The sequence below is a fragment of the Pseudomonas sp. CFBP 5748 genome (assembly GCF_053850495.1).
On sequence record NZ_JBSPTN010000003.1, the window covers coordinates 55,588 to 113,258 of the forward strand.

General features: G+C 62.0%; 47 protein-coding genes (2 of these 47 only partly in view). 32 read left to right on the forward strand and 15 right to left on the reverse strand.

Annotation, left to right across the window (positions count from 1 at the left end; all coding sequences use genetic code 11):
• From ACWNZ1_RS07965 to mqo, 10 genes are all read left to right on the forward strand, one after another.
• Positions 1-602 carry the 3' portion of a substrate-binding periplasmic protein gene (locus tag ACWNZ1_RS07965; protein ID WP_135845351.1) on the forward strand. Its footprint begins 274 nt before the window's first position, so 602 of the gene's 876 nt are visible here — the last part of the coding sequence; its start codon lies beyond the left edge, outside the window; its stop codon occupies positions 600-602.
• Between the two features lie 10 nt (positions 603-612).
• Positions 613-1,371 (forward strand): quinoprotein dehydrogenase-associated SoxYZ-like carrier, encoded by a 759-nt coding sequence (locus ACWNZ1_RS07970; RefSeq protein WP_256452833.1) that lies wholly within the window; start codon positions 613-615, stop codon positions 1,369-1,371.
• Between the two features lie 16 nt (positions 1,372-1,387).
• Positions 1,388-2,323, forward strand: coding sequence for a quinoprotein relay system zinc metallohydrolase 1 (locus ACWNZ1_RS07975; RefSeq protein WP_135845353.1), 936 nt, complete (start codon positions 1,388-1,390; stop codon positions 2,321-2,323).
• Positions 2,324-2,504: 181 nt separating this feature from the next.
• Positions 2,505-4,280: a PQQ-dependent methanol/ethanol family dehydrogenase gene (locus ACWNZ1_RS07980; protein WP_135845355.1), complete on the forward strand. Its 1,776-nt coding sequence runs from the start codon at positions 2,505-2,507 to the stop codon at positions 4,278-4,280.
• A 268-nt stretch (positions 4,281-4,548) separates the two neighbouring features.
• On the forward strand, positions 4,549-6,069 hold the full coding sequence (exaC, locus tag ACWNZ1_RS07985) for an acetaldehyde dehydrogenase ExaC (protein WP_135845356.1): 1,521 nt from the start codon (positions 4,549-4,551) through the stop codon (positions 6,067-6,069).
• 247 nt (positions 6,070-6,316) lie between these two features.
• Positions 6,317-6,388, forward strand: a complete 72-nt coding sequence (gene pqqA, locus ACWNZ1_RS07990; protein WP_003253598.1) for a pyrroloquinoline quinone precursor peptide PqqA — start codon at positions 6,317-6,319, stop codon at positions 6,386-6,388.
• 112 nt (positions 6,389-6,500) lie between these two features.
• Positions 6,501-7,664, forward strand: coding sequence for an alcohol dehydrogenase-like regulatory protein ErcA (ercA, locus tag ACWNZ1_RS07995; RefSeq protein WP_135845357.1), 1,164 nt, complete (start codon positions 6,501-6,503; stop codon positions 7,662-7,664).
• A complete protein-coding gene (locus tag ACWNZ1_RS08000; protein WP_456027546.1) occupies positions 7,648-9,018 on the forward strand; it encodes a hybrid sensor histidine kinase/response regulator in 1,371 nt (456 codons plus the stop codon). The genes ercA and ACWNZ1_RS08000 overlap by 17 nt, the downstream gene beginning before the upstream one ends.
• Before the next feature lie 168 nt (positions 9,019-9,186).
• Entirely contained in the window at positions 9,187-10,374 is a 1,188-nt protein-coding gene (locus tag ACWNZ1_RS08005; RefSeq protein ID WP_456027617.1) for a DUF1624 domain-containing protein, read from the forward strand.
• A gap of 388 nt (positions 10,375-10,762) precedes the next feature.
• Entirely contained in the window at positions 10,763-12,406 is a 1,644-nt protein-coding gene (gene mqo, locus ACWNZ1_RS08010) for a malate dehydrogenase (quinone) (protein WP_256452835.1), read from the forward strand.
• A 54-nt stretch (positions 12,407-12,460) separates the two neighbouring features.
• Here the strand turns inward: mqo and ACWNZ1_RS08015 are convergent, their stop codons facing one another.
• Positions 12,461-12,922, reverse strand: a complete 462-nt coding sequence (locus ACWNZ1_RS08015) for an Rrf2 family transcriptional regulator (RefSeq protein ID WP_256452836.1) — start codon at positions 12,920-12,922, stop codon at positions 12,461-12,463.
• A 145-nt stretch (positions 12,923-13,067) separates the two neighbouring features.
• On the opposite strand from ACWNZ1_RS08015, the gene ACWNZ1_RS08020 reads away from it, so the two are divergent.
• Positions 13,068-13,961 carry an NAD(P)/FAD-dependent oxidoreductase gene (locus tag ACWNZ1_RS08020; RefSeq protein WP_256452837.1) on the forward strand — a complete coding sequence of 298 codons (894 nt, stop codon included), beginning with the start codon at positions 13,068-13,070 and terminating at the stop codon, positions 13,959-13,961.
• A 22-nt stretch (positions 13,962-13,983) separates the two neighbouring features.
• Here ACWNZ1_RS08020 and ACWNZ1_RS08025 read toward each other — a convergent pair whose 3' ends face one another.
• The 3 genes from ACWNZ1_RS08025 to ACWNZ1_RS08035 are packed head-to-tail and all read right to left on the reverse strand — an operon-like array spanning position 13,984 to position 17,018.
• Positions 13,984-15,291, reverse strand: coding sequence for a CitMHS family transporter (locus tag ACWNZ1_RS08025; protein WP_135845363.1), 1,308 nt, complete (start codon positions 15,289-15,291; stop codon positions 13,984-13,986).
• A 51-nt stretch (positions 15,292-15,342) separates the two neighbouring features.
• On the reverse strand, positions 15,343-15,666 hold the full coding sequence (locus ACWNZ1_RS08030; RefSeq protein ID WP_178084255.1) for an AtuA-related protein: 324 nt from the start codon (positions 15,664-15,666) through the stop codon (positions 15,343-15,345).
• Complete coding sequence (locus ACWNZ1_RS08035; protein WP_256452838.1) at positions 15,666-17,018, reverse strand: acyclic terpene utilization AtuA family protein; 1,353 nt, start codon at positions 17,016-17,018, stop codon at positions 15,666-15,668. The genes ACWNZ1_RS08030 and ACWNZ1_RS08035 overlap by 1 nt, the downstream gene beginning before the upstream one ends.
• A gap of 101 nt (positions 17,019-17,119) precedes the next feature.
• Here ACWNZ1_RS08035 and ACWNZ1_RS08040 point away from each other — a divergent pair, with 101 nt between their 5' ends.
• Positions 17,120-17,995 carry a LysR family transcriptional regulator gene (locus ACWNZ1_RS08040; protein WP_256452839.1) on the forward strand — a complete coding sequence of 292 codons (876 nt, stop codon included), beginning with the start codon at positions 17,120-17,122 and terminating at the stop codon, positions 17,993-17,995.
• 91 nt (positions 17,996-18,086) lie between these two features.
• Here ACWNZ1_RS08040 and ACWNZ1_RS08045 read toward each other — a convergent pair whose 3' ends face one another.
• On the reverse strand, positions 18,087-18,938 hold the full coding sequence (locus ACWNZ1_RS08045; protein ID WP_135845367.1) for a CAP domain-containing protein: 852 nt from the start codon (positions 18,936-18,938) through the stop codon (positions 18,087-18,089).
• Positions 18,939-19,132: 194 nt separating this feature from the next.
• Positions 19,133-19,906 (reverse strand): L-iditol 2-dehydrogenase, encoded by a 774-nt coding sequence (locus tag ACWNZ1_RS08050; RefSeq protein ID WP_456027547.1) that lies wholly within the window; start codon positions 19,904-19,906, stop codon positions 19,133-19,135.
• A 246-nt stretch (positions 19,907-20,152) separates the two neighbouring features.
• Here ACWNZ1_RS08050 and ACWNZ1_RS08055 point away from each other — a divergent pair, with 246 nt between their 5' ends.
• Positions 20,153-21,055 (forward strand): AraC family transcriptional regulator, encoded by a 903-nt coding sequence (locus ACWNZ1_RS08055; protein ID WP_256452841.1) that lies wholly within the window; start codon positions 20,153-20,155, stop codon positions 21,053-21,055.
• A 12-nt stretch (positions 21,056-21,067) separates the two neighbouring features.
• On the opposite strand, the gene mhpT is transcribed toward ACWNZ1_RS08055, so the two are convergent.
• Positions 21,068-22,279 carry a 3-(3-hydroxy-phenyl)propionate transporter MhpT gene (gene mhpT / locus ACWNZ1_RS08060; RefSeq protein WP_135845370.1) on the reverse strand — a complete coding sequence of 404 codons (1,212 nt, stop codon included), beginning with the start codon at positions 22,277-22,279 and terminating at the stop codon, positions 21,068-21,070.
• Between the two features lie 316 nt (positions 22,280-22,595).
• Between mhpT and ACWNZ1_RS08065 the strand changes: the two genes are divergently transcribed.
• On the forward strand, positions 22,596-23,903 hold the full coding sequence (locus ACWNZ1_RS08065) for an OprD family porin (protein WP_456027548.1): 1,308 nt from the start codon (positions 22,596-22,598) through the stop codon (positions 23,901-23,903).
• A gap of 74 nt (positions 23,904-23,977) precedes the next feature.
• Here the strand turns inward: ACWNZ1_RS08065 and ACWNZ1_RS08070 are convergent, their stop codons facing one another.
• Positions 23,978-24,466: a MarR family winged helix-turn-helix transcriptional regulator gene (locus tag ACWNZ1_RS08070; protein WP_135845372.1), complete on the reverse strand. Its 489-nt coding sequence runs from the start codon at positions 24,464-24,466 to the stop codon at positions 23,978-23,980.
• A 213-nt stretch (positions 24,467-24,679) separates the two neighbouring features.
• On the opposite strand from ACWNZ1_RS08070, the gene ACWNZ1_RS08075 reads away from it, so the two are divergent.
• From ACWNZ1_RS08075 to ACWNZ1_RS08090, 4 genes are all read left to right on the forward strand, one after another.
• Complete coding sequence (locus ACWNZ1_RS08075; protein WP_135845373.1) at positions 24,680-25,510, forward strand: p-hydroxycinnamoyl CoA hydratase/lyase; 831 nt, start codon at positions 24,680-24,682, stop codon at positions 25,508-25,510.
• Between the two features lie 106 nt (positions 25,511-25,616).
• Positions 25,617-27,065: an aldehyde dehydrogenase gene (locus tag ACWNZ1_RS08080; RefSeq protein WP_256452843.1), complete on the forward strand. Its 1,449-nt coding sequence runs from the start codon at positions 25,617-25,619 to the stop codon at positions 27,063-27,065.
• A 143-nt stretch (positions 27,066-27,208) separates the two neighbouring features.
• Positions 27,209-29,086, forward strand: a complete 1,878-nt coding sequence (locus tag ACWNZ1_RS08085; protein WP_256452844.1) for a feruloyl-CoA synthase — start codon at positions 27,209-27,211, stop codon at positions 29,084-29,086.
• 193 nt (positions 29,087-29,279) lie between these two features.
• Positions 29,280-29,993 (forward strand): GntR family transcriptional regulator, encoded by a 714-nt coding sequence (locus tag ACWNZ1_RS08090; RefSeq protein ID WP_135845376.1) that lies wholly within the window; start codon positions 29,280-29,282, stop codon positions 29,991-29,993.
• Positions 29,994-30,153: 160 nt separating this feature from the next.
• Here the strand turns inward: ACWNZ1_RS08090 and ACWNZ1_RS08095 are convergent, their stop codons facing one another.
• Both ACWNZ1_RS08095 and ACWNZ1_RS08100 read right to left on the reverse strand, forming a co-directional pair.
• The gene (locus ACWNZ1_RS08095; protein WP_135845377.1) at positions 30,154-31,104 is read right to left on the reverse strand and encodes a PDR/VanB family oxidoreductase; all 951 of its coding nucleotides are present in this window, start codon (positions 31,102-31,104) and stop codon (positions 30,154-30,156) included.
• On the reverse strand, positions 31,101-32,192 hold the full coding sequence (locus ACWNZ1_RS08100; RefSeq protein WP_135845378.1) for an aromatic ring-hydroxylating oxygenase subunit alpha: 1,092 nt from the start codon (positions 32,190-32,192) through the stop codon (positions 31,101-31,103). Before ACWNZ1_RS08100 ends, ACWNZ1_RS08095 begins: the two co-directional genes overlap by 4 nt.
• A gap of 238 nt (positions 32,193-32,430) precedes the next feature.
• On the opposite strand from ACWNZ1_RS08100, the gene ACWNZ1_RS08105 reads away from it, so the two are divergent.
• From ACWNZ1_RS08105 to ACWNZ1_RS08120, 4 genes are all read left to right on the forward strand, one after another.
• Positions 32,431-32,856, forward strand: a complete 426-nt coding sequence (locus ACWNZ1_RS08105; RefSeq protein WP_135845379.1) for a GlcG/HbpS family heme-binding protein — start codon at positions 32,431-32,433, stop codon at positions 32,854-32,856.
• Positions 32,857-33,023: 167 nt separating this feature from the next.
• A complete protein-coding gene (locus ACWNZ1_RS08110; RefSeq protein ID WP_135845380.1) occupies positions 33,024-33,860 on the forward strand; it encodes an AraC family transcriptional regulator in 837 nt (278 codons plus the stop codon).
• Positions 33,861-33,912: 52 nt separating this feature from the next.
• Positions 33,913-34,515 carry a LysE family translocator gene (locus tag ACWNZ1_RS08115; RefSeq protein WP_280944928.1) on the forward strand — a complete coding sequence of 201 codons (603 nt, stop codon included), beginning with the start codon at positions 33,913-33,915 and terminating at the stop codon, positions 34,513-34,515.
• 181 nt (positions 34,516-34,696) lie between these two features.
• Positions 34,697-39,799, forward strand: coding sequence for a dermonecrotic toxin domain-containing protein (locus tag ACWNZ1_RS08120; protein ID WP_456027549.1), 5,103 nt, complete (start codon positions 34,697-34,699; stop codon positions 39,797-39,799).
• Between the two features lie 145 nt (positions 39,800-39,944).
• Here the strand turns inward: ACWNZ1_RS08120 and ACWNZ1_RS08125 are convergent, their stop codons facing one another.
• Positions 39,945-40,919, reverse strand: coding sequence for a class I SAM-dependent methyltransferase (locus ACWNZ1_RS08125; protein WP_135845383.1), 975 nt, complete (start codon positions 40,917-40,919; stop codon positions 39,945-39,947).
• 93 nt (positions 40,920-41,012) lie between these two features.
• Positions 41,013-41,726, reverse strand: a complete 714-nt coding sequence (locus ACWNZ1_RS08130) for a murein L,D-transpeptidase catalytic domain family protein (protein ID WP_135847987.1) — start codon at positions 41,724-41,726, stop codon at positions 41,013-41,015.
• Between the two features lie 130 nt (positions 41,727-41,856).
• Here ACWNZ1_RS08130 and ACWNZ1_RS08135 point away from each other — a divergent pair, with 130 nt between their 5' ends.
• Complete coding sequence (locus ACWNZ1_RS08135; RefSeq protein WP_135845384.1) at positions 41,857-43,419, forward strand: L,D-transpeptidase family protein; 1,563 nt, start codon at positions 41,857-41,859, stop codon at positions 43,417-43,419.
• Positions 43,420-43,421: 2 nt separating this feature from the next.
• On the opposite strand, the gene ACWNZ1_RS08140 is transcribed toward ACWNZ1_RS08135, so the two are convergent.
• Positions 43,422-44,042, reverse strand: coding sequence for an NAD(P)H-dependent oxidoreductase (locus ACWNZ1_RS08140; protein WP_135845385.1), 621 nt, complete (start codon positions 44,040-44,042; stop codon positions 43,422-43,424).
• An 87-nt stretch (positions 44,043-44,129) separates the two neighbouring features.
• On the opposite strand from ACWNZ1_RS08140, the gene ACWNZ1_RS08145 reads away from it, so the two are divergent.
• The 4 genes from ACWNZ1_RS08145 to ACWNZ1_RS08160 all read left to right on the forward strand — a co-directional run bounded on the left by ACWNZ1_RS08145 (position 44,130) and on the right by ACWNZ1_RS08160 (position 48,710).
• Positions 44,130-44,753 (forward strand): TetR/AcrR family transcriptional regulator, encoded by a 624-nt coding sequence (locus ACWNZ1_RS08145; RefSeq protein ID WP_135845386.1) that lies wholly within the window; start codon positions 44,130-44,132, stop codon positions 44,751-44,753.
• 488 nt (positions 44,754-45,241) lie between these two features.
• On the forward strand, positions 45,242-47,803 hold the full coding sequence (gene nirB, locus ACWNZ1_RS08150) for a nitrite reductase large subunit NirB (protein WP_135845387.1): 2,562 nt from the start codon (positions 45,242-45,244) through the stop codon (positions 47,801-47,803).
• Positions 47,803-48,189, forward strand: coding sequence for a nitrite reductase small subunit NirD (gene nirD / locus ACWNZ1_RS08155; protein WP_135845388.1), 387 nt, complete (start codon positions 47,803-47,805; stop codon positions 48,187-48,189). Before nirB ends, nirD begins: the two co-directional genes overlap by 1 nt.
• 80 nt (positions 48,190-48,269) lie before the next feature.
• A complete protein-coding gene (locus ACWNZ1_RS08160; RefSeq protein ID WP_135845389.1) occupies positions 48,270-48,710 on the forward strand; it encodes a CBS domain-containing protein in 441 nt (146 codons plus the stop codon).
• Positions 48,711-48,812: 102 nt separating this feature from the next.
• Here the strand turns inward: ACWNZ1_RS08160 and ACWNZ1_RS08165 are convergent, their stop codons facing one another.
• Together ACWNZ1_RS08165 and ACWNZ1_RS08170 are read right to left on the reverse strand one after the other, a co-directional pair.
• Positions 48,813-49,850, reverse strand: coding sequence for an AraC family transcriptional regulator (locus tag ACWNZ1_RS08165; RefSeq protein WP_280944930.1), 1,038 nt, complete (start codon positions 49,848-49,850; stop codon positions 48,813-48,815).
• Positions 49,851-49,859: 9 nt separating this feature from the next.
• Entirely contained in the window at positions 49,860-50,774 is a 915-nt protein-coding gene (locus ACWNZ1_RS08170) for a GGDEF domain-containing protein (RefSeq protein ID WP_135845391.1), read from the reverse strand.
• Positions 50,775-51,235: 461 nt separating this feature from the next.
• Between ACWNZ1_RS08170 and ACWNZ1_RS08175 the strand changes: the two genes are divergently transcribed.
• From ACWNZ1_RS08175 to ACWNZ1_RS08195, 5 genes are all read left to right on the forward strand, one after another.
• On the forward strand, positions 51,236-53,758 hold the full coding sequence (locus tag ACWNZ1_RS08175) for a TonB-dependent receptor (RefSeq protein WP_456027550.1): 2,523 nt from the start codon (positions 51,236-51,238) through the stop codon (positions 53,756-53,758).
• Between the two features lie 144 nt (positions 53,759-53,902).
• A complete protein-coding gene (locus ACWNZ1_RS08180; RefSeq protein WP_456027618.1) occupies positions 53,903-55,819 on the forward strand; it encodes a phytase in 1,917 nt (638 codons plus the stop codon).
• A 64-nt stretch (positions 55,820-55,883) separates the two neighbouring features.
• Positions 55,884-56,591, forward strand: a complete 708-nt coding sequence (gene tolQ / locus ACWNZ1_RS08185; protein ID WP_135845394.1) for a protein TolQ — start codon at positions 55,884-55,886, stop codon at positions 56,589-56,591.
• Positions 56,592-56,604: 13 nt separating this feature from the next.
• Positions 56,605-57,051 carry a protein TolR gene (tolR, locus tag ACWNZ1_RS08190; protein WP_135845395.1) on the forward strand — a complete coding sequence of 149 codons (447 nt, stop codon included), beginning with the start codon at positions 56,605-56,607 and terminating at the stop codon, positions 57,049-57,051.
• Positions 57,048-57,671 carry the 5' portion of an energy transducer TonB gene (locus ACWNZ1_RS08195; RefSeq protein ID WP_456027551.1) on the forward strand. It continues 186 nt past the right edge of the window, so 624 of the gene's 810 nt are visible here — the first part of the coding sequence; it begins with the start codon at positions 57,048-57,050; its stop codon lies off the right edge, out of view. The genes tolR and ACWNZ1_RS08195 overlap by 4 nt, the downstream gene beginning before the upstream one ends.

Here is a 57,671-nt window from a genome sequence, read left to right on the forward strand (position 1 = left end):
GGCGCAGCAGTCCGTTGCACGACCGGCAGTTGGCCGACCTGATGATGCGTGTGCCTTACGATCACGACTACGTGCAAAAGCGCAATGACGTCGGCGAACTGGCAAACGCCCAGGTGGTGATGTTCGGGCCTTATCAGCAGGAATGCTGGCAGGTGGCGTATGACCGCCGCCGGCTGGATTCAGTGGGCAGCGTCGCAGTGTTCCAGCAACACCCCATTGGCGTTGAAGTCGACAGCGTACCGTCGTTCTACCTGAGTTCGGTATTCAACGGCATGCTCAGGACCAAGACCCACCATTACCCCGGTGTCAGCCAGGCTTTCAACGCCATGCAGGCGGGGGAAGTCGACGCAGTCATGGCCATGCGTGGGGAGATCGACTGGCAAGTGCACGAAGCTGCCGATCCGCAACTGGCGCTGGCGGAAAATGCCTACCCGAACATGGGCAAGCAACGTTGGGAAATCGGCATGGCGGTGCATGAAAGCAACCGGCAGTTGGCCTATGCGGTGGAAGAAGCCCTGGAAGGCTTGATCCGCGATGGCAGCGTCAAGACGGTCTATGCCCATTACGGCCTGCGTTACGAAGTGCCCGAGATGTATCAATAGGAGCGCAGGGATGAAATGGCCCGTGTGGTGCCTGCTGTGGTGCGGTCTGCCAATGGTTGCGTTGGCGGCCGTCGAGCCGGGCAAGGATCCGGTGCCCTCGGTAATGTGGGCCTTCTATCACAAGCAACTGCTGGGCGACGCGCCGTTCGTGTTCGACGAGCGGGTCCGGTTGCTGGCGCCACCCTTTGCTGAAGATGCGCGCCAGGTGCCGCTGGAAATCGATGCCCGGGCCTTCGCCGGTGACGTGGTGCGGGTGCTGGCCTGGGCCGAACTGAATCCGCTGCCGAAGATCGTGGATTTCCGGCCGGGGGATCGTGTGTTGCCCTGGTTGTCGATCCGCATCCGGATCGAGCAAGCCACGCCGTTGCGCGCCGCCGTGCAAACCCGTGACGGCCTGTGGCACGTCGGATCGACGCTGATCGACGCGGCAGGGGGCGGCTGTACCGCGCCGAGTGTGGTGCGCACTCAGCCAGGGTGGGAGGAACACTTGGGTGAGGTACTCGGCGCCCGTTACCCCCGGGGCGATACCAATCGCCTGCGCTTGCAGGTGGCCCATCCGATGGATAACGGCCTGGTGAGCGGGATCCCCGAATTTTTCCTCAACCAGGCCCAGTTACTGGATGCCGACGGCAAGGTGCTGGCGCATCTGGAGCTGTTTCCGGCGGTCAGCGAAAACCCCAACCTGGGCTTCGACATACAAGGCCCCGGGCAGACCCGCCTGTTGCTGCGCGACAACAGCGGCAACACGTTCGAGGCGGCGATCCCCTGACCACAAGGAGCGCGCCATGCGCTGGTTGTTGCTGATCTTCATGAGCCTGTGCTGGCCGACCTGGGCCGCGACGGACTATTCACTCAAGCCCCGGCAGATCGCCGAGGGCACCTGGCTGCTGGAAGGCAGCACTGAGAATTTTGCCAAGGCCAACGGCGGCAACATCGTCAACACCGCGTTCATCGTCACCGATGCCGGTGTGGTGGTGATCGACACCGGGCCCTCGAAGCGTTACGGCGAGGCGCTGCGCCAGGCCATCGCGGCGACCACGGATAAGCCGGTGATCCAGGTCATGCTGACCCATCACCACCCCGACCATGTGTTGGGCAACCAAGCCTTCAGCAATGTACCCATCGGCGCCTTGGCGGGCACCACCGACCTGCTGCGGCAACAGGGCGATGCACTGGCGGAAAACATGTACCGACTGGTGGGCGACTGGATGCGCGGCACCGAGGTGGTCTTGCCGACCCAGGTGCTGGTGCCTGGGACGCTGAAGGTGGGCAATCATTCGCTGCGTCTGCTGCAACTGGCCGGGCACACTGGCGCCGACCTGGCGATTCTCGATGAAACCACCGGCGTGCTGTTCGCCGGGGACCTGGTGTTCTACGAGCGAGCCCTGACCACCCCCAACAGCCCGGGCCTTGAGGTGTGGCTCAAAGACCTCGACACCCTGCAAGCCTTGCCCTGGAAGCAGATCGTCCCCGGCCACGGCCCGGTCGCGACCGATGCCCGGCCTTTCTTGCAGATGCGCGATTACCTGGGCTGGCTCGACCAACTGATGCGCGACGGCGCCGCCCGTGGCGACGACATGGCCGAGATGATCCGCAGCCCCATCCCCGAGCGCTTTGCCGGGATCAGCTTGAGCCGGTATGAGTTGATTCGAAGTGTCAGCCATCTCTATCCACGTTACGAGCGAGCGGGGATGAAGCGGGTGGACACCAAACCCGAATGATTCAAGCTGTCCCGTGGCGAGGGAGCTTGCTGCAAGGGTGGGTGCAACGACTCCCCACATGTACCAAGGAACTAGAAAACTCAACACAGCGGGCAATTGTTGCCGGCGGCCCCTGGCCCAAGAATCTGCGACAGACCGGGAAAATTTCCCGGGTATAACAATAACCGCAGAGGTAGCCGTCATGAGTCATCCCGCACGTCGCCAACCGTTCGCCGTGAGCCTGCTGCTCAGTGCCATGCTGCTGTCCGGTTCGGCCCTGGCCGCCGTGACCGATCAGGAAATTCTCCAGGATCCGAAAAACCCGCAACAGGTCGTGACCAACGGCCTGGGGGTTCAGGGCCAACGCTACAGCCCGCTCGATACCCTCAATGTCAATAACGTCAAGGACCTGCGCCCGGTCTGGGCGTTTTCCTTCGGCGGCGAAAAGCAGCGTGGCCAGCAAGCCCAGCCGATGATCAAGGACGGGGTGATGTACCTCACCGGTTCCTATTCCCGGGTGTTCGCGGTGGATGCGCGCACCGGCAAGAAGCTGTGGCAGTACGATGCGCGCCTGCCGGATGACATCCGCCCTTGCTGCGACGTGATCAACCGGGGCGTGGCGTTGTATGGCGACCTGGTGTTCTTCGGCACCCTCGATGCGAAGTTGGTGGCCCTGAACAAGGACACCGGCAAAGTGGTCTGGAGCAAGAAAGTCGCCGACCACAAGGAAGGTTATTCCATCAGTGCCGCGCCGATGGTCATCAACGGCAAGCTGATCACCGGGGTAGCCGGTGGCGAGTTTGGCGTAGTGGGGCAGATCAGCGCCTACGATCCGAAGAACGGCGAACTGCTCTGGACCCGCCCGACTGTTGAAGGTCACATGGGCTACGTCTACAAGGACGGCAAGGCCGTCGAGAATGGCATTTCCGGCGGCGAAGCCGGCAAGACCTGGCCCGGTGATCTCTGGAAAACCGGCGGCGCGGCACCTTGGCTGGGCGGTTACTACGATCCGGAAACCAATCTGCTGCTGTTCGGTACCGGTAACCCGGCGCCATGGAACTCCCACCTGCGTCCTGGCGACAACCTCTATTCCTCGTCGCGCCTGGCCCTGAACCCGGACGACGGCAGCATCAAATGGCACTTCCAGAGCACGCCTCACGACGGCTGGGACTATGACGGCGTCAACGAACTGATCTCGTTCAACTACAAGGAAGGTGGCAAAGACATCAAGGCCGCGGCCACCGCCGACCGCAACGGCTTCTTCTACGTGCTCGATCGCACCAACGGCAAGTTCATCCGCGGTTTTCCGTTTGTCGACAAGATCACCTGGGCCACTGGCCTGGATAAGGACGGGCGGCCGATCTACAACGACGCCAGCCGTCCGGGTGCACCGGGCAGTGAAGCCAAGGGCAGTTCGGTGTTCGTCGCACCGGCCTTCCTCGGCGCAAAAAACTGGATGCCCATGGCTTACAACCAGGACACCGGGTTGTTCTACGTGCCATCCAATGAATGGGGCATGGACATCTGGAACGAAGGCATCGCCTACAAGAAAGGCGCGGCGTTCCTGGGGGCCGGTTTCACCATCAAGCCGCTGAACGAGGATTACATCGGCGTGCTGCGGGCCATCGATCCGAAGACGGGTAAGGAAGTCTGGCGCCACAAGAACTTCGCGCCGCTGTGGGGCGGGGTGCTGACCACCAAGGGCAACCTGGTGTTCACCGGCACGCCTGAAGGTTTCCTGCAGGCCTTCAATGCCAAGACCGGGGAAAAAGTCTGGGAGTTCCAGACCGGTTCCGGCGTGCTCGGTTCGCCCATCACTTGGGAAATGGACGGCGAGCAATACGTCTCCGTGGTCTCTGGCTGGGGCGGCGCGGTGCCGTTGTGGGGTGGCGAAGTGGCCAAGCGCGTGAAGGACTTCAATCAGGGCGGGATGCTCTGGACCTTCAAGTTGCCGAAAGAGTTGGTGGCCAAGCGCTAAAAGCTTGTCGAAAACTGTGGCGAGGGAGCTTGCTCCCGCTCGGCGGCGAAGCAGTCGCCGAAAGCGGGGAGTGCTGCGCACTCCAGCGGGAGCAAGCTCCCTCGCCACAAGGGCTTGCGCTGGCCTTGAACTTGCGCCTATCGCTTGAAACCTACGACCAAATAACGAGAGCCCCCCTGCCAATGACGCATTCGTCCGGCATGCGCGGCTCTCTACCATCGGTCTATCGCCTGTCCCGCGACAGGCATCGACCAGGCAGAGGCCCATCATGATCTACGCACAACCCGGAACCCCAGGCGCCGTCGTTTCCTTCAAGCCGCGCTATGGCAATTTCATCGGCGGCGAATTCGTCGCACCGGTCAATGGCGAGTATTTCACCAACACATCCCCGGTCAACGGCGAAGTCATCGCCCAATTCCCGCGCTCCAGTGCCGCCGACATCGACAAGGCCCTGGATGCCGCCCATGCCGCCGCCGACGCCTGGGGCAAGACCTCGGCCCAGGACCGCTCCCTGGTACTGCTGAAAATCGCCGACCGTATCGAACAGAACCTGGAAATCCTTGCCGTCAGCGAAACCTGGGACAACGGCAAGGCCGTACGCGAAACCCTCAATGCCGACGTGCCGCTGTCGGCCGATCATTTCCGTTACTTCGCCGGTTGCATCCGCGCCCAAGAGGGCGGGGCCGCCGAGATCAACGAGCTGACCACGGCGTATCACTTCCATGAGCCGCTGGGCGTGGTCGGGCAGATCATCCCGTGGAACTTTCCGCTGCTGATGGCCGCTTGGAAGCTCGCCCCGGCCCTGGCCGCTGGCAACTGCATCGTGCTCAAACCAGCGGAGCAGACACCGCTGTCGATCACGGTGTTCATTGAGCTGATCGCCGACCTGCTGCCCGCCGGGGTGTTGAACATCGTCCATGGCTTCGGTCGCGAAGCCGGTGAAGCCCTGGCCACCAGTAAACGCATCGCCAAGATCGCCTTTACCGGCTCGACACCGATCGGTTCGCACATCATGAAATGTGCAGCCGAAAACATCATTCCGTCCACCGTCGAGTTGGGCGGCAAGTCGCCGAACATCTTCTTCGAAGACATCATGCAAGCCGAGCCGGCCTTCATTGAAAAAGCCGCCGAAGGCCTGGTGCTGGCATTCTTCAACCAGGGCGAAGTCTGCACCTGTCCGTCTCGGGCGTTGGTGCAGGAGTCGATCTACGAATCGTTCATGGCCGTGGTCATGAAGAAGATCGCCAAGATCAAGCGCGGCGACCCGCTGGACACTGAAACCATGGTCGGCGCCCAGGCCTCCGAGCAACAGTACGACAAGATTCTTTCGTACCTGGAGATTGCCCGGGAAGAGGGCGCCGAGCTGCTCACCGGCGGTGCGGCCGAGCGACTTGAGGGTGATTTGTCGGGCGGCTATTACATCCAGCCGACCCTGCTCAAGGGCCACAACAAAATGCGTGTGTTCCAGGAAGAAATCTTCGGCCCGGTGGTGGGCGTGACCACCTTCAAGGACGAAGCCGAAGCGCTGGCAATCGCCAACGATACCGAGTTCGGCCTTGGCGCCGGCCTCTGGACCCGCGACATCAACCGCGCCTACCGCATGGGCCGGGCGATCAAGGCCGGTCGCGTCTGGACCAACTGCTACCACCTGTACCCGGCCCATGCCGCGTTCGGTGGCTACAAGAAGTCCGGCGTCGGCCGCGAAACCCACAAGATGATGCTCGATCACTACCAGCAGACCAAGAACCTGCTGGTGAGCTATGACATCAATCCGCTGGGGTTCTTCTAACCCAGCAACACCGCAAAACCCAATGTGGGAGCGGGCTTGCTCGCGAAAGCGGCGGAACAGTCACTCGATCAGTGTCTGATCCACCGTCTTCGCGAGCAAGCCCGTTCCCACATTGTTGGATGTGTGCAGGCCAAACATTGCTACCAACGCACCCCACCCACCGCTTCGAAAGTAGCATTCGAGCCCTGGGCACGGCGTGCATTAATGACCTTGCCGGAATTGCCCGGTACAAGAAGAGGAAAGACCCATGTGGACTAAACCCGCGTTTACCGACCTGCGTATTGGCTTTGAAGTGACGATGTACTTCGCCAACCGATAAGGGCAGGCCCGGCCTGATGCGTTCAGGCCGGGCTCACCATTTGGTCTGATTGCAATCACGGTGGGATGCTTTAGGCTCAGGGGATCCCAAGACAATAAGAACAGGCTTACCGATGAGCCAGAGTCTCAGTCCGCTGCGCAAGTTCGTTTCCCCCGAAATCATGTTCGGTGCCGGTTGCCGGCACAATGTTGGCAATTACGCCAAGACGTTCGGCGCGCGCAAGGTGCTGATCGTCACCGATCCCGGCGTGATCGCTGCCGGATGGGTGGCCGATGTCGAGGCCAGCCTCCAGGCCCAGGCTATTGATTACTGTATCTACAGCGCGGTCTCGCCCAATCCCCGGGTCGAGGAAGTGATGCTGGGTGCGGACCTGTACCGGGAAAACCACTGCGACGTCATCGTTGCGGTGGGTGGCGGCAGTCCGATGGACTGCGGCAAGGCCATTGGCATCGTCGTCGCCCATGGTCGCAATATCCTCGAATTCGAAGGCGTGGACATGCTGTACATGCCCAGCCCGCCGCTGATCCTGATTCCCACCACGGCCGGGACTTCGGCCGACGTGTCGCAGTTCGTGATCATCTCCAACCAGCAAGAACGCATGAAATTCTCCATCGTCAGCAAGGCGGCGGTGCCGGACGTGTCGCTGATCGACCCGGAAACGACCCTGAGCATGGACCCGTTCCTGTCGGCCTGTACCGGCATCGACGCGCTGGTACACGCCATCGAGGCGTTCGTATCCACCGGTCACGGCCCGCTCACCGACCCCCATGCGCTGGAGGCGATGCGGCTGATCAATGGCAACCTGGTGCAGATGATCGCCAACCCGGCGGACGTCGCCCTGCGGGAAAAGATCATGCTCGGCAGCATGCAGGCCGGGTTGGCGTTCTCCAACGCGATCCTCGGCGCGGTGCATGCGATGTCCCACAGCCTGGGCGGCTTCCTGGATTTGCCCCATGGCTTGTGCAACGCGGTACTGGTGGAGCATGTGGTGGCGTTCAACTACAACTCGGCGCCGGAGCGTTTCAAGGTGATTGCCGAGACCCTGGGCATTGATTGCCGGGGGCTCAATCACCGGCAGATCCGCACCCGGTTGGTGGAGCATTTGATTGCCCTCAAGCACACCATCGGTTTCCACGAAACCCTGGGCCTGCACGGGGTGAGCACCTCGGATATCCCGTTCCTGTCGCAGCACGCGATGCACGATCCCTGCATCCTCACCAACCCTCGGGAGTCGAGTCAGCGGGATGTCGAGGTCGTTTATGGCGAAGCCCTCTGACGAGCAGCAAAAAGCCCTGGCCGGGCTGCTGGGGCTGGGCAATCACTCGACGCGCAAGAGCCATTATCCGGAACTGGCGGCGCGTCTCGATGAACTGGAGCAGGCGCGGCAGCACCTGCAACAACTCAACGACCAGTTGGAACAGCGAGTGGCCGAGCGCACCGACGCGCTGCTGGAGGCCAACCATAATCTGCAACAACAGATCGCCCAGCGCGAGTTGGTCGAGCAACAGTTGCGCGACGCCCGGGATGCCGCGCAGGCGGCCAACCGTAGCAAGGACAAATACCTGGCCGCCGCCAGCCACGACTTGCTGCAACCGCTCAACGCCGCACGCCTGCTGATCGCCACCTTGCGTGAGCGCACGCTGCCGACCTCCGAGCAGGTCCTGGTGGAACGCACCCATCAGGCCCTTGAAGGCGCCGAAGACTTGCTCACTGATTTGCTGGATATCTCCCGGCTGGACCAGGCCGCCGTCAAGCCGGACCTGGCACCGTATCGACTGGATGAGTTGCTGGCGCCGCTGGCTTCCGAGTTCCAATCGGTGGCCAGTGCCGCGGGGCTGGAGTTGCGGGTGCGCTTTGGCGACGAAGCGATCATGACTGACCTGCGGCTGATGACTCGCATCCTGCGCAACCTGCTCAGCAATGCCTGCCGCTACACCGCCCAGGGCGGCATTCTCCTGGCTGCGCGGCGCCGGGGAGGGCGGTTGAGCCTGGAAGTCTGGGACACGGGGCGTGGCATTGCGGCCGATTGCCTGGAGTCGATATTCCTCGAGTTCAATCAATTGGACGTCGGGCGGGCCGCGGATCGCAAGGGTGTGGGCCTGGGATTGGCGATTGTCGAACGCATCGCCCATATCCTCGGTTACCGAGTCCAGGTGCGTTCCCGACCGGGACGTGGCTCGGTGTTCAGCATCGAGGTGCCGCTGTCTGCTGAAAAGCCCTTGCCTGTGCCGCAGATACCGGTACAGGCGGTCGCTGGCAACCCGCTGCCGGGACGCCGGTTGTTGGTGATCGACAATGAACTGAGCATTCTGCAAAGCATGGCTGCGCTGTTGGGGCAGTGGGGTTGCGACGTGTTGACCGCCACCGATGAAGCAGGCGCCCTGGATGTGCTGCAAGGCCGTGCGCCGGAGCTGATCCTGGCGGATTTCCACTTGGATCATGGGGTGGTGGGCTGTGAAGTGGTCAAGCACCTGCGCGAGCATTTCCACCAGGCCATCCCGGCGGTGATCATCACCGCCGACCGCAGTGACCAGTGCCGCCGCGCCCTGCGCAAACTGGATGCGCCGCTGCTGAACAAACCGGTCAAGCCCGGCAAGTTGCGGGCAGTGTTGAGCCAGGTGCTCGGGTAGCGACCCTGAAACTCATCCACCTGAACCCATCCAACCTGTGGGAGCGAGCCTGCTCGCGATAGTTGTTTCGTGTTATGTTATCCGATCTCGTTTGGCAGGGATTCTCATTCCTGGCCTTGCATGAACACGAACTCTCATCCGAGCATTTCCATGAGCCTATCTCCAAGCATGACGAGCCCGTCCGGCGTCATCGCGCCTGTACTTGCAACCCGCACTGCCGAAACCCATGTGCGCATGCTCGCCATCGATGCCCTGCGCGGTTTCGTCATGCTGCTGATGCTGGTTGATCACGTCCGCGAGACGTTCCTGCTGCACCGTCAGGTCAGCGATCCGATCGATGCGCTGAGTGTCACCCCCGATCTGTATTTCACCCGCCTGCTCAGCACGCTCTGCGCCCCGGTCTTCATCTTCCTCACCGGTTTGTCGGCCTGGCTCTACAGCCAGAAACACACGGCCGGCCAGACCTCGTTGTTCCTGCTCAAGCGCGGTCTGTTCCTGGTTTTCCTGGAACTCACCTTCGTGTGTTTCGCCTGGAACGCCGAGTTTCCGCCCAAGACCTTGTGGCTGCAGGTGATTTGGTGCATCGGCATCTGCATGATCGTCCTGGCGGCGCTGCTGCACCTCAAGCGCAGTTGGCTGGTCGTTCTTGGGCTAGCCATCGTTGCCGGGCACAATCTGTTGGACGGTGTAGTGCTGGGGCCTGACTCTCCGTTCTTCGTACCGTGGTCGATTCTTCATCAGCGGGCATTCATCGATATCACCGAGTTCACCCGGGCCCGCACCACTTATCCGGTACTGCCGTGGATCGGCGTGATCCTGCTGGGCTGGGCCATCGGCCCGTGGTTCGGCAAGGACGTGGAGCCCGCCGTACGCCTGCGGCGGCTGCTCAATATCGGCATCGGCTTGCTGCTGCTTTTCGTGTGCATCCGTTACCTGAACGTGTACGGCGACAAACCCTGGGTACAGACCGGCGATGCACTGCGCACCTTCATGAGTTTCATGAGCGCGACGAAGTACCCGCCGTCGCTGATGTTCCTGATGCCGACCCTGGGGATGGGCTTGATTCTGTTGGCGCTCTTCGAGAAAGCCCAGGCGTGGGGGGCCATTGCGATATTGGCGATCTACGGCGGTGCCCCGATGTTTTTCTACCTGCTGCACCTTTACGTACTCAAAGCCTTGTACCTGATGGCAGTTGTCATTTGGGGCACCAACCAGGGCGTCTATTTTGGGTTCGACCATTTGCCCATGGTGTGGTCATGGAGTGTGCTGCTGGGCGTCGCGCTGTTCTTCCCGACGCGCTGGTTTGCGGCTCTCAAACAGCGTCGTCGTGATATCGCGATTCTCAAGTATTTCTGAGCCAAGGGCCTGAGGACCGACAGTGCTGACTGAATGTGGGGGCAGAGCCATTAAAATGCCGCCGTTTGGTCGGCGTTTTCGCCAGAAATGTAAAAAGACGCTTCGGTCTGTTTATTTCCTTATGTAAACTCCCCCCGCTGCGACAATCGGGCACGGCCTCGCCAGGCCCGATGGCAAACGTTTTGCAGTGTCCCTCACCCAGCTGAAGCCAAGACCTACAAGAAGTCAGTGCCGGAGAGACATAAATGTGCGGCCGATAATTGCTCGGCCCTGTAGGTCCATCCTCCGGTCCTTCCCGCCATAGCCCGCTGACATTTCAGGCCATGGCGTGGTCTATCATTGATCAGGACAGGTGGATGGAATGGCGTTCTATCCTAGGGATACACACATGTTGAAGAAAACACACACGGCGCTGCTGGGCCTGGCGATGGCGATGGGTCTTGCGACCACGCACGCCGCCGAGCCAAAAAAAGTGGATGTCTTGCTCATTGGTGGGGGCATCATGAGCTCGACACTCGGCGTCTGGCTCAATGAGCTGGAGCCGGGCTGGACCATGGAAATGGTCGAGCGTCTGGACGGTGTTGCCGAAGAGAGCTCCAACGGCTGGAACAACGCCGGTACCGGTCACTCTGCGCTGGCCGAGCTGAACTACACGCCGGAAGACAAGAACGGCAAGGTCGATATCTCCAAGGCCATCGAAATCAACGAAGCCTTCCAGATCTCCCGTCAGTTCTGGTCCTGGCAGGTCAAGAACGGTGTGCTGAAGAACCCGCGCTCGTTCATCAACTCCACACCGCACATGAGTTTCCTGTGGGGCGACGAGAACATCGCGTTCCTGAAGAAGCGCTACGAAGCCCTCCAGGCCAGCCCGTTGTTCGCCGGCATGCAGTACTCCGAAGATCGCGAGCAGATCAGCAAGTGGGTTCCGCTGATGATGCAAGGGCGTGACCCGAGCCAGAAAGTCGCGGCCACCTGGAGTCCCCTGGGCACCGACGTGAACTTCGGCGAAATCACCCGCCAGTTCGCGACTTACCTGCAAACCAAGCCGAACTTCTCCCTCAAGCTGTCCAGCGAAGTGGAAGACATCACCCGCAACGAAGACGGCACCTGGCGCGTTTCCTACAAGAACCTGAAGGACGGTACCGAAACCGAGACCGACGCCAAGTTCGTGTTCATCGGCGCTGGCGGCGGTGCCTTGCACCTGCTGCAGAAGTCCGACATTCCGGAAGCACGTGAGTACGCAGGTTTCCCGGTGGGCGGCTCGTTCCTGGTCACCGAAAACCCGACCGTTGCCCAGCTGCACCTGGCCAAGGCTTACGGCAAGGCCTCGGTTGGCGCACCGCCAATGTCGGTCCCGCACCTGGATACCCGCGTGCTGGATGGCAAGCGCGTGATCCTGTTTGGCCCGTTCGCTACCTTCTCCACCAAGTTCCTGAAGAACGGTTCGTACTTTGACCTGCTGACCAGCACCACCACCCACAACGTGTGGCCGATGACCAAGGTTGGTATCGAACAGTACCCACTGGTCGAGTACCTGGCCGGCCAGCTGATGCTGTCGGACGAAGACCGCTTCGCCGCTCTGAAAGAGTACTTCCCGGAAGCCAAGCAGGAAGACTGGCGTCTGTGGCAGGCCGGCCAGCGTGTGCAGATCATCAAGCGTGACGAAGAGAAGGGCGGCGTGCTGAAACTCGGCACCGAAGTGGTCGCTTCCCAGGACGGCAGCATCGCCGGCCTGCTGGGTGCTTCGCCAGGCGCCTCGACCGCTGCGCCGATCATGCTGACCGTGCTTGAGAAGGTCTTCAAGGACAAGGTCGCCAGCCCGGCCTGGCAGGAAAAACTGCGCCAGATCGTGCCGAGCTACGGCACTAAGCTCAACGAGAGCCCTGAGCGTGTAGCCCAAGAGTGGGCTTACACCAGCGAAGTCCTGCAACTGGACCCGCCGCCGGCGATCGGCAAGCCAGGCGCTCCCGCGGCACCGGCCAAACCGGCTGCTGCCCGTGAAGCCAACCCAGCGGCTGACATGGCGCTGTAAGCCGGACCCTGTCTGGTGAGGTAAAAAGAACGCCGCTCATTGAGCGGCGTTTTTTTATCCGGTGCCGTTCTGGCGCATGTCGTCCCTGGGCTCGCTCCGAAACCGCTGATCAAAATCCTCCGCCAACTGCGCCAGGGTAATACTGCCCAAACGCTTGAGCAGCAACGCCTGGGCCTCATCGAAGGCATCCGTCAACGCCGCATTGACCGCTTGCTCCACCAGGCATTGCGGGTGATCGGTGGACAGGCCGACGGCAAAGATCGACGTGCTGCCCAAGGCCTGGTGGATGTCGAGCAAGGTCATGTCCGACAAGGGCTTGCTCAAGGTCCAGCCGCCGCGATGACCTTTCTCCGAGGTGACGTAACCCTGTTCCTTGAGCAGCGCCATGGTCCGGCGCACCACCACCGGGTTGGTGCCCAGCATCTGCGCGAGGGTGTCGGAAGTGGCGGATTGTTGGTGGCGGTCCATGTGAATCAGCACATGAAGCATGCGGGACAGGCGTGTGTCAGTTCTCATGATGTTGGCGTGTTCTGTGGCTGAGGCTGGCGTGAGTATCGCCTGTAATTGCAAAAGTTACGAGATCGTTGACAGTGGCTTTTCAAGGAACTTACGATGTGTCGAGACTTTTCGGCTCCTTCGAAAACCACCCTTGGAGATAGACATGGAATACGACGTCATCATTGCAGGCGGCAGCTACGCCGGTATGTCCGCTGGTCTTCAACTGGCCCGGGCCCGGCGCAAGGTGCTGGTGATCGATGCGGGCCAGCGTCGCAATCGGTTCGCCGCCAGCTCCCATGGTTTTCTCGGCCAGGACGGTCGGGCTCCCGGCGATATTGCCGAGGATGCTCGCCGCCAGCTAATGGCCTATCCAACGGTGCAATGGGTAGCGGACACGGTGACCGGGGCCTGCAAGGAGGCGGATGGCTTCTCCCTGGAAACCGTCAGCGGCGATCGCTACAGCGCCCAGCGCCTGCTGCTGGCCACCGGTGTGATCGATGATCTGCCAGACGTGGAAGGGTTGGCGCAGCGCTGGGGCAAAAGCGTGTTCCATTGCCCGTATTGCCACGGCTATGAGCTGGACCAAGGCCCGATTGGCGTGTTGGCGACCTCAGAGATGTCGCTGCACCACGCCTTGATGTTGCCGGACTGGGGCCCGACGACGTTTTTCACCAATGGTGTATTCGAGCCCACCCCCGAGCAGCGCGCGAGCCTTGCGCAACGCGGGGTGACGCTGGTGCCGGAGCGTGTCGAACGTATCGAAGGCGACCGGGCCAATGTCGTGTTGGCGGATGGACGCGTGGTGCTCATCGACGGTTTGTTCGTCTTGCCCCGTACGCGAGTGGCCAATTCCTTGGCGGCGTCCCTGGGGTGTGCGTTCGAGGACGGCCCGCTTGGGGCCTTTATCCAGACCGACATGACCCGTGAGACCAACGTGGCGGGGGTGTTTGCCTGTGGCGATGCGGCGATGCCTTTCGGCTCGGTCGCGCTGGCCGTTGGCGATGGGGTCAGGGCGGGGTCAGGTGTGCATCGGTCCTTGATCTTCAGTGCCCACTGAAAATGCCCCCGCCAATCGTGGCTTACACCTGCACCGCCCCGGTCGCTACGGCAAAGGCAAGCATCACCAGGCTCACGCCCCAGGCCCAGAAAAAGGTGTAGGCCATGTGCGTGCGCAGCTCCACGCCGCTCAGCGCCAGAGCCAGGTAGACACTGGGCACTACCGGACTGATGGAGAAACCGGTGTTCTCGCCGATGAGCATGGCCCGGGCCACGGCTTCAAGGGGAACGCCAGCGGCGGCGGCCACGTCCTTGATCACCGGCAACAAGGCAAAGTAGTAGGCATCCGGCGAGAAAATCATGCCCAGGGGGACGCCGAAGAAACCGACGATCACGTGCAGGTACTGGGCAGAACCGGCGGGGAGGATATCGATCAGTGCCAGGGCCATGCCATCGGACATTTTTGCCCCGGACAGCACACCCAGCAGTACGGCGGCAGCCATCATCACCAGCACCATTTGCAACGCGTCGGATGCGTGTGCCTTGAGGCGTTCGGCCTGGGCGTCCAGGGAAGGGAAGTTCAACGGCAGGGCGATTCCCAATCCCACCATGAAACAGGCGTACAGGGGGAAAATGCCGGTGAATAGGCACGCCAGGATTGCACCGGTCAGGGCCACGTTCAGCCAATAGCGCAGCTCGCGTGGCGAGAGGCTGAACTCGCGGGTTTCAGTGGACAGGCTGCCCAGGTCGACGCTGGCGGCGGCCCCCAGTGACATCGGCCGGCGACGCTGGGCCCGCAAGCCCAATACCGTCGCCACGAGCAGCATGCAGACCAGGCCCACCATCTGCACGGGCAACAAGCCCAGCCACAGTTCGGTGGCATCAAGCCCCGACACCGCGGCGGCCCGGGCCGTGGTGCCACCCCAAGGCACCATATTGATCACCCCGGCCGTGGTGCCCACCAGGCACAGCAGCATGGTCGGGCTCATGTTGAGGCGTTTGTACAAGGGTAGCAGCGCCGGAATGGTCAGCAGAAACGTGGCGGCACCGACGCCGTCCAAGTGCACGACCGAGGTCACCAGTACCGTGACCAATGCCACCGCCAGCGGCTTGCCGCCGGTGCTGCGGATCAGCAGGTTGACCAGCGGATCGAATAGGCCGCGATCACGCATAATGCCGAAAAACAGAATGGCAAACAGAAACAGCGCGGCGGTGGGCGCCACGGTGATCAGCCCGGCCTTGATGAACTCACCAATTTGTCCGGGGTTGAAACCCGCCAACAGGCAGATGGCGACGGGCAGAGTGGTGAACGCCACTACGGGGCTGATCCTGCGCAGCAATATCAGCCCGATGATGGCCAGCATCATCAGGAAACCCAGGGTTGTAATCATCTTGCGGCCTCTCTTTTTATTGTTGTCGATGGTTCGGTGGCGGCGTGTGGATCAGCCTTGTGGCCCAGGCAGGCGCAGGGCCAGAAGCAGATAACTCAGGCTCTTGCCATGGCGATCAAGGCCGCAGCTGAGGTTTACGCCGCCTTCCAGGGCGTCTTCGAGCACGAAATTCAGTGCGCTTAGGTTCGGCAGTTCGTAGCGATGCACCTTGGAAGGCCTCCGCGTAGCGAATTGTTCGGCGACCCGTTCGCAGCTCAGTTCACGCAGCAACCAGGGGTAGTGCGCCGGATCGTGGGGAAATACCGCGACGCTGAGAATATTGCCTTTGTCGCCGGCACGGGCGTGGGCGAAGTCGGCGAGAGTGACGAGGTTCATCAGTACCACTCCAGGGTCGTGTGGATTTCGCTGCGCGGCAGCAGGAAGCTGCGGGTGGTGACGGCTTCGGCGAGGTGGCGGCGAACACCGCCGCCACCGGCCGGCCCGTTGGTGTAGAGCGACTCCACCTCGGCCAGCAGGGCTTCGACCAGCGACCGGTCGGTGTGGGTCAGGCCGACCCGCACACGCACGTCTTCGAGGGCTGGTGCCTGGGCTAGCCGTTGCTGCAGGTAGCGGCCAGCGTGGTCGTTGAACAGGCTGGCGATGCCCGACAAATCGATCCACGGCTGTACCCCTGGCGCCAACCGATCGAAACGCTGCAGTAGAATTTCCCGGGCCAGAGTGGCGCGGGCTACGGCGCCGGGGCCGGCATAGGAGATCTCCGCCTCGCCAAACCAAAGTCCACGCACCCCGGCCAAGCCTTTGAGCGTGTCGGGGCGCGGATAGCCGAGCAGGCCGCTGATTTCGACGCGATCCTCGCCCAGGTCCTGGACACGGGCTTGGCCCAGATCCAGTACCACATCCGGCGTCAGATAACGCCGTGGGTCGTGCACCTCATAGAGCAATTGTTCCTTGACCGTCTGCTCGCTGACCCGTCCGCCGCAATGGCGGGTCTTGCCAATGATCAAGCGTCCGTCCTGGTGGACCTCGGCAATCGGGCAACCGAGGTTGGCCGGGTCGGGGATTTCTTTCATTCCGGGATGGGCAAAATACCCGCCGGTGACCTGGGTGCAGCATTCCAGCAGATGCCCGGCGGCGGTAGCGATGGCCATCTTCTGCCAATCGTCGGCGGCCCAGCCCAAGCCGTGGCGAATCGCGCCTACCGCCAACGAAGGGTCGGCAACCCGGCCACAGAGCACGATGCCGGCGCCTTCAGCCAGTGCCGTAGCGATGCCATCGGCGCCGGTATAAACGTTGACTGACACCGGATTGTCCCCCGCAAGCTCCAAGGCCAGCCATTGACCGTAACGGGATGGGGTTTCTTCCAGCAGGTCGTCACCCAGCACGCAGGCAATTTTCAGTTCCGGATAGCGCCCCGCCAGTGTGAGCCGCAGCCGTTGCGCCGCCGCCCTGGGGTTGGCCGCGCCACCGTTGGTGATGATCGGGATGCCAGCCTCGATACACACGTCCAGCATGGGTTCGAGGAAGTCGAACAGACGAGAGGAATAGCCAGCTTGGGGATCATGCCCTTTGCGCAGTTGCGCCTCGGCCAGTGTCCGCTCGGCCAATAGCTCAAGCATGATGTAGCGCTGGCCTGGCCGCTGCGCCAAGTCCTGGGCCAGGCGTAACGCGGCATCCGGGCGATCATTGGCGAAACCGGCGCCGCACCCGACGAGGATTGTTTTTGTCATGTCCGTTTCCACTAGGGGGATGGCCCATAGTGGCTGGCATCGATTGTTCTGTGAATTTTAAAGGTAGAATCAATTGATCCATTATTTTTGTAGGTGCGGGCATGAACATTTCCTTCAGACAGCTTCGTGCCTTCATCTTGATCGCCGAAACCTCAAGCTTCACCCGCACCGCTGAACAGCTTCACCTGTCCCAACCGGCCCTGAGCTACAGCATCCGTAAGTTGGAAGAGACCATGGGGTTGCAGCTACTGGCGCGTAACACCCGCAGTGTCGAATTGACGCTCGCCGGTGAACACTTCCTGCCCCAGGCCAGGCGCATGCTCAGGGACATGGACGATGCTGTACGCGACGCCCGCGATACTCTCAGCCTGAGCCGTGGCACGCTGCGCCTGGCGGCACTGCCCACTGCCGCCGCTTCGTTCCTGCCAGTGGTGATTGCCGCGTTCCAGCGCGAACACCCGGGGGTACGGGTGAGCGTATTGGACGGCCGCGCCGGGGAGATCATGGGGTGGGTGCAGCGTGGCGAGGTGGATGCAGGCATTACGTCGTTGCCGGAGGACTTGTCCGGGCTGAGTTTTGTACGTTTGCTGGATGACAACCTGGTGTTGCTGACCCACAAGGACCATCAGCGCGACAGCCTGGATGACTGGAAGCACCGGCCCTATATCGCCCTGACGCCCGACACCAGCATCCGGCCCCTGGCCGATGCCGCGTTACGCTACCTGAACGTCGATCCGCAGCCGGCCTGGGAAGTGGCCCACATGAGCACGGCCACCGCCCTGGTGCGCGAAGGGTTGGGGTTTTCCCTACTGCCGGCCAGTTGCACGGCAGTGTTCAATATCGGTGAGCAATGCACGGTCATTGCCATCGACCAGCCCGGCAGGCGCTCGATCGGTCTGTTGCAACGCAAGCCCGTAGCCCAGTCACCGTCGTTGAGCCAGTTCATGCAGCATTTACGGCAGACGCTGCGGCAGTGATGTTGATGGGCGCACTGCATATTTCTCATGAACCCCACAAATCCCTTGTGGGAGCGAGCTTGCTCGCGAAAGCGGTGGCCCGGCCACCGCGCTATTGCGTGCCAAACATCGCCGTCCAATAGATCCCGGCATCGCTTTTCGGATCGGTCGCGTAGCCGGCGCCCAGTTCGCGGAACTGCGGGTTCATCAGGTTGGCGCAATGTCCGGGGCTTGCCAGCCAACCGTCCACCACCTTCAGGGCGGTGTCCTGCCCGGCGGCGATGTTCTCGCCAATCAACTGGCCAAGATAGCCCGCCAGTTCGGCACGGTCGCCCGGCATGCGGTTGTCGCGGTCCTTGTGGTCGAAGAAATTGTTGTTGGCCATGGCCCGTGTGTGGGTCACGGCGGCCAGGGCCAGGGTGGCGTTCCAGCTCAGCGGCGTCGTGGCCGTGAAGGTTTCGGTGCCACAGCGGCGTGGCTGCGCACGGGCGCTGTTGATCAGCTTCAGCAGTTTCTGGCCTTCGGCTTGCCAGTCCCCCAGGCGCGCCGACAGCAGTGGGCGCGCCAGCACGATGCGCCATTCGCGATCCAGGCGGCTGACGCCAATGTCGACGAACTGCGGGTCCAGGACAACCTGGCAGAAACTTTCCTGCACGGCCTTCATCGCGGCTTGCGCGTCGCGCGGCCCGGACAGGCTGATGGCCTGCACGTTGACCATCGGGTAAGCCGTGCGCGCCAGCGCCTGCTGCAGGTCGCCGATGCCATTGGCGGACAGGATCAACCGCGAATCCATCGCCAGCGGCGGCAGCTCCAGAGAGGCCTGGCCCGCGCAACTTTGAGACTGGCTACGGTAAAGATTGATGGTCTCGACCAGTTGCGTCTCTTCGGTGGCTGCGGCGCTGGCGGCGAAGGCCAGGCCCAGCGACAGCACGACAAGACGCATGGCGGATGAAATGGCACGCATGTAAATCTCCCTTGAGCGGACGGCGCCTATGATGCGCAATTTTTGCCCGGCTGGGGCAACGGTATTCACGCTCTCTTGAAATCCCTTGGAACGGCACCGTTTGGTACCGTTTGGGACAATCTTCAAGTAGTGGGATCAGTTTTCCGCCGAATAAGTCCATTTCCGTCGTTTCAAAGCTATAAAACCGCGGATTTTCAGCTCATCCAGTTCCCTCCATCGACGTTATAAGTCTGCGCCACCACGTATTCACTCTCTGTCGAGGCGAGGAAAATCGCCATGCCCGTGAGGTCATCCGCAGTGCCCATCCGGCCAAAAGGCACTTGCTGGCCGACCTGGCGCTTCTTTTCCCCCAGTGGCAGGTTTTCATGGCGGGCAAACAGCGCATCCACGCCGTCCCAATGCTCGCCATCCACCACGCCGGGGGCGATGGCGTTGACGTTGATCCGGTGTTTGATCAAATCCAGCCCGGCAGACTGGGTCAGGCTGATCACCGCGGCCTTGCTGGCGCAATAGATGCCTACCAGCGGCTCGCCACGCCGACCGGCCTGGCTCGCCATGTTGATGATTTTGCCGCCGTGACCCTGGTGGATCATCTGCCGAGCCGCCGCCTGCAGCGTGAACAGCGTACCGGCGACGTTGATGGAAAACAGCCGTTCGTAGCTCTGGCGGGTGATTTCCACGATCGGCGCCAGGTCGAACAGCGCCGCGTTATTGATCAGGATATCCAGCTTGCCCACCCGCGCCACGACCGCATCGATGGCCTGGTCGATGGACGCCTGGTCGGTCACGTCCATTTTTACCGCATAGGCGCTGTCACCCAGTTCGGCGGCTGTGGCCTGGGCCCGTTCAAGGTCGATATCGGCAATTGCTACGGTGGCGCCTTCATTGATATAGGCCTGGGCAAATGTCCTGCCGATACCACGGGCGGCGCCGGTTATCAGGGCACTTTGTCCTTCGAGTCGTTTCATGGGCTTGTCCTGTCTCTAGAGGTCCATGGGGCGGGGCGGACCTGCATGTGCGCCATGGTTGGGCGATTACAGCAGCGCACCTCAACGCCGACAAACGCAGGGAGGATGACCCGGTGATACTTTTTTAACTCCTACACGGGTAGTTCGGTCGGGTTAAAAAAGTATCAGTGGGCAGTCAGGTGGGAACTGGCGAACCGCTGCGCACCCGGCGTAAGGTGCTGGCTATAACGATAAGAGAGGCACGACATGCCTGATCACCGAACGCCTTTGTTCGAACAGCGACCGGCCGAACTGGAAGTCATCCTGCCCGAGCCCGAGCACAGTTTTCGCTGGTATGAGCATGACTACCCATACCCGATGGCACGCTGGAACCACCACCCTGAATTTGAAATCCACCTCATCCGCCAGGGCAGCGGCAAGTTGCTGGCGGGCGACTATATCGGCCCGTTTGGCCCCGGCCATGTGGCGATGATCGGCCCGGACTTGCCCCACGACTGGATGGGCGACCTGGCGCCGGGCGAGCACCTTATCGGGCGCGATGTGGTGCTGCAGTTCGACGGCGCCGTCTTGTTGACCCTGCGCCGGACCCTGCCCGAATTGGGGGATTTACAGACGTTGTTCGAGCGGGCGCGGCGAGGCCTGGCCTTCAGTGGCGATACCGCCGTTCATGCTGCAAGCCTGCTCGAGGCCATCGGCCCGGCCCAAGGTCTTGGGCGGCTGGCGCTGTTTCTGCAACTGCTCGAGACCCTCAGTAAAGCGCCTGAAGCGCAAGCCTTGTGTCTGGCGAGCCCCTGCTACGCGCCAACCCTGGATGCCCGTAGTTCTGAACGCATTCACAAAGCGTTCGAGTACCTGCAGGCTGAACTCACCGGCGACCTGCGCCTGTCGGTGATCGCCCGGCAGCTGGACATGAGTGAACCTGGCTTTTCGCGCTTCTTCAAGCGTATCACCGGACACGGCTTCATCGATCTGATGCGCAAGTTGCGGGTCCAGCGAGCCTGCCGGTTGCTGTTGCAGAGTGAAATGCCGGTGACCGATATCTGCTTTGAGGTGGGTTACAACAACCTGTCCAACTTCAACCGGCATTTCCGCATCGAGATGAACCAGACGCCCAGTGAGTATCGCCGGGGCGCCTTGTCGTTGATTTGAAACTGCAACGCTTCAGCGCACAGTTTGCGCCGCACCCACCGTCACCGCACGGGCCATCACACTGATCGCCGCCACGGCCGCAATCAGCAGCCCAGGCGATGTCGCCAGCAGCACACCGGTCGTTCCCGCCCCGGCAGCCAGGATTTGCCCCGCGGCCAGCGGCCCGGCGACCGAACCCAGGCGCCCGATGGCCACCGCTGCACCGACCCCCGTCGCGCGCACAGCCGTCGGGTAGGAGGGCGGCGCCAAGGCGTAGAGCACCAGTTGCGCGGCCATGACGAACAACCCGGCGGCGAACCCGGCGATGGCCATTGGCACGATGCCGACCGACAACCCGACCCCGGCCAGGGCGCTGAGCAACCCGGCATAGACGAACAGCACCACCTTGATGCCATTGCAGCGGTCCAGCAACAGGCCGCCGAGCAGCGAGCCGAGGGTTCCGCCGATGTTGAACAGCATCTGCACCAGGCCGGCCTGGGGCTTGCTGAAGCCTTGTTCCAGCAGCAACGACGGCAGCCAGTTGAGCAGCATGTACATGACCGTCAGGGTGAAAAAGTAGCTCAGCCACAGTGCCAGGGTAGTACGGCTCCGGCCATCGCCGAACAGCGCCTGGCCGGTCGAGCCGCGGGCCTCGCCGCCGGCACCCTGCACCTGGCGAAAGGCACTGGACTCAGGGAGCCACAGCAGCATTAGCGGCACCACCAACAATGGCGCCAGCCCGCCGATGAAAAAGGTCATTTGCCAGTGCTCGCCAAACAGCATCGCGACCACGGCCGCCAGCGCACCGCCCAACGGCACACCCGCGTACATCACGCTGATGGCCGTGCCACGCCGCTGCTCGCCTACGGCTTCGGCACACAGGGCAATGAGGTTGGGCAGGGCGGCGCCCAGGCCCAGCCCAGTCATGAAGCGCACCAGCAGCAGGCTGGAAAAGTGTTCGACATACGCGGTGCTGAGGGAGAACACCCCGAACAGCAGGACGGCGGCAATGAGGATTTTCTTGCGACCGATCCGATCAGCGATCCAGCCGCCGAAAAACGCTCCCGGCAGCAGTCCGATGATCCCGGCGCTGAAAACCCAACCCATCATTTTCGGGTCCAGGGCAAACGTCTGCCGCAGGCCGGCAGCGGCAGTGCCGGCCGACTGCAGGTCGAAACCCTCGATCAGCGCAACGATAAAACACAGGGCGATGGTCAGCGTCGCGCGACGCGTCGGACTGTTCATGGCAATTCCTCTTATTGTTTTTGTCTGGGAAGCACCGGCTCGGGGGAACACCGGCAAGCACGATTAAGATTAACAAAGCTAACTAAAAAAAGAATCGTAAGAGGCGATCGGATATAGCGCCTGAAATAGTCAATAAAATCAGCTGATTGACAGTGCTGAATGAAATAATTGATGAATTAGTTAATAATATTAATGTTCGATTATCGATCATTTCGGATTGACGAAGCACCTGTGTCATTTCCATTCTCTTTGCGCAGAACCCAACGCCTCAGGCGATAGGTCGATCGAAAACAACAACAATAAGTGGACATCGAACATGCCAAACCGTACCCGGGCGCCCCTTGCTGTGGCCCCTGTTTCACTTCTCGTTCATTTGTTGGCCGGTCTCGGGCTGAGCCTGGGCTCCAGCGCAGTGTTGGCAGAGGGATTCATCGAAGACAGCCACGGCACCCTGACCCTGCGCAACTACTACATGGACCGCGACTACAAGGACGATGGCGCCAAGACTGCGACCCGGGAGTGGGCCCAGGGTGTGATCATGAACATGGAGTCGGGGTTTACCCCGGGCACCATCGGTTTCGGCCTGGACGCCCGAGGATTGGTGGGGATCAAGCTGGACTCGTCGCCGGATCGCAGTGGCACTGAATTGTTGCCGGTCTCCAGCAGCGACAAGCGCGCAGCCGATGAGTATTCACGCCTGGCCTTGACCGGCAAGCTGCGTTTCGGCCAGACCACGGTGAAGACCGGTGACGTGTCGATCTTCCTGCCGTTTGCCTTCGCCAGCCCATCGCGACTGTTGCCACAGACTTTTCGCGGTACGACCCTCAGCTCCAAGGACATCGATGGGCTGACGTTGAACACGGGCTACATCGACCGCATCAACCGCCGCGATTCCACCAACTACCAGCCGATGAGCATCGCCTCGCCCAACCGTCGCTTTAACGGCGCGGCGACCTCGTCTCACATGGCGTATATAGGGGGCGACTATCAGCTCAACAAAGACCTCAGCCTTCGGGCTTACCACGCTGAAGTGGCGGATCTGTACCAGCAGAACACCCTGGCATTGCTGCATAACCTGCCGTTGGGCGACGGGGTGTTGACCACCGACCTGCGCAGTTTTTTCAGTGACGAAGACGGCGCGGCCAAGGCTGGCAAAGTAGATAACCGCAATCTCTCGGCGCTGGTCGGTTATCGCTTGGGCGGGCATCGCGTGAGCCTGGGCTACATGCATGCCAGTGGCGATACTGCCACGCCTTATGTGTCCGGTACTGAGTTGATGGGCTTGAGTGAAATGACCATGAGCTCGGATTTCCTCAACGCCAAGGAGCGCACCTGGCAAGTGATCCATGATTATGACTTTGCGGCGGTGGGCGTACCGGGCCTGAGGACCCGATTGCGTTACGTGCGTGGCGATCACATTGAGCTGGCCGCCCTCAATGCCGAGGATCGCAAGGAGCGCGAGTTCCAGATGGAGCTGGGGTACGTGATCCAGAGCGGATCGCTGAAAAACGTCGGGCTGCTGGCGCGCAAGTCGATCTACCGCAACGATTTCCCGGGTACGGCAGCGTTTCGCGATGAGAACCAGACCCGGTTCCTGGTGACCTACAACGTGCCGATCTGGTGACGCCCTAATAGGCGACGCCGTGCTCTTGTGGCGAGGGAGCTTGCTCCCTCGCCACAAGAGGGCTGCGTCAGGCCTTATTGCTGGTAAACCTTCTTCAGCAACCGCAGCAATTCCTCGCGCTCGCCACCCGAAAGGGCCGCGGTTGAATCCAGATCACTCTGGGCGGCGATCTGCTTGAGTTCCTTGAGCAGGGTTTCGCCGGTCTTGCTCAGGAAAATCCCATAGGAGCGTTTGTCCGGCTTGCACCGCACGCGCACGGCCAGGGCCCGGCTTTCCAGTTTGTTCAGCAGCGGCACCACTTGCGGTGGTTCGATCGTCAGGGCCTTGGCCAGGTCGGCCTGCATCAGGCCAGGGTTCTGGTCGATGATCGCCAGGGCCGAAAATTGGGCGGGCCGTAAATCGTGGGTGGCGAGCCGACCGATCAGGTTCTGGAACAGTTTCAACTGGGCACGGCGCAGGGCGTAACCGATCAGGTCGTCCAGTGCGGAGTCCAGCGGCGCCTGCGCGTCGGCACCGGCAGCCAGGGCCTCGGCGGGTTCGGCAAGCTTGGAAGACTTGGCCATCGGAGAAAGCATCCTCGAGGTGAGTGATTAACAAGGCTATCCAGTTTGCCGAGGTTGGGACGCTATGGCTACGGTCTATCGCATATTCGTTGATCTGATGCTTTGCTCCCCGCACTGAAAAATACAGGTAAATCGATTAATGGTTAATTGACATAACTAATTTTCCGGTTTAGTTTTTGATCATCTTCAGCCAAGAACAAGAGAGCACGCATCATGAGCAACTACGAAGGTCGCTGGAAAACGGTCAAGGTCGATATCGAGGAGGGTATCGCCTGGGTCACCCTCAATCGCCCGGAAAAACGCAATGCCATGAGCCCGACCCTCAACCGCGAGATGATCGATGTGCTCGAGACTCTGGAACAGGACCCGGCCGCTGGCGTGCTGGTGCTGACCGGCGCCGGTGATGCCTGGACCGCGGGCATGGACCTCAAGGAATATTTCCGCGAAGTGGATGCCGGGCCGGAAATTCTTCAGGAGAAGATCCGTCGCGAAGCCTCGCAGTGGCAGTGGAAACTGCTGCGCATGTACGCCAAACCAACCATTGCCATGGTCAATGGCTGGTGCTTCGGTGGCGGTTTCAGCCCGCTGGTGGCGTGCGACCTGGCGATCTGCGCCGACGAAGCGACCTTCGGTCTTTCGGAAATCAACTGGGGTATCCCGCCCGGTAACCTGGTCAGCAAGGCCATGGCCGACACCGTGGGCCATCGCCAATCGCTGTACTACATCATGACCGGCAAGACCTTTGGTGGGCAGAAAGCCGCTGAAATGGGCCTGGTCAACGAAAGCGTGCCCTTGGCGCAACTGCGTGACGTCACCGTGGAACTGGCGCGTAACCTGCTGGAGAAAAACCCGGTGGTGCTGCGTGCAGCCAAGCATGGCTTCAAGCGTTGCCGCGAACTGACCTGGGAGCAGAACGAAGATTACCTGTACGCCAAGCTCGATCAGTCGCGCCTGCTCGATACCGAAGGCGGTCGCGAGCAGGGCATGAAGCAGTTCCTGGACGACAAGAGCATCAAACCGGGCCTGCAGACCTACAAGCGCTGAGACAATCGCGTGGCGGGCGCCGATCAGGTGCCCGCAGGCTGTTCGTCCAAGGCCCTCGGCGCTACTGTGAACGTGTTCCCTATAAAGACAATAAAGAGGAATCACCATGCTGGACGTGCCCCTGTTGATCGGCGGCCAGTCGTGCGCCGCCCGTGACGGCCGGACCTTCGAGCGCTGCAATCCGGTGACCGGTGAAGTGGTGTCTCGTGTGGCCGCCGCTACCCTGGAAGATGCCGACGCCGCCGTGGCCGCTGCGCAAGCTGCGTTTCCCGCCTGGGCTGCATTGGCGCCCAACGAACGTCGCACGCGCTTGCTGCGCGCCGCCGAGCAATTGCAGGCCCGCAGCGGCGAATTCATTGCTGCCGCCGGCGAAACCGGGGCCATGGCCAATTGGTACGGTTTCAATGTGCACCTGGCGGCGAACATGCTGCGCGAAGCCGCTTCCATGACCACCCAGATCAACGGCGAAATCATTCCTTCGGACGTGCCCGGCAGTTTCGCCATGGCCCTGCGACAGCCCTGCGGCGTGGTGCTGGGCATCGCGCCGTGGAACGCCCCGGTGATTCTCGCCACTCGCGCCATCGCCATGCCCCTGGCTTGCGGTAACACCGTGGTGCTCAAGGCCTCGGAAATAAGCCCGGCGGTGCACCGGCTGATCGGCCAGGTGTTGCAGGACGCCGGTTTGGGCGATGGCGTGGTCAATGTCATCTGCAATGCGCCGGCGGATGCACCGGCCATTGTTGAACGCCTGATTGCCAACCCGGCGGTACGGCGTGTCAACTTCACCGGTTCGACCCACGTCGGGCGCATCGTCGGCGAACTGTCGGCGCGCCACCTCAAGCCGGCACTGCTGGAGCTTGGCGGCAAGGCCCCGTTGTTGGTGCTCGACGACGCCGACCTGGACGCTGCGGTAGAAGCGGCAGCCTTCGGCGCCTACTTCAACCAGGGGCAAATCTGCATGTCCACCGAGCGACTGATCGTCGATGCCCGCGTGGCCGATGCTTTCGTCACTCGGTTGACCGCCAAGATCGCCACCTTGCGCGCCGGTGATCCCGCTGCCGGTGATTGCGTGCTCGGCTCGCTCGTGGATGTCAGTGCCGGCCTGCGCATCAAGGGGCTGATCGACGATGCCCTGGCCAAAGGCGCGAGGCTGGTGGCAGGGGGGCAGTTGGAGGGCAGTATCCTGCAACCGACCCTGCTCGATGGCGTCACCGCGGACATGCGTCTGTACCGCGAAGAGTCCTTCGGCCCAGTGGCGGTGTTGCTGCGGGGGGAGGGCGACGAAGAACTGCTGCGCCTGGCCAACGATTCCGAGTTCGGCTTGTCGGCGGCGATCTTCAGTCGCGATACCACGCGGGCCCTGGCCCTGGCCCAACGGGTCGAGTCGGGCATCTGCCACATCAACGGTCCGACCGTGCACGACGAGGCGCAGATGCCCTTCGGCGGGGTCAAGTCCAGCGGATACGGCAGCTTTGGTGGCAAGGCGTCCATCGAGCATTTCACTCAGTTGCGCTGGGTGACGTTGCAGAACGGACCCCGGCATTACCCGATCTGAAATCCGTCGCATGGCGGGCGGCCGGGCCTTGAAAGCCGCCGCCCCGATGCAGGCCAGAATAACAATGACAAGGCCGCAGCCAGACGCTGCCACGCTCCGCTCGCTTCGCGCGACCCGAGTGTGCCTTGGTGGAGGAAATGTACGTGAGTTCCGAGTTCAGATCGTCCTCCCGACCCGGCCCCGGGCAGTATCGCCAGGTGTCGATTGGTCATCCCGCCGTTGAAGTCAGGGAAGAGCGCGGCATCCTGCACATGCGCTCCCTGGAACCCCTGGCCCCGTTGCCGGCGCGGTTGCTCGATCGCCTGGTGCACTGGGCCGAGGTGCGCCCGCAGCAGACGTTCATCGCCGCTCGCGAGGCCGGCGGTGACTGGCGTCGCGTCAGCTATGCCCAGATGCTCGAGAGCGTCCGGGCCATCGCCCAAAGCTTGCTGGGCTACGGCCTGTCGGCCGAGAAACCCTTGGCGCTGCTCTCAGGCAACGACATCGAACACCTGCAAATGGCTCTTGGCGCAATGTATGCGGGCATTCCGTATTGCCCGGTGTCGCCGGCCTATTCGTTGCTATCCCAGGATTTCGCCAAGCTGCGGCATGTCTGCGACCTGTTGCAGCCGGGGCTGGTGTTTGTCAGCGATGCCGCACCGTTTGAGCGGGCGATCAATGCCGTCTTGCCGGCCGACGTGCCCTTGATCACGGTGCGTGGCGAGATCCCGGATCGCGCCAGAACCAGTTTTGCCAGCCTGCTGGCGCAACCCGGCGGCGTCGAGGCCGAACGAGCCTTTGCCGCTTCCGGGCCGGATAGCATCGCCAAGTTTCTCTTTACCTCGGGTTCGACCAAGCTGCCGAAGGCGGTGATCACCACCCAACGCATGCTCTGCGCCAACCAGCAAATGCTGTTGCAGACCTTCCCGGTGTTTGGTGAAGCGCCGCCGGTGCTGGTGGACTGGTTGCCGTGGAACCACACGTTCGGTGGCAGTCACAACGTCGGCATCGTGTTGTACAACGGCGGCACGTTCTACCTGGACGACGGCAAACCCACGGCCCAGGGCTTCGCCGAAACCTTGCGTAACCTCAAGGAGATTTCGCCTACCGCCTACCTGACCGTGCCCAAGGGCTGGGAAGAGCTGGTCAGCGCCCTGGAGAAGGACGCGGAGCTGCGCGAGCGTTTTTTCAAGGACATCAGCCTGTTCTTCTTTGCCGCTGCGGGTCTGTCCCAAAGCACCTGGGATCGACTCGACAAAGTCGCCGAGCAGCATTGTGGCGAACGGATCCGCATGATGGCGGGCCTGGGCATGACCGAGGCGTCGCCGTCCTGCACCTTCACCACCGGGCCACTGTCCATGGCCGGCTACATCGGCCTGCCGGCTCCTGGTTGCGAAGTGCGGCTGGTGCCGGTGGACGGCAAGTTCGAAGGGCGCTTTCGCGGGCCGCACATCATGCCGGGCTACTGGCGCTCGCCGCAGCAGACCGCTGAGGTATTCGACGAGGACGGTTTCTACTGTTCGGGGGATGCGATCAAGCTGGCCGATCCCGGCAACCCGCAACTGGGCTTGATGTTCGATGGACGGATTGCCGAAGATTTCAAATTGTCCTCTGGCGTGTTCGTCAGTGTCGGTCCGCTGCGCAACCGCGCGGTGCTGGAAGGCACGCCTTACGTCCAGGACCTGGTGATCACCGCGCCGGATCGCGAGTGCCTGGGTGCGCTGGTGTTTCCGCGGCTTGCGGAATGCCGACGTCTGTCGGGTCTGGCTTCGGACGCCAGCGATACCCAAGTGCTTGCCAGCGAACCGGTACGCCAATGGTTCGCCGACTGGCTGCAACGCCTGAACCGCGAAGCCACCGGCAACGCCAGTCGCGTGGAGTGGATTGCCTTGCTCGATGAACCGGCGTCGATCGATCGTGGCGAAATCACCGACAAGGGCTCGATCAACCAACGGGCGGTGTTGCAGTGGCGGGCGGCGAAAGTCGAGGCGCTGTATCGCGGTGAAGATGCTTCCATCCTGCGGGCCAGGTCTGTGGCTTAAATAAAAAACCATGTGGGAGCGGGCTTGCTCGCGAAGACGGTGTGTCAGTCAACATCAATATTGCTGACCCACCGCTTTCGCGAGCAAGCCCGCTCCCACAGGGTTACGCTTCTTTGGTTGGCTCCCGCCCACCGTGACACACCGCCCCAAGCCTTTTACTATGCCGGTTCTCCTTTCTCTGGAATTCACCTGGATGAGTAAGCCTGGCCAAACGGTGCTGGTTGCGCTGCGCAGAATGATCGCTTCGGGTGAACTGGCGGCCGGCGAGCGCTTGATGGAAATTCCCACAGCAGAATTGTTTGGCGTCTCGCGGATGCCGGTGCGCATGGCGTTCCGCACGCTGGAACAGGAAGGCTTGCTGGTGCGTTTCGGTGGCAGGGGGTTTCAAGTGCGTTCGGTCAGTGCCGAAGAAATCGCCGGGGCCGTGGAGGTGCGTGGCGTGCTCGAAGGGCTGGCCGCGCGGCAAACGGCCGAACGTGGCTTGTCCGAAGAGGGCCGGGCAACACTCGAACAATGCCTGGTGCAGGGCGACGAACTGTTCGCCAAGGGCTATGTGACCGAGGATGACCTGGAGGTCTATCACGACCTCAATATGCGCTTTCATCAAGTGATCGTCGAAGGCAGCCACAACCCGGCGATCGCCGATGCACTGGCCCGTAACGATCATCTGCCGTTCGCCTCAGTCACCGCCCTGGCGGTGGATCGCCAGAACATGGCCGGCGAGTTTCGCCGCTTCAACTATGCCCACATGCAGCACCATTCGGTGTTCGACGCGTTGATTCACCGCCAGGGCGCCCGTGCCGAGGCGATCATGCGCGAGCATGCCAATGCGACCTTGCGTTATGCCGAGGTGTTCGGCTCGACGTTGGCTGATGAGCGGATGACGGTGATATTGCGCTCGGACTGAAGGCCCACATACTCATATGCCTGTGGGAGCAAAGCTTGCTCGCGATGACAGATATTCAGCCAGCATTGATATCAACTGGCGGACCGCTATCGCGAGCAAGCTTTGCTCCCACAGGGCTCTCCCACAGGGCTCTCCCACAGGAGGGCGGGTTGTTCGGAGGTTAGAGATCCAGCACCAGCAACGGTGTCTTCGACCGCGAACAGCACGGCGTGAACTGGTCGTTGCAAGCCTGTTCCGCCTCGGTCAGGAACATGTCTCGATGTTCCGGCACACCTTCCAGCACGCGGGTCAGGCAGGTGCCGCACACGCCTTGTTCGCACGAGATCGGGATCTCGATGCCATGGCTCTCCAGCACCTGCACCACGCTGCGGTCGGCGGGCACTTCGAAGACCTGCCCGCTGCTGGCCAGTTTCACCGCGAAGCGGCCATCGGCGCTGGTGTCGGTGGGCGCGGCAGCGAAATATTCGCGGTGCAGGTGGCTGTCCTGCCAGCCCAGGGCCTTGGCGGTGTCCAATACATGCTGCATGAAACCGCCGGGACCGCACACGTAGAGGTGCAGGTCATCGTTGGGCGCAGCCAGCACGCGAACGGCGTCCAGCCGTGTTTCGGGCTCTTCATCGAAATGCAGGAAAACCCGGTCGGCATAAGGTGACTGGCGCAGGCGCTCGACAAAGGCTGCCCGCTCCCGGGAGCGGGTGCAGTAGTGCAGTTCGAACACTGCACCGCTCTGGGCCAGGTGCTCGGCCATGCACAAGATCGGTGTAATGCCGATGCCTCCGGCAAACAACAGGCTGCGCCGGGCCTCAGGCGCGAGAGGAAACAGGTTGCGCGGTTCGCTGATGTGCAGCCGTGCGCCGGGCTGGATCAGCTCGTGCAGACTGCGTGAACCGCCGCGCGAGGCCGAATCCTTGAGTACGCCGATGAGGTAACGATGCCGCTCTTCGGGATGGTTGCACAGCGAGTACTGGCGGATCAGGCCGCCGGGCAAGTGCACGTCGATATGGGCGCCGGCAGTGAACGCCGGCAAGGGTTGGCCGTCGATACGGGTCAGCTCGTAGCTGCAGATATCCAGGGCTTCGTTGTGCCGCGCGACGACTTGGACTTCGATCATGACCGTTGCTCCGCATGCTGCGGCTGCTGGGTCTGGGTGCTGGCGATCAATCCGGCTTGCGATTCGCGCTCGCGCGCAATCAGACGCTCCAGCACCCGACGCGACTGCACGCCGCCGGCATCGATGTTGAGCTTGAGCAGGTTGCGCTGCGGATGGTCCAGCAGGTTGCGCTGCTGGCGTTCAAGCATCTCCAGGTCTTCGCTGAAAATCTTGCCCTGGCCTTCGCGAATGCTATCGGTCAGCGCTTGATCCTGTGGCTGGAAGTGCCGGGCCATGCCCCAGAAGTACCAGATGGAGGTTTCGGTTTCCGGCGTGATGAAATCCACCACGATGCTCGATGCCTTGAACTGCGGGGCGGCGTGATAACCACCGTTGCCGGCATGGGCCACGCCGACTTCGATCAGTACGTGGCTGGGCGGGGTGAAACGGCAGATCTGCCAGCGGTCCACCGGCACATCGTCGGCCAGGTTGTTACCGCGCAGGGCCATGCGCCAGAAGGGCGGGGCCATGATGTTTTCCATGTGCCGGGCGGTGACCACTTCGTCGCCCTCGACCGTGGTTACGGGGGGCGCTTCGTCGATTTCCTTTTGGCCAATGCTGGACGCGTGCACGTAGGTTTCGTGGGTCAGGTCCATCAGGTTATCGATCATCAGGCGGTAGTCGCACTGGATATGAAACAGGCCGCCACCGTAGGCCCATTCATCGTTTTCGGCCCATTCCAGATGATGGATCAGCGCCGGGTCGGCCAGCGCCTGATCACCGGGCCAGACCCAGATGAAGCCATGGCGTTCCTCTACCGCAAAGGTCTTGTTGCAAGGGAAGCCCCGGACCCGTTGCCCTGGCATCTCCACGGTCTTGCCGTCACACCCCATCACCAGGCCGTGATAGCCGCACACCAGGTTGCCGTTTTCGACGTAGCCCAACGAGAGCGGGGCGCCACGATGGGGACAAAAGTCTTCCACGGCCGCGACCTTGCCCTCGTGCCCACGGTAAAAAACTATCTTTTCGCCACAGATCTGGCGGCCCAGGGGCTTGTCGGCGATTTCATCGGGGGTGCAGGCAACGTACCAGGTGTTTTTGGGGTACATGACGGGATCTCCAAACGGATGTTGTTCTTGTCTATGGATCCATTAACTCTCTTAACCAATTTGTTTGTCAATGTTATAGGCGGATTAAAAGATGATCGGTTTGTTTTGTGGATCCATTAATTGGAAGGTTTCTCAAGCCTGCGGTGGTCGACTTCGAATGTATTGGCTCAAATATCATCGAGGAACAATACTGCGGCTCTGGCCCTCGGGCTTTCAGTCACAGAGCACGGAGTGATTCATGAAAACCAAAACGGTACTCACTGAACCGGACGTTTCACAGTTGCTCGTCCTCGCCAGGGAGAGGGCTCACCAGCACCAGTGGGCCGTGTCGATCTGCGTGGTCGACGACGGCGGTCATCCCCTGGGGTTGCTGCGTCTGGACGATGCCTCGCCGCTTTCAGCCTACATCGCCACCGAGAAAGCCCGTACCGCCGCCATGGGCCGGCGTGACAGCAAGGTCTTTGAAGACATGATCAATGGCGGCCGCTACGCCTTCCTCAGCGCTCCACACCTGCAAGGCATGCTCGAAGGCGGCGTGGTCATCCGCCGCGACGGGCAATGCATCGGCGCCATCGGCGTATCCGGCGTCAAGGCCGAGCAGGATGCCGAACTGGCGCGGCTGTCGGTGCAGACGTGGGAGGAAGCGATTACGCCGGATACCTGATTGACTCGACCCGTGGCGAGGGAGCTTGCTCCCGCTGGGCTGCGCAGCAGCCCCACATCCTTTCAGGTAGATGAACAACCTGTGGGAACGGGTTGCACAAATCTTCCAGACGCCATCGCCCTCAGCGGGTAATCTGCCCCGAGCGGATAGACAACACGAGACGGCTCATGACAGTGCGCAACTGGATCGATTTCAAGCAGGACGCCACGTCCGGTATCGAGACCGTGCGTGCGCATTTCGAGGGGCATGCCTACGATCCGCATTGGCACGACGCTTATCTGGTGGGCGTGACCGAGCAGGGCGTGCAGCAGTTTCATTGCCGCCGCCAGCAGCACAACAGCACGCCAGGCAAGGTGTTTCTGCTTGAGCCCGGTGAGTTGCATGATGGCAACGCGCCCCACGACAACGGTTTCACCTACCGCACGTTGTACCTGGAGCCTCAATGGCTGGAGCGCGAGTTGCGTTCTTTGTTCGATGTTGCGCCGGACAATGCCCAGTTGGGCTTCGCCGCCACGCTGACCGACGATGCGCGGCTGGCGAGCGCCACGGCCATGGCGTTCCAGAGTCTGCATGAGCAGGAAATCCGAATCGTGCGCCAGACCGCCCTGGACACTTTGCTCGCCAATCTGACCCAGCACTTGCATTGGCGGGCGCGGATCAATCCCGACCCAAGGTTGCCGCTGGTGGCGCAGCAGGCCCGCGATTATCTGCACAGCCACCTGAGCGACGATGTCGGGCTGGACGACCTGGCGCGGGTCACCGGCGTGGATCGTTTCCGCCTGACCCGCGCCTTCAAGGCGGCGTTCGGCCTGGCGCCCCATGCTTATCTGATCCAGTTGCGCCTGGCCCGGGCGCGACGCTTACTGGCCCGTGGCGAGAGTGCCGTGGCGGTTGCCGCGATGCTGGGGTTTGCCGACCAAAGCCACTTGGGCCGCTGGTTTCAGCGCGCTTATCGCCTGAGCCCGGCGGACTACCGCAAGCGCTGCTCAAACGTTCCAGACTGAGCCCGGTTTCATCGCGATGATCAAGTCACGATCATTGCCGAGATATTGCTCCATGGACCAGTTGCTGCCGTTTGCCCTGTTCGCATTTGTCGCCTCCATCACCCCGGGCCCGACCAATATCCTGGTGCTGAGCCACAGCTCGCGCTTTGGCCTGGCGACCACCTGGCCGATCATCCTTGGCGCATGCGCTGCGGCGGCCTTGTTGGTGCTCTTGGTTGGAACGGGACTGGGGGATGTGCTGGCACGCCATGCCACACTTCAAACGCTGCTCTCATGGGCCGGCATCGCCTGGCTGAGTTGGATGGCCTGGCAGATTTTCAGTGCTCCGGCCGAGGCCATCGACCCTGAGCGTCCCGTAGAGGGGCGGCGGCTTGGCTTGACGGGGGCCGCCGGTTTGCAGTTGGTAAACCCGAAAACCTGGATGATGGCGCTGGCGGTGGTCAGCGTTTTCGCTGGCGCCGAGGCCGACCGTACGGTACGAGTGCTGTGGTTGTCCCTGGCGTTCTTCGTGATCTCAATCCCCTGCATGACCGCCTGGGCCTACCTGGGGCTCGGCGCTGCCAGGTTCTGCCGTTCCACGGTGGCGATGGGGCGGTTTAATCGGGTCATGGCGGTCTTGCTGTTGGTGTCGGCGTGGTTGACCTTGGTGGTGTAGCCACGAGTCGTCCCGGACAGACCTGAAACGCCCTCGCCAGGCTTTCGCGCCTGTCGCTGCAACCCCTGGCAACAGTCTGACGGTTTCAAAAAACCATCGTTTTGGGGAGCATCGACCACGCCAAAGCTTGGCGAACTTTAAATTTGCAATGCCCAATCGACCCCAAGGAAGGAGGTCCATCATGTCCACTCTCGATACCCATATCGAGTTCATCCAGGCCAGGCTGCCCGTCTGGCTGAAACGCGCCTCGCGGATCCACCAGGAGCGTTTCAAGGCTCTTACCCAGCAATTGCAGCGCGACAGCGACGCGCTCAACGGGCTACTCATCGACCTGCCGGCACCGGAAACTTTCACCCGCGACTTGCTGCGGGCCCGGCCGGAAATGCAGGCCTGGCGCCTGGTGAATGGCACCGGCAGCGTTGCGGATGCGCTACGACGGGCCAAGGTCAAGCGCGACCACTTCGGCGCCTCGCTGTCGGTGGTCGAAGCGGCCATGCGCAACTATCCTCCCGCCGATGCGGCCACTGGCAGCGCTTTCGATAAAAACGGCGAGCTGTTCATCAAGGGCAAGCCTGGAGAGTTTTACCGCTGGGGGGAGCCGTCGGACACCACGGCAGTGCCCATGACCCCAGCCAGCTTCGCGCGTCTGTGCCGGGAGCTGGATGTGGGCGGTGCTTATCAACGCCTGCTCAAGCAGCGACTGCCACAGATTCGCAACGAGGTCCCGGTTGTCGCCCACGCCTATATCAAGTACGCACGCAGCCTGCTCACCTATGACGCCTACGAGGCGAAGCTGGATGGACGCCTGGATGAAACCGGTGAGCGGTTGCTGGCCTATGTCGGGGTGCAACTCAACGCTCACCCGGTCGAATCCCTGGCCTGTGAGGTCAAGGCACTGGAGGTGCTGTCTGTGCCACTGTTCGGCGCCCGGGTGTACTGGGGGCTGGAAGGGGACGCCAAAGGCGTTCGTCCGGTCGTCTTGCACATGCCCTATGACGTGGTGGCGCCGATCAAGCAATTTCCCAGCTTGCAGGCCATGGCTGCGCAGTTGATCGAACGGCTGCGCTGGCGGCGTTATCGCGAGAGCCTGATGCGCTACTTCCCGGTACGTCTGCAGGCCCGGCTCGGCGACGCCCTGCATGATCAATTGGAGTGGGAGATAAAGGACAACCTCAATATTTTCCAGGAAATCCACGCCCGCATCGTGGGCTGGCGAGAGGGTGAGCTTGGCGAGGATGGCAACCCCCGACGCATTCGAGTGCCTGCGCCCCATGTGCCCTGGACCCTGGGTGATGTGCGTGAAAATCACTGGGACGATCGCTATCACGAATGGCGGACCCACACCTTGGCCAATGCCTCGGCGCTGATGGTTTCCACCAAGGACCAGGATTGGCAGGCGCTGCTGGCTCGCCTCGAATACTGGGAAAGTCTCGCCGAGCGTTCCCTGATGCTCGCCGTCAGCTTCATCCCGTTCTGCGCACCTGTCGGGATGGCTGCGGCGGCGGTGGGCGGGGTGCGCCTGGTGTATGAGTTCTTCGAAGGCATCCAGGCGTTCAACGAGGGCCATGCGCAAGAAGGCATCGACCACATCTTCAACGTCCTGTTCGGGGCCGCCCAAGGCGCCTATCTGGGTTTTATCGGCGGGGCTGTCGAACCCATGCCGGTGCGCGACGGTACGACGCGCCTGTGGAATGGCGATGTCACGCCTTTCCAGGCGCGGCGCCCGCCACCCATTGAGGCCGAGCAGGATGCCTGGGGGGTGTGGCGTACAACGGACGAGGCATGGGTGCGGATCGAGGGCCGTTATTTCGAGGTGCAGGGCACAGCCGACGCCCTGGACCTGCGTCTACCCGCCGACCATCGTGGCGTGACGCCTCTCATGGAGTGGAACCGTGCCCGTGGCTGGCAGTGGGCGCACCGCAACCCGTTGCAGCGCGGCAATCTGCAACTGCTGCGTAATTTTGTCGAGACGCCAGCCGAACTGGACGACCCTACGATTCTGGCCTTGCAGCGGCAGGTGGGTATCAGCGAGGCGCACTTGCGCTACCTGCAAGTGAACGGGGAGCCGATGCCGGCCATCTTCGCCGATGCCCTGGGTGAAGCACGGGATTGGCAACGGGTGCAGCAAACCATTGGGCGTCTGCGCGGCGGCGACGCGCCAGGCAACCTGCACGTTGGAATCACTCAGACCCTCGTGGATCTGCCGGGTTGGCCAGAGACGATGACGCTGCGCTATCACGAAGGGGTGCAGGTTCACTCTACGGGTGACACGGCAGCTCCGCGCTTCCTCGATCTGAACCAGGCTGATCTGGAGCACGATGGCTGGGCTAATCGCATCCTGGCTGGCCTGAGCGTGAGCGAGCAACGCACACTGCTGGGGCAAAGCCCCCTTGGCCTGCGGCCGGTGGAGAGCAGTCGGCTGTTGGCCGGCCGTTGGGCGACTCACCTGGAACGCAATGTTACCCAGGTGACCGCCACCATGGCCCGGTCCACCGCGCTCGATCCGTTGGCCGTTCCCGTGGCTCGGGCCTTCCCCGGGCTGCCGGAAGCCATGGCCAACGAGCTTGCCAGCCAGGCTCAAGGCCAGGACCTGGTGCGCCTGCGTGCCGGCCGGGTGACGGGTAACCTGGGTAAACAGTGCGTAGAAGCCCTGACTGAGCTGCGCCTGACACGTACGTTGCGTGCTTTGGCGCGCGGAGAAAGTAGCGCCGATCGAGACCGCGTTGTCATGGGCTTGCTGGGCAATATGGCCTCATTACGCGGCCGGTTGCGCTTGCGCCTGGTGTCGAGCGAATTGGCGAGCCCGTTGGAAGTGGGGGAGGAGGGGCCTTTGAAAGTCATTCGCCAGTACGGTGGGGAATACCAGGCCTTTGACGAACAAGGCAATGAACTGGGCGCAGGGTCGAGCCTGGAAGAGGCGCTGTTGAACGCAATGCCGGACGAGGCTCGCAGGGCGCTGGGATTCAACATTTGGGAGGCGGCCAGGCTTCGCCAGGCGCTGCTGGAGCAAGCCCTTGGCGATCGGCAAGGCCTGCGTGCGTTCCTGCGACTCAAGCGCCTGGACAGCGACACGCAAGGCCCGCAATGGCAGAACGGACGCTTGGGTTATCCGCTCAGCGGGCGCGGAAAACTGCCGTTGCAGGGCTGGCGCCACAACCTGGAGGGGCGTCTCGAGCGACTCTATCCTCACTATGCCGGGGATGCCCTCGCGGGGCTTCAGCGTAGCCTGACCGCCCAGGCCGCGCGTGAAGGCCTCAGCTTGAGCGACCTGGTCACCCGGTTGAGCAATGAGTGGGCAACGCTGGATGAAGGGCTGCGCCAGTGGGAGGTCCATGAGGGCGTTCACCACCCGGTCGAGAGTCGCTACATCCGTGAGGATATCCTGGCGAATCGTCGCGGCGTGGCCAACGAAGTCCGCCGCGCCTGGCGGCGTGAACCCGATCCGCGCAGGGAAGACAGCGAGTTGACATTGCGCCTGTCGGGGTGGGACATCGGCAAGCTCCCGCCGATCCGCGCGCGTTTCACCCATATCGAAGCCCTGACGTTGTCTCACCTGGGCTTGAGTGAGGATCCCTCGGACTTCCTGCGGCTGTTTCCCAATATCGAAATGCTGCGTCTGCACGGCAATCACCTCACCGCCGTGCCCGTGGCGGTGGGCGAGTTTCACAATCTGCTGGAGCTGGCATTGGGTAAGAACCCACTCAACATGAACGCGGATGTATTTGCCCCCCTGATTGGCGCCAATCGTGCGACCAAACTGCGGATACTGCAGCTCTCCGAGGTGACTGGCGGTGCAGAGCCTGGCGCCGAGGCCAACATGGTCGCAGCCATCGGCCGCCTGGCTGAGCTGCCCGCCCTGCGTGAACTGGTGTGGTCCGATAACCTGCATTTCACTGCCCAGCAATTGCAGGCCATTACTGCCTTACCCGGGTTGGAAGCGCTGGACCTGGTGCGCTGCGGCCTGCGCCTGGATGAAGAGGGCAGTGCCTTCCTGCGGACCGCCACGGCCCTGAAAGATTTGCGCCTGAGTGGCAATAACTGCCGCGATTTACCCAACCTGACGGAGCTCGTCGCCCTGGAAGAGCTGGAATTGGCCTACGCAGGATTGGAACGGGTGCCGACGATGGCCTTGACGCTGCTATCCAGGCGTTCATCCGACCTGATCTTCCTCGACCTCAAGGGCAACCGCATCACCAACATTCAGGATGACCTGCTGCCCGCGCTTGCCAGCATGCCAAGGAGTAATACCCTTGGGTTGGGGATTGAAGACAATCCACTACCCAGCGCCCAGATCAACGCCCTTCGCGAACTGGACCGTCACGCTTTTCGCTACACGGTCGATGACTGGCTGGATGACTTTCCTGATCTGAAGAAAGCACTGGAAGTTGCCCGGGACGATGCCGGAGGGCGGCGTTTCATTGACTGGTTTTCCGGCCTCATACGCGACGTCGATGCCAGTGAACCCAACGGGCTGGCCCTGGGATATCGTCAGCGGGCCGCAGGCATTCTGCAGTACTACACCGGACACTCAAATCTCTATGCCGACCTCTTGATTCGGCTTCCAGACTTTGACCAGCAACTGGGACAACTGCGCACCCGCCTGCAAGCGCGCGTGCTGGACAGGCTAACACCAGACATCGCCGAACTGGAGGTGCATTTCTTGATGTTCGAGTCCGTCCAACGTGCCCGCCTCGATCCCCAGGGCGTGCCTTTTGCGCGGTTCCTGGGCACTCAGCACGAGTATTGGAACCGGGTACTGAGCAGCCTCTACCCAGAGGTATCCCAGCGCCGGGCAGCCACGACCCGGGAGGGCTTCATCAATTGGCTCAGCGACGCCCAGGACACCTTCGACAGCAATGACCAGATTCCCCGCATAGGGGAAATGACCTGGCGTCCCTACCTGGGGTTGATGTCCCGCGATTGGCTCGATGGTCTGGCGATCTGGAACACGGTGGAGGACAGCCTGGTGGATGCCTTCAGCGACCCCGTGGATCCAGCCCATTGGCCCCAGGTGCTGTTAGATAACCTGAGGCAACCTGACGCCGACCTGCCCAGCGCCCTGGAGTCAGTCACTCTACCCAACGGCACAGTCTGGCACCGTGTGAGACTGGAAGCCGTGGCGGATGTGGATTGGGCCGCGGGTCAGCCGGTGATGCTCACTGAAGACCAATTGCGGCGGACCATGGCCATCTACCGCTCGGTCAAGAGCCGGGAGATTGAAGCCCTGGTGAGGCGGATAACCACCGAACTGGTCACCCCTTGGTGGTTGTTGCGACGGCAATAGCTTTCAGGCAGAAGGTCTTGGCCAGAAAAAAGCCAACCCTCGTTGAGAGGCTGTTCCCAATTGAGTCCGTGGCCAGGGAGCTTGCTCCCGTTGGGCTGCGCAACAGCCCTATACGGTGCAGCAGGAAAAAACCGGCGACAGGTTTTTACGGCTGCTGCGCAGTCGAGCGGGAGCAAGCTCCCTCGCCACAATGGAACACCAACGCTTTCAGGCCACACTCCATATCAGCATCGGGAAATTCCGGGGGATTTGCCAGGCGCTGGTCGAACTTCAAGCCAGGCGCTTCACGGGTGACACCGTCGATGAGAAAGTCCGGGCCAGTGGCCGGGTCGTTGCTGCAGGCCAGGACCGTGCCGTCGGCGCTCAGCAGTTCCGGCAGGCGGCGCAGGACGCGTTGGTAATCCTTGGTCAGCAGGAAGCTGCCTTTCTGGAAGGTAGGTGGGTCGATGATCACCAGGTCATAGGGCCCGCTGTTGATCACCTTGCCCCAGGATTTGAACAAATCGTGGCCGAGGAAACTCACCTGGCTCAAGTCATGGCCGTTCAAGCGATGGTTATCGCGGCCTCGGCTCAGGGCTGCGCGGGACATGTCCAGGTTCACCACGTGCTGAGCACCGCCGGCGATGGCCGCCACCGAAAAACCGCAGGTGTAGGCAAACAGGTTCAGCACGCGTTTGCCGTTGGCATTGGCTCTTACCCAGTCGCGACCGTAGCGCATGTCCAGAAACAGGCCGTTGTTCTGTTTTTTGCCCAGGTCGATCCGGTAATGCAGGCCGCCTTCGGTCAGCGTCCATTCGTCGATGGGCTCGCCCACCAGCCATTGGGTGAGGCTTTGGGGCAGGTAGCGATGTTGCACGGCCAGCGTATGAGCCGCGCTGTGTTGCCAAGCCGGCGAAGCGGTGAGGGCGAGCAGTGTCGAGATCAAGTCATCCAACTGCCCTGGCGCAGGCTCCTTGAACAGCGAGACCAGCACCACCCCTTGCAACCAGTCGACGGTGATCTGTTCCAGCCCCGGCCAGCAGCGACCGCGGCCATGGAACAGGCGACGGGTTTCTTGCGGCACCGCGGCCAGTGCCGTCAGTAAATGAGTCTGCAGGGTTTGAAGGGCTTCAGGGTTCATCAGGCAAGGCCGGCAATTCGAAAGGCCGGCATTTTAACCACAGCACGTTCTTCTGTGGCGAGGGAGCAAGCTCCCTTGCCACGAACGTACTGACTAACCACCGCTGGTGGCCAGCGCACTCGCCACCTGCTGCGGCTGGCAGTTGAGGTACGCCGAACGCTTCAGCCAGCCCGGGTCCGGGTACCAGGAAAACATGAATTGACCGCCCTTGAGTCTGTCGATTACCTGGCGCGCCACCTGGGGGCGCACGGCCGGGCAACCCAGGCTGCGCCCGATACGGCCCTGGCGCGCGCTCCACAGCGGGTTCACATAGTCGGCGGCATGGATCACGATTGCGCGGTCACGGGCCAGGTCATTGAAGCCCGGTTCCAGGCCGTCCATGCGCAGCGAGTAACCGTGGGCACCCTGATAGCTTTCCTGGGTGCGAAACAGGCCCAGGCTGGACTGGAAACTGCCCAGGCGATTGGAAAATTGCGTAGCGAAGTTTTCCCCGGATTTCTGCCCGTGGGCCACCAGGTCGCGCAACACCAGTTTCTTCTGGCGCAGGTCGAAGATCCACAGGCGACGGGCCGTGGAGGGTTGCGAATAGTCGATGACCGCCAGGTGACGGGCCTGGCTGGCGCCATTGGCGACCGCGCATTGCATGGCACTCAGGGCACTTTTCAGTGCCTGGGGATTGAGTTCCGGCGCTGCGTGGGCGAGGCTGTTGTAAAGAAGTTGAGAATTTGCCTTTTCGGCCATTGCCGGACTACACATCACCCCAAGGCTGGTCATGACCAGGCACGCTCGGCGCAAAACGCTCAGCACGGATGAAAAATTCCCACGGTGGTGTTGGTCTGCGGCATCCCGTCCGGTTTTGTGTGTATGCATGATGGCGGGTCGTACCTGTCGCAAAGTTTGACCGTCAACGAGACGGCCATGGATTGGAGTAAAGCAGTTGTTCAAAAAGTCCGCATGTTACCTGAGCCTTTTATTGCTCACTGCGCCATTGGTCGCGACAGCCGAGGACGGCGATCCGGCATTGGTGCAAACCACCCTGGCACAATTGTCCGTTGCGTGCCCGGAGGTGGCGGCGGGCGTCGACTTTCCGACGATGATGAGCTTGCAGGCGTTTTATCAGCAAAACGCAGGCCAGGCCGTCTGGTCGGACGACGAACGATTGATGGCGTTGCGGGTTCAGTTGCAGCAACTGGCCGATGACGGCCTGGACCCGACGCGCTACAGCCTGCCGGTCGAAGGTGCGGCCCAGAGCGCCCATTGTGTCGATATCGCCATCAGCCAGCGCTACCTGCAAGCCTTGTATGACCTGCGTTTCGGCTACCTGCCCCAGGACCGTCTGGAGCCGGTGTGGAAGGCCTACCCGCAGCCACTAGACCGTCAGGCCGTGGTGCTGGCCATCGCCGGGCCGGGCGTGGAGAACCCGGCAGAGGCCTTTGAACAGGCCCGACCGACCCTGGAGCTGTATCGCAACCTGCGCGGGCTCTATGCCCGGCTACGGCAACAGCCCTTGGCCGACTGGCCGCCTGTGCCTGGCGGACCGCTGTTGCAACCGGACAAGCAGGACGCCCGCGTACCCGTCCTGGCCCAGCGACTGTTCAATGAAGGTTACCTGAGCGCGCCGCCGCTGCTCACCGACGAGCATTACAGCCCCACGCTGGTGGAGGCAATGAAGAGCTTCCAGCTCCAGCATTCCCTGCAAGCCGACGGCGTGGTGGGGCCGTGGACCGTCACCGAGCTGAATATCAGCCCGGCCATGCGCCGCGAACAGTTGCGCATCAACCTGGAGCGCATGCGCTGGCTGGCCCAGGATCTGGAACCCGACAGCGTGCTGGTCAACGTGGCGGCGGCGCAGTTGACGGTTTACCAGGCCGGCGCGCCAGTCTGGCAAACCCGAACCCAGGTCGGTCGTGCGCAACGACAAACACCCCTGATCAAATCCCAGGTCACCCGTCTGACGCTCAACCCGACCTGGACCATTCCGCCGACCATCATGCGCGAAGACAAACTGCCCGAGATCCGCCGCGATCCAGAGTTTCTCACTCGACATAACCTGAGGATTCTCGATCGCGATGGCCTGCCGCTGCTGGCCTCCGACATCGACTGGGAACATCCGGGCGACCTGATGCTGCGTCAGGATCCCGGTCCGAAGAACCCCTTGGGCAAAATGGCGGTCCGCTTTCCCAACCCGTTCTCCGTGTACCTGCATGACACACCGAGCCAGTCACTGTTCGTCAAAGGCCCCCGCGCATTCAGTTCAGGCTGTGTGCGGATCGAACAAGTGATGCACTTGCGAGACCTGCTGGTGAGTCCGGCTGAACGTGCCCGCACCGACACACTGCTGGCCACCGAGTTGACCCATGAGTTCAGGCTGGCCAGGCCCGTGCCGATCCTGCTGGGATACTGGACGGTGCAAGCGGACAACCAGGGCCAGGCGGTGTACATCCCGGACATCTATGGGCGTGATGTAGCGCTGTCCGCTGCTCATGGCCGGGCGCTCTGAGGTCAAACGCTAGTGAGCTGCGCGGCCTCTTCGACTGTCGCGAACAAGCGCTGGCCGATGAGGTTGGCAGTGTCCAGGTGCAGTGCGGGATCAAGGGTTTCCGACTCGAGCAAACGCTGGGAACTCACCACGCGAGCGCCGCAGTAATCGAAGATGCCATGCTCGATTTGTGTGGTCATCGCCTCACCATAGCCGTGGCGTAGAAAGGCGTCGGCATCGGCGCCCCCCACCTCTACCAGATGCACCCGCAAGCGCTGCAGCTTTTTGCGCAACGGCTGATCGAGACTGAAATCGAATGCCCAACCGTTGGAAAATACCCGGTCGATCCAGCCCTTGAGCAGTGCCGGCATTGACCACCAATAGATGGGGTAGACCAGTACCAGCGCGTCGGCCCGCTCGATTCTGCCTTGCTCGGCCAGCACATCCGGCGGCGGCGAGGCTTCGCGGCGGTGAACCGCGTGATCGGCGAGACTGAAACGCGGATCGAAGCCTTCGGCGGCCAGGTCAGCTATCTCGAAGGTGTGATCGGGATTGGCCTGGGTGATGCCTTTGGCAATCTTCCCGGCGAGGCTATGGGTGAGGGAACGAGGATCGTGATGAGCGACGACGATAAGTGCGTGCATGGCGAAAACTCCTGCTGGCGACGAAGACTTGAAAGCGGGTATGCTCGCTTAAGTTACCTTTAGTAAGTTACGGTTGGTAAAGTTAGCATGTCAAGCACCGGAGAAAATTCACCGACTTCACCTCGTCGTCGCCTCTCGCGGGAAGACCGGCAACGGCAGCTGCTGGACGTCGCCTGGCGGCTGGTACGGGAGGAGGGCAGCGAAGCGCTGACCCTGGCCCGGCTTGCGGAACAGGCCGGGGTGACCAAGCCCATCGTCTATGACCATTTCGTCAGCCGTTCCGGGTTGTTGGCGGCGCTGTACCAGGATTTCGATGCCCGCCAGACCGCGCTCATGGACGCCGCCCTTGAAGCGAGCGAGCCGACGTTGCAAAGCCGCGCGGCGGTGATTGCCGCGTCCTATGTCGAATGCGTGCTGTTGCAGGGCCGAGAGATTCCGGGAGTGATCGCTGCGTTGACCAGCTCGCCGGAGCTGGAGCGGATCAAGCGGGAGTACGAGGCCATTTTCCTGGACAAATGCCGAGCGGTGCTGGAACCGTTTGCCGGTCCAAGGGGCATCGCCCAGGCCAGCCTACGGGCGATGCTTGGGGCGGCGGAGGCACTGTCCAATGCGGCCGCCACCGGGGAAATCAGCGCGGCCGAAGCAAAGGAAGAACTCTTTGTGAGCATCGTTGCGATGGTCGATAGAACCGCCAACATCCCTTCAAGCTGACCCACCGCCATCGCGAGCAAGCTCGCTCCCACAAGGGAGCTGTCGTGAACTCCAATCTCGCGGTCACCCACAAAGCTGCACTTTTATGAAGCCGGTGGGCGGTGGGTCGCACCATGGGAAGGCAATCGCCAGCGCTTGGAAGCTGGATGTCGGGGCAAGTTTATGTGCCTGGCTGAGCGGACGCCTTCGCGAGCAAGCCCGCTCCCACAGGGATTTCAGGCGCCAGCGAGGTAGTGGAGTCAGAGTGTTGGGGAAGCTTGGCACGCTCGCTGCAAGAGGCTATCCAGGTCCACCGCGAACACAATCGAGTGGGCAGCCCCGTCGGTCAACGAAGATCGAGCGCCAGCAGGCCGGGGAGTCACGGTAGGTCAGGGCGTAGTCGCCGGGCCGATACCGCACAGAACAGGCAAAGACGCCTGGAACCGCAAGGTTTCAGGCGTCTTTTTTTTGCTTTCAAAATCGTGATGGGCTTTTGTCGGGTGCTTTTTATGAATACCAACGTTGCTTCTCTGAACAAGCTGCAAACGCTGATCGTGATCGGCAATGGCATGGTCGGCCATCACTGCGTCGAGCAACTGATCGAGCGCGGTGCCCTCAATCATTACCGCCTGCACGTGTTCAGCGAAGAGCCAATGCGCGCCTATGACCGCGTGCATCTGTCCGAGTATTTCTCCGGCCGTGACGCCGAGTCCCTGGCCCTGGGCGAAGCTTCGTTGTACCAAACGCCTGGCGTCACGTTGCACCTGGGCGTACCGGTCCTGGAAATCGACCGTGACGCGCACCAGGTCGTGACCGCTCAGGAGCGCATTCACTACGACAAACTGGTACTCGCCACCGGTTCCTACCCGTTCGTGCCGCCCATCGAAGGCGCCGAAGGTGATTCTTGCCTGGTCTATCGCACCCTTGAGGATCTGGATGCCATCCGCGCCGCTTCCAGCAATGCCCGCCGTGGCGTGGTGGTCGGGGGTGGCCTGTTGGGCCTGGAAGCGGCCAACGCGCTGAAGACCCTCGGCCTGGAAGCCCACGTGGTGGAATTCGCTCCGCGGCTGATGCCGGTGCAGTTGGACACCCAGGGCGGTTTGGCCCTCAAGGCGCGCATCGAGAAATTGGGCGTTGGCGTGCACCTGTCCAAGGGCACCCAGTCCATCAGCGCCGGTGAGCAATACCGCTATCGGATGAACTTCGCCGACGACGATTTCCTGGAAACCGACCTGATCGTGTTCTCCGCCGGTATCCGTGCCCAGGACGCCCTGGCTCGCCAGAGCGACCTGCAAATCGGCCCGCGTGGGGGCGTGGTCATCGATGACCATTGCCTGAGCAGCGACCCGGATATCTACGCCATCGGCGAATGCGCGGCCTGGAACGGCAGCATTTTCGGCTTGGTCGCCCCGGGTTACCAGATGGCCCGCAACGTCGCGGCGCGCCTGTGCGGCGAACACGGTGAAGCCTTCACCGGTGCCGACATGTCCACCAAGCTCAAGTTGCTCGGTGTGGACGTTGGCTCCATCGGCGACGCCCACGGCAACACGCCGGGTTCGCGCAGCTTCCAGTTCATCGACGAAACCAGCGCCAGCTACCGGCGACTGGTGGTGGATGCCGACGGCAAGCGTGTGATCGGCGCGGTGCTGGTGGGCGACAACAGCTACTACGACACCTTGCTGCAATACATGCAGAACGGCATCGCCTTGCCCAAGGAGGCTGCCAGCCTGATCCTGCCCTCGTCCGAAGGCGCCCCGACCCTGGGCCCTGCGGCATTGCCCGAAACCGCGACTATCTGCTCGTGCCACAACGTCACCAAAGGCTCGATCTGCTCGGCCATCGACGGCGGCTGCACCGATCTGGGCCAACTTAAATGCGACACCAAGGCCGGTACCGGTTGCGGTGGTTGCGCAGCCCTGGTCAAGCAGGTCTTCGAACACGAACTGATCGCCCGTGGCGTCAGCGTCGACAAGAGCCTGTGCGAACACTTCGCCTACACCCGCCAGGAGCTTTACGCCCTGGTGCGGGTGGAAGGGATCATCAGCTTCGAAGAGCTGCTGGCCAAGCACGGTCGTGGTCACACTGGTTGTGACCTGTGCAAACCGGCGGTGGGCTCGATCCTGGCGTCGTGCTGGAACCAGCCGATCATGGACCCGTCCCTGGTGGCGTTGCAGGACACCAATGACACCTTCATGGCGAACATGCAGAAAAACGGCACCTACTCGGTGGTGCCGCGTATCGCCGGTGGGGAAATCACCGCCGACAAACTGATCGCCATCGGCGTGGTCGCCAAGAAATACGACCTCTACACCAAGATCACCGGCGGCCAGCGCATCGACCTGTTCGGCGCCCAATTGCACCAGTTGCCGGACATCTGGGCCGAGCTGATCGAAGCCGGTTTCGAAACCGGGCATGCCTACGGCAAATCCACGCGCACGGTGAAATCCTGCGTGGGCAGCACCTGGTGCCGCTACGGCGTGCAGGACAGCGTGCAGATGGCCCTGACCATTGAGGATCGCTACAAAGGCCTGCGCTCGCCGCACAAGCTCAAGTTCGCGGTGTCCGGCTGCACCCGTGAGTGCGCCGAAGCCCAGAGCAAGGACGTCGGCGTGATCGCCACCGAGAAGGGCTGGAACCTCTACGTGGCCGGCAACGGCGGCATGCGCCCGCGGCACGCCGAGTTGTTCGCCACCGACCTGGATGACGAGACCCTGATCCGCTACATCGACCGCTTCCTGATGTTCTACATCCGCACCGCCGACAAGTTGCAACGGACCTCGGTCTGGCGCGAAAGCCTGGAAGGCGGCCTGGACTACCTCAAGGACGTGATCATCAACGATAGCCTGGGCTTGGGCGCCGAGCTCGAAGCCCAGATGCAACTGGTGGTCGATCGCTACGAATGCGAATGGGCCAACGCCCTCAAGGATCCGGAAAAGCTCAAGCGTTTCCGCACCTTCGTCAACGACAAACGCGGCGATCCGGACGTTCATTTCGTCCGCGAACGTGGCCAGCGCCGGCCCGTTCACGCCGGTGAACTACACCTGATTCCCGTTACCGAGGAGGTGCTCTGATGAGCCAGTCAAACGTCGTTCGTATCCCCACCCGCGCCGCGGACCAGGAACCGGCCCAATGGCGAGCCCTGTGCAGCCGTGAGGACCTGGTGCCCAATTCCGGCGTGGTCGCCTGGCACGACGGCAGCCAGGTGGCGTTGCTGTACCTGCCCGAGCATCAGGACAAGCCGTTGTACGCCATCGACAACCGCGACCCCAAGTCCGGTGCGAACGTCATCGGCCGCGGCTTATTGGGCAGCATCAAGGGGGATCTGGTGATTGCCTCGCCGATGTACAAACAGCATTTCCGCCTGGAGGACGGCCATTGCCTGGAATATCCAGAGCAGCGGCTGCGGGTGTGGCCGGTGCGCTTGAATGGCGATGTGGTTGAGATTGGCGAAGACTGAAGCAAACACAATCCTGTGACGCCTGGCTCAAGTCTTGTTGTTTGGTTGGTATCGCCTTTAACTGAAGTTGGGGATTAACAATGAAAACCGCCGCTCAACTGGTGAAACTCAAAAGTGTGCAGAACCAGCAGGTCCACAGCATCGCCCCGGAACAGACGGTGCTCGAAGCGCTGCAAATCATGGCCGAGAAAAACGTCGGCGCGCTGCCGGTGATCGAAGACGGTCAAGTGGTGGGCGTGTTCAGCGAGCGCGATTACGCGCGCAAGATGGTGCTGCAAGGACGCTCCTCGGTGGGCACGGCGGTGCGCACGATCATGAGCGCGCCAGTGATCACTGCCGACAGCCAGCAAAGCATTGATCGTTGCATGGAAGTCATGACCGACAGCCACCTGCGGCATTTGCCGGTGCTGGATAACGGGCAGTTGATTGGCTTGTTGTCCATTGGTGATCTGGTGAAAGAGGCGATTGTCGAGCAGGCGGATTTGATTCGGCAGTTGGAGCACTACATCCGCGGGCACTGACTCCGCGCTGTGTTCGAAAAAACGCGGCTCTTGTGGCGAGGGAGCTTGCTCCCTCGCCACAAGAGCGTTCCGCCCTAAGCGTTTCTTGAGCCGCGACAAATCTCAACCCAACGCCAACAACTGCCGGATCAGATTCGGCGTACTGCCGGTCCAGCGCTTGAACGAGCGCCGGAAATTCGCCGTGTCGTTGAAGCGCAAGTACTGCGCTACCTCCTCGTTGCTGAACCCCTTGACCTGATACAAGTACAACGCCACATGGGTGTGTACCCGGTCCACCTGTTGCTGGAACCCGGTGTGGTGTTTGTGCAGCTTGCGCTTGAGGGTCGCCGGGCTCATGGCGAAGGCCTGGGCGGTCTGTTCCAGGCTTGGCGTCTGCTGCACATGGGCGTGCAGGTAGTCGTAGACGCAATCCAGAAAGCTTGAGGCAAAGTCCAGTTGATCAAGCTGTTCCCGGGCTTGGATCCGCGCCACCTGGCCAGCGGTGGCAGACACGTCAGGCCAGGGCTGGGCGAGGCAATGGCGGGGCAGGCGCATCAGGTCCAGCGGCCGGTCGAACAGCGTATGTTCACCCAGGTGCACCCAATATTGCTCGACGTAACGTGGCTCACGGTGGCGAAAGCTGCACTGCCAGGGCAGGCGTTCGCCACTCAGCCAGGCACTCATCGCGACCATCGAGGTCATGCTCGCTTCCAGCACAAAGCGCCACTGTTCATCGGCTCCGCAACTGTCCAGCCAATGGACATAGGCATAGTGCTCGTCCAGCAGCAGGCGCGGCGCGGCCAGTGGACTGAGCAGCGCCTGCTGCTCAATCAGCGTTTCCAGGGCCTGATGCAGATTCTGCGCATGGCGCAAGGCATGGCTGGCCGGCCCGTAATGCCCCGGTAGCAACCGTTGGCCGAGCAGGAAACTGCTGTCGCTGGCATCCAGCAGGCGCCGGCTGTTGTCGATCAGGCCGAGAAACTGCTGCGGGCTGATACGGCTCTGTCCGGCCAGGATATCCTCGTGGAACAACCCGGTGCCGCGCAGCAGGCGATGGCTGTCGATGTCCCGCGACAGCGCCAGGTCGATCAGCGCGGCGGGCTGATAGTGCCCCGGGATGAAGCGACTGTCGGTTTCGTATCCGCAGGTCTTGAGTGTCATGGAACGGCCTCAGGCGCTTTTCGCCAGCGTGGTCCGGGACTGGGCCAATGCCAGGTTGAGTCGTTTGAGCAGGGCCTCGGGAGACTCGTCGAACGCCATCACCACCGCCGTGCTGGCGACCAGTTGCAAACGCTCGCCGTGCTGTCGGGTCTTGTGGGCCAGGCTGCGAACCGCGATCTCCAGCTCCAGGGCCAGGCGCTGGGCCTGGCTCTCGCCAGTGTCGGGCAACAGCACCACAAAACGATCTCCGGCCAGGCGGCAAAGCAGATCCTGGCGACGCAGGTTCAACACCAGCAACTGGCTGACGGCTTGCAACACCGCATCGCCCTCGCCATGGCCAAAACGCTGGTTGATGGCGGTAAAGTTATCCAGATCCAGGGCCAGCAGCGACAGTGGCTGTTGGCGGCGCCGACTGTCCTCCAGGCTGGCGGACAGCTCATGCTTGAGAAAATCCGCGCCCCCCAACGGCGTGAGTTTGTCGAACAAGCGGTGTTCGCGGAACAACCGCTCGCGCTTCTCCATCTGCCCGTTGATTGCCAACTGTTCCCGGTGCCAATGATAAATGCCGAGGGTCAGCAGGATCATGCCCACCGGCATCGGCCCGGATTCGAGCCAGTGATCCCAGGTGATGCTGTCGGGCAAGCGAATGAATTCGTCGAGGCTGTCGATCCACCAGGAAAAGAAGATGCAACCCAGGCCCAGGATCAGGTAATTGGTCACCCGCCCGGCCGGGCGGCTTTTAAGTACCAGGCCGAGCCAGACCAGCGCCAGCAACGCGGATCCGCCTTCACCGAGAATATCCAGCCAGACCCACTGCGCGACGGGTTTGAGCTCACCGCTGGCCAAGTGCAGGATCAACCCGAGGTTGGCCGCCAGCAGGAGCAGGGCGAGTTTGAGGCGGTGCGGGCGCAGCACGGAGAACATGGCCGGAATCCTTTGCCAGAAGCGGAATGCGGCCCAGCACAGCAGATGGATGTGACAGTGCGGTGACGACAGGCGAATAGCTGGGGGAGGTCGAATCAGCTCATCGCTTGAACTGGATTCTTCGTGGTCAACACGCATACCGTGGCGAGGGAGCTTGCTCCCGCTGGGGTGCGCAGCGCCCCCAAAACCTGGCGCCACGGTTCCGACAGACAAACCGCATTCTCCGATCCGCGCCTGCTGCGCAGTCGAACGGGAGCAAGCTCCCTCGCCACGGAAGATGTTCAATCTCTATTTCCGTGGGTCATTTCAGCTCATTTTGATCTGCCAACCCCCTCAAATCAGCGCATTTCACCCCCTCCAGCCAAACCCTGTCACAGAACCGTCATTCGCCACCCCTAGCGTGCCCTCCCAGTTGCCGGGCCATTGCCTGGCGGATGTTCGGATTCCTGGGGAGGACCATCATGCACCACCGCACCAGCACTGCCGGGTTCGTCGGTTTCACGTTCACCGCATTGGCGATGGCCATTGCCAGTGAGCGGCTGAGCGCCGCCGAGCAGGCGAGCACTGAACACGTCGAAGTGGTTGGCCAGGCCGCCAGCATCGACCAGGCCCTCAAGGAACAACGCAGCGCCGACACGATCAAGAGCGTGGTGCATGCCGACGGCGTGGCCCAATTGCCGGACGAAAACGTCGCAGAAGCAGTGCAACGCCTGCCCGGTGTCAGCGTCGAGCGCGATCAGGGTGAAGGCCGTTTTGTCAGCGTGCGCGGCCTGGGGCCGGACCTCAATAGCGTGACCATCAACGGTACCCTGGTGCCGGCCCCGGAAAGTGAACGTCGGGCGGTTGCCCTGGATGTGCTGCCTTCGGAGCTGGTGCAGTCGTTGTCGGTGATCAAGACCCTGACGCCGGACATGGACGCCAACTCCCTGGGCGGCACGGTGGACGTGAAAAGCCTCTCGGCCTTCGACCACAAGGGCCTGTTCTACACCGGCAGCAGTGAAGCCAGCTACGACAAGAACACCGGCCAGACCAGCCCGAAATTCTCCGGCGCCATCAGCGACCGCTTCAGCCTTGGCGACGGTATCGACAATTTCGGCGTGGCCGCGGCGCTGAGCTGGCAGAAGCGCGACTTTGGCTCGGACAACGTTGAAACCGGCGGCGCCTGGAATTTCGAGCAAGGCTCACGCCTCGAAGAGTTCGAACAGCGTGATTACGACATCCGCCGCGAGCGTGCCGGTGGCGGCTTGAACTTCGACTACAAGCCCGATGACTTCAGCAGCTATTACCTGCGCACGCTGTACAGCCGCTACAAGGACAGCGAAACCCGCAACGCCGCCAGCATCGCCTTTGAAGACCCACAAGCGGCGGGTGAGTTGGGGGACGCGGAGGGTGAGCGCAAGCTCAAGCAACGTGAAGAAACCCAGGAAATCCAATCCTACGTACTCGGTGGCGAACGGATGTTCGGGCTCTGGACCCTGAGTGGCCAGGGCGGCTACAGCCAGTCCAGCGAAGACAGCCCCGGCCACATCGCTGGTGCCACTTTCGAAGGCATCGACGGTTTCAACGGCGGTTTCTACGACAACGACAAGCCGCGGCCGATCATCGGCTCGGGGTTCTATGACCCCGCCAACTTCACCCTCGACAAGGTGGATTGGGAGGAGCAGAAGACCACCGACACCGAGAAAAACCTGCGCCTGGACCTGGCCCGGGACTACGACTTGCGCGGCTATGCGTCCCAAGTCAAATTCGGTGGCAAAGTCAGCCGACGTGATAAGGACAATGACCTCAACGCCTGGGTCTACGAAGATTTTGATGACCTGGGTTTCACCGATGACCAGCTCAACCTCGGGCAATTCCAGAAAGGTAACGTTGATTATCGGCTCGGACGCTTCGGCCCGGGCATCAGCGCCGATGCCATCAAACAGTTGCTCGGTGGCCTCAATCGCGATGATTTTTTTGACGAACAGGAGTCCCGGGTCAACGACTTCAAAATGAGCGAGGACATCAACGCCGCGTACCTGATGAACACCGTTGATATCGATGATTGGCGCTTCATCGCCGGCATGCGCTACGAAGGCACTGAATTCGACGCCAAGGGCACCGGTGCTACTGACGGCGTGTTCACTGACACCGAGACCCGTCGCAAGTACCACCACTGGCTGCCAGGCCTGCATGCACGCTACCAATTGGACAAGAACACCCAGGTCCGAGCGGCCTGGACCAAATCCGTGGTGCGCCCGACCTTCGGCCAACTGGCGCCGGGTTTTGTCATCGACGATGACGAGGCGACCTTCGGCAACCCGGAACTCAAGCCGCTGGAGTCGAGCAACCTGGATTTGGGTATCGAACACTTCATGGGCCATGCCGGCACTGTTTCGGCTTTCGTGTTCTACAAGGACATCAAGAACTTCGTCTACAACACCGACCTGGCGGGCACTGGCGCCTGGACCGACTTTGCCGAAGCCCACAGCTACGCCAACGGCGACAGCGCCAAGCTCTATGGCCTGGAGTTGGCCTACTCGCAAAAATTCGACTGGCTGCCGGCCCCCTGGAACGGCGTGCTGTTGGGGGCCAACACCACCTTCAGCCGTTCGGATGCCGAGATCGAAGGCTTCGACCAGGCCAGTGGCACCCAGCGCAAACGCAGCATCGACCTGCCAAACCAATCGAACACCGTCGGCAACCTGATGCTGGGTTGGGAAAACGACAAGCTGAGCCTGCGCCTGTCGGCCAACTACAAGTCGGCTTACCTCTATGAACTGGCGTCTATCAGCGACCGTGCCCATGACCTGCACGTCGACGCCCAGACCTTCGTCGATTTCAGCGCCCGTTATTCGCTGACGAAAAACCTGCAGGTCAGCCTGGAGGCCCAGAACCTCACTGACGAGTCGTATTTCGTCTACACCGGCCACCGCTCCTACAACGGCCAGTACGAAGAGTATGGCCCGACCTACAAGCTGGGCCTGACCTTTACCCATTTCTAGATTGCGAGGCTGACCACTTCTGGCGAGGAGATTCAACTGTGGGAGCAAGCTTTGCTCCCACAGGGATGAAAGCCCTCGCCACGGAAGTGAGCAACAAGCCCGTTTGAGTTTGGCCTAATGACAAGGACTTTTGCGTTGAACACGATGTTGCTTTTACCCAAGCGCTACCTGCTGGCGATGCTGGTCAGCCTGGCGGCGGTCCCCGCCCTGGCGGCTCCCGCGGCTCCCAAGCTAATACTGAAACCCTGGTCTCCATCCCAGGAACTCTCGCTCAACGCCCTGGCATTCCTGCCTGGCCCGTCAACGACCGAGCGGCTGGCCAGCGCCCGCGAGGGCTTGTTGTTGCTCGATGCCCAAGGCCTTGAACTGGCGCGCCTGGAGGGCAGCTATGAAGGTCTCGACAGCCGCTCCCTGGGGCCGAATGCTCTGGTCGCCAGCCTCGATGGCGCACGTCAGCAGGCGTTGCTGGTCAGCCTCGACCCGCAGAAGCGCCAGTGGGGAACCCCTCTGTATCTGCCGACACGGGATTTTCCGGTAAGCGGCCTGTGTCTGTACCGCGATGACGCGAGCAATCTGTTTGTGTTTCTGGTGGGTGAGGAAGGCAAGGGCGAGCAATGGCTGGTCGGCAATGGCGAGCATCTGAGCGGCACCGCGCAATGGGTGCGCGGCCTGCCGTTGCCACCGGACGCCAAGACCTGCCAGGTGCAGGACGACACCCACCAGTTGTTCGTCAACGAAGAGCGGGTGGGCTGGTGGGTCTATCCGGCATCCTCCGAGGCCGAGACCGTGCGGGTGCCCGTGGCGATGCGCATACCGTTCGGCGACATCCGGCAAGCGGCGGGGGCCATGGCCGTGTTGCCGGGTGGCTTGCTGGGGTTGGACCCTGAAGCTGCGCAGTTGCATCTTTATCAGCAGGACAGCGAAGGCTGGGCGTCAAGGGCCAGCCTGCCGCTGCCGGGCCTGAAGGAGCCGGAAAGCATCGCGGTACGCCCGACAAAAACCGGCATCGAAGTGTTGCTGCGCGACGATGACAGTGGGCGCCTGTACCAAGGTGAAGTCGATTGGCAACCCGCTCCGGTGCCGGTGTCGCCGCTCCTGCCCAGTGTTGCCGCTATCGGCCAGAGCGAACCGGTGGCTCGCCAGGGCGACGCGGCGGATGACCCGGCGATCTGGGTCCATCCGACGACGCCGGCGTTGAGCCGGGTACTGGGCACCAACAAGAAACAGGGGCTGCTGAGCTATGACCTGCAAGGCAAGCTGCTGCAGGAGCTTGCGGTGGGGCGCCTGAACAACGTCGATGTGCGCGGTGGCTTCAAGCTGGGTGCGCAAACCGTCGATCTCGCGGTCGCCAGCAACCGCGATCGCAACAGCCTGAGTCTGTTCAGCATTGACCGTACCAGTGGCCAATTGCGCGAGGCCGGCGAGATCCCTACACCACTCAAGGAAATCTACGGCATCTGCCTGTTCCAGCCCCACGCAGGTGAACTGTATGCGTTTGCCAACGGCAAGGACGGGCGCTATTTGCAATACCGCCTCAGTGCGCCGGACGGCGTGGTGAAAGGCGAGCTGGTGCGCCAGTTCAGCGTCGATAGCCAGCCCGAAGGCTGTGTCGCCGATGACCGGCGCCAGCGCTTGTTTCTCGGCGAGGAAGACGTCGGCGTCTGGGCGGTGGATGCTCGGGCCGACCAGCCAACGACATTGAGCGGCGTGATCAAGGTTGGCCCGCAGTTGCACGCTGATGTCGAAGGTATCGCCCTGTATCAGGGGGCTGACCACGATTACCTGGTGGTCTCCAGCCAAGGCAACGACAGCTACCTGGTGCTCGATGCCGAACCGCCCTACGCCGTGCGTGGCGCTTTTCGGGTCGGTCTGAACGCTGCTGCGGGCATCGACGGTGCCTCGGAAACCGATGGCCTGGAAGTCACCTCGGTGAACCTTGGCGGGCCTTGGAACCAGGGGATGCTGGTGGTCCAGGACGGGCGCAAGCGGATGCCCGAGCAGGCCCAGAATTTCAAGTTCGTGCCCTGGATAGACGTGGCAAAAGCCTTGGGCCTGCCTTGAGCGACGTTGTCATCAACCGGTCACGAACATTTCATCGAATAGCCGCCAGACAGGAGTTTTACCCATGCAAGCCACTTTGGAACACATGACGATCTGGGGCCTGATCAGTGACGCGAGTCTGCTGGTCAAGGCGGTCATGCTCACGCTGTTGCTGGCCTCACTGCTGAGCTGGTACCTGATCATCCAGCGCGGCGCCGTGCTGCAACGCAACGAGCGGCAGCTCAAGGGGTTCATGCAGCGCTTTCGTAGCGCCCAGGATCTGCTGCCGCTGTACCGGGAAACGGCGCAGGCTCGCGAAGAGGAGGGTGGCATAACACCGATTTTCCAGGCGGGCGTGCTGGCCTTCACTCAGCTCAACCAACCCTCAAGCACACCGGAAGTGGTGCTCGAAGGCGTCGAGCGTTCGCTGCAGGTGGCGATCAGCGAACAAGAAATACAGTTGGAAAAAGGCCTGCAGTTTCTCGCCACCGTCGGCTCGGTCAGCCCGTACATCGGTTTGTTCGGCACTGTCTGGGGCATCATGAATGCTTTTATCGGCCTGTCCCAAGTACAACAGGCCAGCCTTTCCACCGTTGCGCCGGGCATCGCTGAAGCGTTGATCGCCACGGCCATTGGCCTGTTCGCAGCGATTCCCGCGGTGATTGCCTATAACCGTTTCGCTGCCCGCGGCCAGACCTTGCTGACCCGCTACTACGCCTTTGGCAACGAGTTGCAGGCCCGTTTGCACCGCAAGCTGCACGGTGCCTCGGTGAACCTGGCCACGGCCGCTTGAAAGGAGAGGGCAGATGCTAGTCAAACCGCAACGCAAGCACGGACCCAAGGCTGAAATGAACGTGGTGCCTTACATCGACGTGATGCTGGTCCTGCTGGTGATTTTCATGGTCACCGCACCGATGCTGACCCAGGGGGTGAAGATCGAACTGCCCAAGGTCGCCAGCGAGGCATTGGCCAACGACAGTCGCCAGCAGATCCTGACCCTGTCGGTGAAGGCCGAGGGTGGCTATTACTGGAACCTCGGTGGTGAACTGGACACCCAGCACCAGACCGACAGTGCCGTGGACCTGGACCAGATGCGCATCAAGGTGGCTCAGGTCGTCGCTGAACGTAGCGATACCCAGGTGTACATTCGTGCCGACGATCATGCCGACTACGGTCGGGTCGTCGCGGCCATGGCCGCCTTGCAGCAGGGCGGGGTGAGCAACCTGGGGTTGGTGACCGAGGCCCCCCGATGACGGCGATGATCATGCACAGTCCATCCCTGAGCTTGTCTGCCTTGACGCGCAACGGCGTTTGGAAAAACAGCCTTGCGGCCGGGCTCGCCGTGGCCTTGCATGTCGGGGTGGCTGCGCTGCTGGTGTTGGGCTGGAACGTGGAGAAGCCGGCGGCCGAGTTGCCTCGGGTGCTGCACACGCAACTGGTGATGTTGCCGGCGTCACCAGTGCCCGAAGCCCCTGTGCCAGCCCCTGTTGCCCTGCCACCGGTCGTCTCCATCCCGACGCCGGTAGAAACGCCACGCCCCGCGCCAGTCAAGCCTGTAGCGGATCCGCGTGCCCAGGCGCAAAAGCTGGAACAGGCGGTCCTGGCCCGCAAACGGCTGGAGGATCAAAAGCGCGAGCAACAAGCCCAACAGCAACGTGAACGCCAGGAGAGCGAACGACGCGAGCAGCAAGCCGAGCAGCAGGCCGCCGAGCGACAGCAACAGGCTCAGCAGGCCCAAGCGCTCGCACAACAACGTCGCGCCGAACAGGCACGCCTGGCTGCCGCCGACAGTCGCAGCTATCAACCCCTGAGCAAAGAGGCCCCGGACTATCCACAACGAGCTCTGGACAAGGGCCTGGAAGGTGACTGCACC

Coding starts and splice junctions, on each gene's coding strand:
- ACWNZ1_RS08145 (WP_135845386.1), top strand. CDS start 44,130: ATGTCAAGCACCGGAGAAAATTCACCGACTTCACCTCGTCGTCGCCTC.
- ACWNZ1_RS08005 (WP_456027617.1), top strand. CDS start 9,187: ATGACGAGCCCGTCCGGCGTCATCGCGCCTGTACTTGCAACCCGCACT.
- ACWNZ1_RS08110 (WP_135845380.1), top strand. CDS start 33,024: ATGACAGTGCGCAACTGGATCGATTTCAAGCAGGACGCCACGTCCGGT.
- ACWNZ1_RS07975 (WP_135845353.1), top strand. CDS start 1,388: ATGCGCTGGTTGTTGCTGATCTTCATGAGCCTGTGCTGGCCGACCTGG.
- ACWNZ1_RS08080 (WP_256452843.1), top strand. CDS start 25,617: ATGCTGGACGTGCCCCTGTTGATCGGCGGCCAGTCGTGCGCCGCCCGT.
- ACWNZ1_RS08175 (WP_456027550.1), top strand. CDS start 51,236: ATGCACCACCGCACCAGCACTGCCGGGTTCGTCGGTTTCACGTTCACC.
- ACWNZ1_RS08115 (WP_280944928.1), top strand. CDS start 33,913: ATGGACCAGTTGCTGCCGTTTGCCCTGTTCGCATTTGTCGCCTCCATC.
- mqo (WP_256452835.1), top strand. CDS start 10,763: ATGTTGAAGAAAACACACACGGCGCTGCTGGGCCTGGCGATGGCGATG.
- ACWNZ1_RS07980 (WP_135845355.1), top strand. CDS start 2,505: ATGAGTCATCCCGCACGTCGCCAACCGTTCGCCGTGAGCCTGCTGCTC.
- ACWNZ1_RS08180 (WP_456027618.1), top strand. CDS start 53,903: ATGTTGCTTTTACCCAAGCGCTACCTGCTGGCGATGCTGGTCAGCCTG.
- ACWNZ1_RS08070 (WP_135845372.1), bottom strand. CDS start 24,466: ATGGCCAAGTCTTCCAAGCTTGCCGAACCCGCCGAGGCCCTGGCTGCC.
- ACWNZ1_RS08020 (WP_256452837.1), top strand. CDS start 13,068: ATGGAATACGACGTCATCATTGCAGGCGGCAGCTACGCCGGTATGTCC.
- ACWNZ1_RS08170 (WP_135845391.1), bottom strand. CDS start 50,774: ATGTTCTCCGTGCTGCGCCCGCACCGCCTCAAACTCGCCCTGCTCCTG.
- ACWNZ1_RS08035 (WP_256452838.1), bottom strand. CDS start 17,018: ATGACAAAAACAATCCTCGTCGGGTGCGGCGCCGGTTTCGCCAATGAT.
- tolR (WP_135845395.1), top strand. CDS start 56,605: ATGCTAGTCAAACCGCAACGCAAGCACGGACCCAAGGCTGAAATGAAC.
- ACWNZ1_RS07970 (WP_256452833.1), top strand. CDS start 613: ATGAAATGGCCCGTGTGGTGCCTGCTGTGGTGCGGTCTGCCAATGGTT.
- ACWNZ1_RS08000 (WP_456027546.1), top strand. CDS start 7,648: ATGGCGAAGCCCTCTGACGAGCAGCAAAAAGCCCTGGCCGGGCTGCTG.
- tolQ (WP_135845394.1), top strand. CDS start 55,884: ATGCAAGCCACTTTGGAACACATGACGATCTGGGGCCTGATCAGTGAC.
- ACWNZ1_RS08095 (WP_135845377.1), bottom strand. CDS start 31,104: ATGATCGAAGTCCAAGTCGTCGCGCGGCACAACGAAGCCCTGGATATC.
- ACWNZ1_RS08015 (WP_256452836.1), bottom strand. CDS start 12,922: ATGAGAACTGACACACGCCTGTCCCGCATGCTTCATGTGCTGATTCAC.
- ACWNZ1_RS08025 (WP_135845363.1), bottom strand. CDS start 15,291: ATGATTACAACCCTGGGTTTCCTGATGATGCTGGCCATCATCGGGCTG.
- ACWNZ1_RS08030 (WP_178084255.1), bottom strand. CDS start 15,666: ATGAACCTCGTCACTCTCGCCGACTTCGCCCACGCCCGTGCCGGCGAC.
- ercA (WP_135845357.1), top strand. CDS start 6,501: ATGAGCCAGAGTCTCAGTCCGCTGCGCAAGTTCGTTTCCCCCGAAATC.
- nirB (WP_135845387.1), top strand. CDS start 45,242: ATGAATACCAACGTTGCTTCTCTGAACAAGCTGCAAACGCTGATCGTG.
- ACWNZ1_RS08040 (WP_256452839.1), top strand. CDS start 17,120: ATGAACATTTCCTTCAGACAGCTTCGTGCCTTCATCTTGATCGCCGAA.
- ACWNZ1_RS08065 (WP_456027548.1), top strand. CDS start 22,596: ATGCCAAACCGTACCCGGGCGCCCCTTGCTGTGGCCCCTGTTTCACTT.
- ACWNZ1_RS08075 (WP_135845373.1), top strand. CDS start 24,680: ATGAGCAACTACGAAGGTCGCTGGAAAACGGTCAAGGTCGATATCGAG.
- ACWNZ1_RS08100 (WP_135845378.1), bottom strand. CDS start 32,192: ATGTACCCCAAAAACACCTGGTACGTTGCCTGCACCCCCGATGAAATC.
- ACWNZ1_RS08160 (WP_135845389.1), top strand. CDS start 48,270: ATGAAAACCGCCGCTCAACTGGTGAAACTCAAAAGTGTGCAGAACCAG.
- ACWNZ1_RS08105 (WP_135845379.1), top strand. CDS start 32,431: ATGAAAACCAAAACGGTACTCACTGAACCGGACGTTTCACAGTTGCTC.
- ACWNZ1_RS08125 (WP_135845383.1), bottom strand. CDS start 40,919: ATGAACCCTGAAGCCCTTCAAACCCTGCAGACTCATTTACTGACGGCA.
- ACWNZ1_RS08140 (WP_135845385.1), bottom strand. CDS start 44,042: ATGCACGCACTTATCGTCGTCGCTCATCACGATCCTCGTTCCCTCACC.
- mhpT (WP_135845370.1), bottom strand. CDS start 22,279: ATGAACAGTCCGACGCGTCGCGCGACGCTGACCATCGCCCTGTGTTTT.
- ACWNZ1_RS08165 (WP_280944930.1), bottom strand. CDS start 49,850: ATGACACTCAAGACCTGCGGATACGAAACCGACAGTCGCTTCATCCCG.
- ACWNZ1_RS08045 (WP_135845367.1), bottom strand. CDS start 18,938: ATGCGTGCCATTTCATCCGCCATGCGTCTTGTCGTGCTGTCGCTGGGC.
- ACWNZ1_RS08120 (WP_456027549.1), top strand. CDS start 34,697: ATGTCCACTCTCGATACCCATATCGAGTTCATCCAGGCCAGGCTGCCC.
- ACWNZ1_RS08055 (WP_256452841.1), top strand. CDS start 20,153: ATGCCTGATCACCGAACGCCTTTGTTCGAACAGCGACCGGCCGAACTG.
- exaC (WP_135845356.1), top strand. CDS start 4,549: ATGATCTACGCACAACCCGGAACCCCAGGCGCCGTCGTTTCCTTCAAG.
- nirD (WP_135845388.1), top strand. CDS start 47,803: ATGAGCCAGTCAAACGTCGTTCGTATCCCCACCCGCGCCGCGGACCAG.
- ACWNZ1_RS08050 (WP_456027547.1), bottom strand. CDS start 19,906: ATGAAACGACTCGAAGGACAAAGTGCCCTGATAACCGGCGCCGCCCGT.
- ACWNZ1_RS08090 (WP_135845376.1), top strand. CDS start 29,280: ATGAGTAAGCCTGGCCAAACGGTGCTGGTTGCGCTGCGCAGAATGATC.